31 protein-coding genes, 1 tRNA gene and 1 pseudogene are annotated in these 40652 nt (G+C 71.3%); 18 read left to right on the forward strand and 15 right to left on the reverse strand.

Annotated features, from left to right (window positions below):
- The first annotated feature begins 113 nt into the window (after window positions 1-113).
- Window positions 114-1205: a questin oxidase family protein gene (locus tag EAO76_RS15975; RefSeq protein WP_148836608.1), complete on the forward strand. Its 1092-nt coding sequence runs from the start codon at window positions 114-116 to the stop codon at window positions 1203-1205.
- A 48-nt stretch (window positions 1206-1253) separates the two neighbouring features.
- On the opposite strand, the gene EAO76_RS15980 is transcribed toward EAO76_RS15975, so the two are convergent.
- A complete protein-coding gene (locus EAO76_RS15980; RefSeq protein ID WP_148836609.1) occupies window positions 1254-2033 on the reverse strand; it encodes a dioxygenase in 780 nt (259 codons plus the stop codon).
- Window positions 2034-2168: 135 nt separating this feature from the next.
- On the opposite strand from EAO76_RS15980, the gene EAO76_RS15985 reads away from it, so the two are divergent.
- Entirely contained in the window at window positions 2169-2681 is a 513-nt protein-coding gene (locus EAO76_RS15985) for a MarR family transcriptional regulator (RefSeq protein ID WP_187438643.1), read from the forward strand.
- Window positions 2682-2885: 204 nt separating this feature from the next.
- On the opposite strand, the gene EAO76_RS15990 is transcribed toward EAO76_RS15985, so the two are convergent.
- Together EAO76_RS15990 and EAO76_RS15995 are read right to left on the reverse strand one after the other, a co-directional pair.
- Window positions 2886-4418 carry an MFS transporter gene (locus EAO76_RS15990; RefSeq protein WP_148836611.1) on the reverse strand — a complete coding sequence of 511 codons (1533 nt, stop codon included), beginning with the start codon at window positions 4416-4418 and terminating at the stop codon, window positions 2886-2888.
- A 251-nt stretch (window positions 4419-4669) separates the two neighbouring features.
- Complete coding sequence (locus EAO76_RS15995; protein WP_262375505.1) at window positions 4670-5374, reverse strand: TetR/AcrR family transcriptional regulator; 705 nt, start codon at window positions 5372-5374, stop codon at window positions 4670-4672.
- Between the two features lie 244 nt (window positions 5375-5618).
- On the opposite strand from EAO76_RS15995, the gene EAO76_RS16000 reads away from it, so the two are divergent.
- The gene (locus EAO76_RS16000) at window positions 5619-6896 is read left to right on the forward strand and encodes a M6 family metalloprotease domain-containing protein (RefSeq protein WP_148836612.1); all 1278 of its coding nucleotides are present in this window, start codon (window positions 5619-5621) and stop codon (window positions 6894-6896) included.
- A 31-nt stretch (window positions 6897-6927) separates the two neighbouring features.
- On the opposite strand, the gene EAO76_RS16005 is transcribed toward EAO76_RS16000, so the two are convergent.
- Window positions 6928-7545, reverse strand: a complete 618-nt coding sequence (locus EAO76_RS16005; protein WP_148836613.1) for a TlpA disulfide reductase family protein — start codon at window positions 7543-7545, stop codon at window positions 6928-6930.
- A 444-nt stretch (window positions 7546-7989) separates the two neighbouring features.
- Between EAO76_RS16005 and EAO76_RS16010 the strand changes: the two genes are divergently transcribed.
- Window positions 7990-8062, forward strand: a tRNA-Arg gene (locus EAO76_RS16010).
- An 80-nt stretch (window positions 8063-8142) separates the two neighbouring features.
- On the opposite strand, the gene xerC is transcribed toward EAO76_RS16010, so the two are convergent.
- The 3 genes and pseudogenes from xerC to EAO76_RS16025 form a co-directional block, all read right to left on the reverse strand.
- Window positions 8143-9189, reverse strand: coding sequence for a site-specific integrase (xerC, locus tag EAO76_RS16015; RefSeq protein WP_262375506.1), 1047 nt, complete (start codon window positions 9187-9189; stop codon window positions 8143-8145).
- Between the two features lie 14 nt (window positions 9190-9203).
- Window positions 9204-9791, reverse strand: a pseudogene (locus EAO76_RS16020) (replication initiator); the annotation flags it as partial.
- Window positions 9792-10119: 328 nt separating this feature from the next.
- Window positions 10120-10797, reverse strand: coding sequence for a GAP family protein (locus EAO76_RS16025; RefSeq protein WP_148836614.1), 678 nt, complete (start codon window positions 10795-10797; stop codon window positions 10120-10122).
- Window positions 10798-11241: 444 nt separating this feature from the next.
- Between EAO76_RS16025 and EAO76_RS16030 the strand changes: the two genes are divergently transcribed.
- From EAO76_RS16030 to EAO76_RS16045, 4 genes are all read left to right on the forward strand, one after another.
- A complete protein-coding gene (locus EAO76_RS16030) occupies window positions 11242-11829 on the forward strand; it encodes a hypothetical protein (protein ID WP_262375507.1) in 588 nt (195 codons plus the stop codon).
- 147 nt (window positions 11830-11976) lie between these two features.
- The gene (locus EAO76_RS16035; RefSeq protein WP_262375508.1) at window positions 11977-13296 is read left to right on the forward strand and encodes a Dyp-type peroxidase; all 1320 of its coding nucleotides are present in this window, start codon (window positions 11977-11979) and stop codon (window positions 13294-13296) included.
- 54 nt (window positions 13297-13350) lie between these two features.
- Window positions 13351-14478, forward strand: a complete 1128-nt coding sequence (locus tag EAO76_RS16040) for a catalase family protein (protein ID WP_148836616.1) — start codon at window positions 13351-13353, stop codon at window positions 14476-14478.
- 1033 nt (window positions 14479-15511) lie between these two features.
- Entirely contained in the window at window positions 15512-17593 is a 2082-nt protein-coding gene (locus EAO76_RS16045; protein ID WP_187438644.1) for a restriction endonuclease, read from the forward strand.
- Window positions 17594-17786: 193 nt separating this feature from the next.
- Here EAO76_RS16045 and EAO76_RS16050 read toward each other — a convergent pair whose 3' ends face one another.
- Window positions 17787-19172 (reverse strand): cytochrome P450, encoded by a 1386-nt coding sequence (locus EAO76_RS16050; RefSeq protein WP_148836617.1) that lies wholly within the window; start codon window positions 19170-19172, stop codon window positions 17787-17789.
- Window positions 19173-19666: 494 nt separating this feature from the next.
- Between EAO76_RS16050 and EAO76_RS44595 the strand changes: the two genes are divergently transcribed.
- From EAO76_RS44595 to EAO76_RS16070, 5 genes are all read left to right on the forward strand, one after another.
- Window positions 19667-19834 carry a hypothetical protein gene (locus EAO76_RS44595; RefSeq protein ID WP_187438645.1) on the forward strand — a complete coding sequence of 56 codons (168 nt, stop codon included), beginning with the start codon at window positions 19667-19669 and terminating at the stop codon, window positions 19832-19834.
- Between the two features lie 134 nt (window positions 19835-19968).
- Complete coding sequence (locus EAO76_RS16055; protein WP_148836684.1) at window positions 19969-22527, forward strand: DUF4135 domain-containing protein; 2559 nt, start codon at window positions 19969-19971, stop codon at window positions 22525-22527.
- Window positions 22524-23789 carry a hypothetical protein gene (locus tag EAO76_RS16060; RefSeq protein WP_148836618.1) on the forward strand — a complete coding sequence of 422 codons (1266 nt, stop codon included), beginning with the start codon at window positions 22524-22526 and terminating at the stop codon, window positions 23787-23789. Before EAO76_RS16055 ends, EAO76_RS16060 begins: the two co-directional genes overlap by 4 nt.
- The gene (locus tag EAO76_RS16065) at window positions 23786-25216 is read left to right on the forward strand and encodes a cupin-like domain-containing protein (RefSeq protein ID WP_262375509.1); all 1431 of its coding nucleotides are present in this window, start codon (window positions 23786-23788) and stop codon (window positions 25214-25216) included. Before EAO76_RS16060 ends, EAO76_RS16065 begins: the two co-directional genes overlap by 4 nt.
- A gap of 76 nt (window positions 25217-25292) precedes the next feature.
- The gene (locus EAO76_RS16070; RefSeq protein ID WP_262375510.1) at window positions 25293-26549 is read left to right on the forward strand and encodes a lanthionine synthetase C family protein; all 1257 of its coding nucleotides are present in this window, start codon (window positions 25293-25295) and stop codon (window positions 26547-26549) included.
- Window positions 26550-26836: 287 nt separating this feature from the next.
- On the opposite strand, the gene EAO76_RS16075 is transcribed toward EAO76_RS16070, so the two are convergent.
- Both EAO76_RS16075 and EAO76_RS16080 read right to left on the reverse strand, forming a co-directional pair.
- Window positions 26837-28132 carry a HEAT repeat domain-containing protein gene (locus tag EAO76_RS16075; protein WP_148836620.1) on the reverse strand — a complete coding sequence of 432 codons (1296 nt, stop codon included), beginning with the start codon at window positions 28130-28132 and terminating at the stop codon, window positions 26837-26839.
- 75 nt (window positions 28133-28207) lie between these two features.
- Window positions 28208-28876: a hypothetical protein gene (locus EAO76_RS16080; RefSeq protein WP_316248348.1), complete on the reverse strand. Its 669-nt coding sequence runs from the start codon at window positions 28874-28876 to the stop codon at window positions 28208-28210.
- Window positions 28877-29190: 314 nt separating this feature from the next.
- Here EAO76_RS16080 and EAO76_RS16090 point away from each other — a divergent pair, with 314 nt between their 5' ends.
- Window positions 29191-30807: a hypothetical protein gene (locus EAO76_RS16090; protein WP_148836623.1), complete on the forward strand. Its 1617-nt coding sequence runs from the start codon at window positions 29191-29193 to the stop codon at window positions 30805-30807.
- A gap of 206 nt (window positions 30808-31013) precedes the next feature.
- Here EAO76_RS16090 and EAO76_RS16100 read toward each other — a convergent pair whose 3' ends face one another.
- Entirely contained in the window at window positions 31014-31544 is a 531-nt protein-coding gene (locus tag EAO76_RS16100) for a hypothetical protein (protein ID WP_187438647.1), read from the reverse strand.
- A 281-nt stretch (window positions 31545-31825) separates the two neighbouring features.
- Window positions 31826-34504, reverse strand: coding sequence for a D-alanyl-D-alanine carboxypeptidase (locus EAO76_RS16105; RefSeq protein WP_148836625.1), 2679 nt, complete (start codon window positions 34502-34504; stop codon window positions 31826-31828).
- Between the two features lie 196 nt (window positions 34505-34700).
- Between EAO76_RS16105 and EAO76_RS16110 the strand changes: the two genes are divergently transcribed.
- From EAO76_RS16110 to EAO76_RS16120, 3 genes are all read left to right on the forward strand, one after another.
- Window positions 34701-35423: a GPP34 family phosphoprotein gene (locus tag EAO76_RS16110; protein ID WP_148836626.1), complete on the forward strand. Its 723-nt coding sequence runs from the start codon at window positions 34701-34703 to the stop codon at window positions 35421-35423.
- A gap of 290 nt (window positions 35424-35713) precedes the next feature.
- Window positions 35714-36583, forward strand: a complete 870-nt coding sequence (locus EAO76_RS16115; RefSeq protein WP_148836627.1) for a helix-turn-helix transcriptional regulator — start codon at window positions 35714-35716, stop codon at window positions 36581-36583.
- Between the two features lie 329 nt (window positions 36584-36912).
- A complete protein-coding gene (locus tag EAO76_RS16120; protein ID WP_148836628.1) occupies window positions 36913-37119 on the forward strand; it encodes a DUF397 domain-containing protein in 207 nt (68 codons plus the stop codon).
- Between the two features lie 115 nt (window positions 37120-37234).
- Here EAO76_RS16120 and EAO76_RS16125 read toward each other — a convergent pair whose 3' ends face one another.
- Window positions 37235-38074 carry a hypothetical protein gene (locus EAO76_RS16125; RefSeq protein ID WP_148836629.1) on the reverse strand — a complete coding sequence of 280 codons (840 nt, stop codon included), beginning with the start codon at window positions 38072-38074 and terminating at the stop codon, window positions 37235-37237.
- A 96-nt stretch (window positions 38075-38170) separates the two neighbouring features.
- Between EAO76_RS16125 and EAO76_RS16130 the strand changes: the two genes are divergently transcribed.
- A complete protein-coding gene (locus EAO76_RS16130; protein ID WP_148836630.1) occupies window positions 38171-38953 on the forward strand; it encodes an SDR family oxidoreductase in 783 nt (260 codons plus the stop codon).
- A 105-nt stretch (window positions 38954-39058) separates the two neighbouring features.
- Here the strand turns inward: EAO76_RS16130 and EAO76_RS16135 are convergent, their stop codons facing one another.
- Both EAO76_RS16135 and EAO76_RS16140 read right to left on the reverse strand, forming a co-directional pair.
- Window positions 39059-40174: an ADP-ribosylglycohydrolase family protein gene (locus EAO76_RS16135; protein ID WP_148836631.1), complete on the reverse strand. Its 1116-nt coding sequence runs from the start codon at window positions 40172-40174 to the stop codon at window positions 39059-39061.
- A gap of 327 nt (window positions 40175-40501) precedes the next feature.
- On the reverse strand, window positions 40502-40642 hold the full coding sequence (locus tag EAO76_RS16140) for a tetratricopeptide repeat protein (protein ID WP_399462201.1): 141 nt from the start codon (window positions 40640-40642) through the stop codon (window positions 40502-40504).
- Window positions 40643-40652: the final 10 nt, after the last annotated feature.

Genomic DNA, 40652 nt, shown 5'->3' on the forward strand with positions numbered 1-40652 from the left:
GTGGCCCGCGCCTCGGGCCACATCTCGGGCCACGGATCTAGGACCCATTGACCGGCCCCTGTGGGTCCGCGGTCCGTTACGCCGGGCGGGCCCCGCGCCTAGCGTCCCCCCGTATGGATGACACGACGAGCACGAGCACGGACGCGGGCACGAGCACGGACGCAGCCCCCGCCGCGGCCCCGACCGCCGCGACCGCCGACACCACCGGAACGCTCGACGAGGCACTGGAGCGCCTGCACGCCTCGGGCCCCGAGCGGAACGGCTGGCTGAGCAACCACGCCCCCATGGCCGTCGAGGCACTGGTCCGGCACGGGCAGGCGCCGACCGTCCACCGCTGGCTGGACCACTACGGTCACAAGCTGGAGGACATGCCGGACACCTCGTCCCGGGTGACCGCGGAGAACTGGCGCGAGGCCCTGGGCGACCCGCGCCGGGTCGCGGACTGGACGGAGTACTTCGGTCGCGAGACCGCCGAGCGCCCCTGGCGGGACGTCCTCGCCGAGTGGTGGCCGCGGCTGCTCCCCGGCATCGCGGCGGGCGCCACGCACCCCGTGATCCGGGTCGGCCACTCCGTACGCACCCTGCTCGTCGGCGAGGAGACCGCACCCCGCGTCGCCGAGCTCGCCCACGGCCTCGGCTACTGGGCCGCCCGCCACCAGCCGCTGCCAGCCCTGACGCCGCTGGCGCCCGCGCCGGACGCCGCCGCCGCGCTGGACGCCGTGCCTCCGGTGCCCGAGCAGAGCGGCGGCATCCGGGACCGGCTGGCGCAGCTCACCGCGTTCCCGGTGTGGCCGCGGCCGTCCGCCGACGACCCGGACGAGGCGCGGGCCCGGCTGGAGGAGCTGGTGCGGGCCACGACCCACCGCTTCGCCACGCACGGGCACGGCGAACCGATCATGCTGGTGCACGCCGCGACCGCGCCCAATGCCGTCCTGCGCGCCCTGCCCGCACTCCCCCGCACGCTGTGGGCGCCGAGCCTGGCGGCCGCGTGGGCGGCGAGCGCCGCGGTCACCGCCGCGTACGGCCCCGCCGAGGCCGCCCCGTACGAACCGGCGGACGCCTCCGCCGACGAGCTGTTCGCGCGGGCGGCGGCGCACGGCGACGACCACACCATCAAGTTCACCGACACCGCGCTGGACGTCGGGGACGCGACGGCCCTGGCCGCCGCGCTCCGCTCGATCGAGCTCAACCCGCCGGCGCTGTGACCCGCCTCCCTTGCCCCGCCCTCGTCCCGGCCGGTCCCGGCATGGCGCTCAGCCGAACTGCACCGACCGCTTCGCGAGCCCCATCCAGAACCCGTCGATGACGCTGCGCCCCCGGTCCAGCTCGCCCTCCGAGGCGCCGAGCGTCACGAAGAGCGGCGCGAAGTGCTCGGTGCGCGGGTGGGCCAGCCGGCCCGCCGGGGACTTGTGCTCGAAGTCCAGCAGGGCGTCGACGTCCTGCGCCCGGAGCGCCCGGTCCCCCCAGTCGTCGAACTCCACCGACCAGCCGGGGACGCCGCCCGCGTGCCGCAGGGCGGCCAGGTTGTGGGTGAAGAACCCGCTGCCCACGATCAGGACGCCCTCGTCGCGCAGCGGCGCGAGCCTGCGCCCGATGTCCATCAGCTTCTGCGGGTCCAGCGTCGGCATGGAGATCTGGAGCACCGGGACGTCGGCGTCCGGGAACATCTCCACCAGCGGTACGTACGCCCCGTGGTCGAGCCCCCGGTCCGGGATGTCCTGGATCGGCATACCGGCGCCGCGCAGCAGCTTGCGCACGTTCTCCGCGAGTTCCGGGGCGCCGGGGGCGGCGTACCGCACCCGGTAGTAGTGCTCGGGGAAGCCCCAGAAGTCGTAGACGAGCGGGACGGTCTCCGTCGCGCCGAGGGCGAGCGGGGCCTCCTCCCAGTGGGCGGAGACCATCAGAATCGCCCTGGGGCGGGGCAGCCCGGCGGACCATGCGGCCAGCTCACCGGGCCAGACCGGGTCGTCGGCCAGCGGCGGGGCTCCGTGGGAGAGGTAGAGGGCGGGCATGCGCTCCGCGGTGACAGTCATGGCACTCCCCATCCGCTGCTGATCAAGGTAAGTCTTCTGGTGGTCCATTCGATAGGAAGCATTCTTTAAAGTTCAAGCTTCCTACTCCCGAGACCTTAGCCCTATCTAGTTCAACTTTCAAGAAAAGGTCGTACAGTGGAGTACATGACCACGGCATCCCCCGGCGAGCCCCGCTGGCTCTCCGACGAAGAGCAGCGCGTCTGGCGTGCGTACCTCCACGCCACCACGCTCATGGAGGATCACCTCGACCGCCAGTTGCAGCGTGACGCCGGCATGCCGCACATCTACTACGGGCTGCTCGTCCAGCTCTCCCAGGCCCCCCGCCGCCGCATGCGGATGACCGAGCTGGCCCGGAACGCCAAGATCACCCGCTCCCGGCTCTCGCACGCCGTCGCCCGGCTGGAGAAGAGCGGCTGGGTGCGCCGCGAGGACTGTCCGTCGGACAAGCGCGGCCAGAACGCGGTTCTCACGGACGAGGGCTACGAGATGCTGCGCCGGTCGGCCCCGGGCCATGTCAGCGCCGTGCGCCAGGCGATGTTCGACCGGCTCACCCCCGAGCAGGTGCACTCGCTGGGCGAGATCATGCAGGTCGTCGCCTCCGGGCTCCAGCCGGAGGGCACGGACGCGGACCTGCCGTGGCTGCGCTGAGCCCCCGCCTGCCCACGGACCGAAACACCGGAACGGGACGTCGGCACGGAACAGCCGTGCCCCGGCTTCCCGCCCGATCGGAGATCGGGACCGGAAACCGGGGCACGGCCGCGTTCGCACCACCGCTCCCCCGACCGGTGGGCGCCCTCGGCCAGTGGGCGACGACCGGTCAGTGGGCGACGACCGGTCAGTGGACGCCCTCGGTCAGTGGGCGACGACCGGCATTCTGAACTCGTCCTCGGCGCCGTCGGCGTCACCCGACCCGGCACCGCCGGACACCGGGGCCGCGGTGGGACGGCCGGCGTTGACGAAGGTCACCGCGATCGCGGCGGCCACCAGCAGGATGCCGACGGCCCACCAGATGGCGCCGGTGAAGCCGTGCACCATCGACTGGAGCTTCAGCAGCTCCGGGTCGGTGGCGCCGAGCGCGGCATGGGATCCGGCGTACGCCGTCGCGGCCGACGCGGCGATGGTGTTCAGCAGCGCCGTACCGATCGCGCCGCCCACCTGCTGCGAGGTGTTGACCATCGCGGAGGCCACGCCCGAGTCGCGCGGCTCGACGCCGTGCGTGGCGAGCGACATGGCCGGCATGAAGGCCGTGCCCATGCCCAGCCCCAGCAGGAGCTGCGCGGGCAGGATGAGGCCGACGTAGGAGGAGTCGATCTCCAGCTGCGTCAGCAGCAGCATGCCGACGGCGGCGGCGAGGAAGCCGGGGCCCATGAGCTTGCGCGCCGGGACCCGGGTCATCAGCCGGGCGCCGATCTGCGTGGACCCCGTGATCATGCCCGCGATCATCGGGAGGAAGGCGAATCCCGTCCTGATCGGCGAGTAGCCCCTCACGACCTGGAGGTAGTACGTCAGGAAGAGGAACAGCCCGAACATCGCGATGATGGCGAGGCCCAGCGAGAGGTAGACGCCGCCGCGGTTGCGGTCGAGCACGACGCGCAGCGGCAGCAGCGGCGACTTGACCCGGGCCTCGGTCGCGACGAACGCCAGCAGCAGCACGCCGGACGCGACGAACATGCCGATGGTCAGCCCGTCCGACCAGCCGGCGGTCTCGGCGCGGGTGAACCCGTACACCAGCGAGACCAGACCCAGCGCGGACAGGACGACGCCCGGCACGTCGAGCGACGAACGGTTGCGGCTGCCGGCCGGCTCCCGGATCACGAAGTACGCGCCGGCGGCCGCGACGGCGGCGAACGGGATGTTGACGAAGAACGTCCAGCGCCAGTCCAGCACCTGGGTCAGGAAGCCGCCGAGGATCAGACCGACGGCGCCACCGCCACCGGCGATCGCACCGTAGATGCCGAACGCCTTGGCGCGCTCCTTGGCGTCGGTGAACATCACGGCGAGCAGCGACAGGGCCGCCGGGGCGAGCAGCGCGCCGAAGACGCCCTGGAGCGCTCGGGAGCCGAAGAGCATGGCCTGGTTCTGCGCCGCGCCACCGAGCGCGGAGGCCAGCGCGAAGCCGATCAGCCCGACGACGAAGGTCCGCTTGCGGCCCCAGAGGTCGGCGATCCGCCCGCCGAACAGCAGCAGCCCGCCGAAGGCGAGGGCGTAGGCCGTGATGACCCACTGCTTGTTGGCGTCGGAGATGCCGAGGTCCGTCTGGGCGTGCGGGAGCGCGATGTTCACGATCGTGGCGTCGAGCACGACCATCAACTGCGCGAGGGCTATGAACGCCAGCGCCTTCCAGCGGCTGGGGTCGGGAAGTCGGAGATCGGCTGTTTTTGGCATGGGTGTATCCACCTAAGGGCGCACGGAGCGCGAGAAGTCGTGAACCGGTGAGTCGTGGACAAGAGGTCGTCGAACGGGTCGGCCGAGCCGGCCGTTCCGTCCCGGCCGAGCGATCAACTACCGCTCGCTGCCGGACCGATGACGAGAAAAGGAGGAAGGAGGAAGGAGGAGAGGGACGGAGCGGGAGAGGGATGGTCGATGTGGCGTGGCGGACGCGCCGCCGGGCTCCCCGTCGGGACCCGGCGCGGACATCACGCCCGGCGCCGCAGATCCTCCAAGGTCGCTGCCGTTCCCGGCAGTTCGGACCGGGCCGGGGCCTCCAGTCCGTCCAGGAACAGCTGTAGATGGCGGTGGGTGAACCGGTCGATGTTCAGGCAGCCGGTGCCGGGCAGCGGCCGGGTGAGCTGGGAGAGGGCGACCATGACGTCACCGACGGCGATGTCGGTGCGCAGGCGCCCCGCGGACATGGCGCGCGCCACGAGCCCCTCGACGGCCTCTTCGAGGCGCCGGCGCGCGGCGAGCAGTTCGGGGTGGTCCTTGTCGAAGCTGCCGGACAGCATCGGGCACAGCGCCCCGATCCGTTCGTCGGCCGCGGCGTGCACGAAACGGCTGAGCGCGACGAAGGGGTCGGCCTCCTCGGCCGCCGCCTCCTCCGCACGGTCGATGGTCCGGGAGGTGACGGCGAGCACGACCTCGTGCGTCAGCGCGGCCCGGTCGGGGAAGTTCCGGTAGAGCGTGGCGTTGCCGACACCGGCGCGCCTGGCGATCTCGTCGAGCGGCACGTCCGGCCCGAACTCGACGAGCATCTCGCGCGCGGCCGCCACGATCCGCTCCCGGTTGCGCAGCGCGTCGGCCCGCGGACGGGGTGTCCGGGGCTGCGCCGTTCCGGCGGCGGTACGGGCGACGGTGTCCACGACGGCTGTCCTCACTCTTCCGGTCCTCGTTCTCGTTCTCATTCTGTCCCCCTCGACGACCCCCCGCCGTAACCGGGGACCGTCTCCCCGTTTCGCGGGGACACCGATGCAAACGGGGAAGGACTCCCCGGTTATTTCCACACCGGAATGTGATGTGGGTCACCCCAAGGAATCGGGAAACCAACCGAACGGCGCACCCAACGAGCGGCCCCACACCACCCGGCACAGGCTGATGCGCAGAGCGCAGTCAGGGTCGGCCGACTGCCGCGGACCCCGAGGCGCCTCTATGCAAAAACCACGCCACCGGATACGCAGGCATCGCCGCCCGCTCGCGCTCGGTTCGGCAACGGCCCTGGTCATAGCGGCAATGGCCACGGCCAGCAACACCCTCCCGATAACCGGCCGGGCCTCCGCGGGCCCGGTGGCCACCGCCCGTTCGGCAGGCATAGCCCCGTGCCGGATATCCGCGACCATGGGCGTGCAGATGTCGGAGGGCATACCGACGCCGGAGGGCTACGCCCGCTCCACCGGCAAGATCCGCGCCCTCAACCTGATGATCGACTTCCCGGACGCACCGGGCGCCGGACCGGCGATGGACCGGTACGCCGAATTCTTCCCGCAGACCACCCAATGGTTCCGGACCAGCTCGTACGGACGGCTCACCTACGTCCCCGAGACCCCCGTGAAGTCCTGGCTGCGGATGCCACTGCCGTTCTCGGAGTACGGAGTGGACCGCGGCTCACCGTACGAACCGGGTTACCGCCACCTCGTCCAGGACATCGTCGCCGCCGCCGATCCGAAGGTGGACTTCGCCACGTACGACCTGGTCAACGTCCTGGTCACCCCGAACGCCGGACCCTCCGCCCTGGACACCGTCCTGTCCGTGACCTTCTCCGGCAACGACGACGCCCCGCACGCGGACGGGGTCCCGCTCGCCAACACGTCTTTCATCTACAGCCGCCAGGACGACGGCTCGGGATCGTTCGAGAAGACCGGGTACCGCGTCCTGCCGCACGAGAACGGCCACGTCTTCGGCCTGCCCGACCTGTACACGATGGAGGGCGGCGGCGCGGTCGGGCACTGGGACATCATGTCCGAGGACTGGGGGGCCGACAACGACCTGCTGGGCTGGCACAAGTGGAAGCTCGGCTGGCTGGACAACTCGCAGATCGACTGCGCCGCGAAATCCGGCACCAGCGAACACGTGCTCCGGCCGCTGGCCCCCCGGGGCGGCACGAAGCTGGCGTTCGTGCCGCTGAGCAACGAGTCCGGGTACGCGGTGGAGGTACGGACCCGGGCGGGCAACGACCACGCGATCTGCCGGCCGGGCGTGCTGATCTACAAGGTGAGCTCGGACGTGGACACCGGGCAGGGCCCGGTGTCCGTCGCGGACAGCACCGAGGACAGCACCGGCTGCACCCGCCTGCCCAATGTGCACACCGAACTGTCCGACGCCCCCTTCCGGCCCGGCGAGACCTTCACCGACCGGGCCAACGGGATACGCATATCCGTGATCGACGAGGACAGCGACGGGAACTACCGGGTCCGCATCACCCGCCCCTGACCTCTCCGTCCGACGAGTTCGGCCGACGGATTCAGCCGGCGGACGGTGACCCGGACGGGGACACCGACGGCGACGACACCTGCACCGCGGCGGCGGCGACGAGATCCGCCAGACGCTCCTCACCGATGGCCTCGGAGGCCGTCGAAGCGATCCGGCCACTCGGGTCGATGACGAGGGTGACGGGAACCCCCTGCGTGCTCAGCAGCCCCTTGGGCAACGTGAGGAGGTGCTTCCCGGCGGGGTCGAGGAGGCTGGGGTACGACATGTCGTGCTCTTCGACGAAGGCGCGGGCCACGCTGGGGGAGCTGTCCCGGTTCAGCCCCAGGACGGCGACGTCCTGCCCCTCCGTCTTCTTCCGGTACCGCTCCAGCATCGAGACCTGCTTGCGGCAGGGCCCGCACCCGGAGGCCCACGCGTTGATCACCACCGTCTTCCCCGCGTGGTCGGAGAGGCTCATCGGCCTGCCGTCGACCCCGGTCCCCATGAAGGACGGCGCGTCCGGACGGTGCCGGGGATCGATCGTGAGGGTCCCGTCCTTGTGACGGTGGAAGCCCCGGGGTGTTCCCGGGTCACCTCCAGCAACGATCATGCCTATGACGGCCGCGGCACATATGACGGCGGCCAGCAGGGGGACGAAGGGGTGTTTCATGGGGGGTCCTTGGGGTTCCTTGAGGGATCCTTCGAGACAGCGGAACAACCGGTTCAGCAACCGGGGACATCACCGGGAACACCGAACGGCCACCCCGGGGGCACCACCCGCCTCCCCCGGACGTGCACAGCCGTTCACCGCCGGTCACGGTCACGCACGGACCGGCGACCACATCGACGGCACCCCGGAAACTCCCGCGCGGCAAGGCATGCCGAATTCCCTCCGTTCGTACTGAACAACGGCGTTTGCTGATCATTCAGAACGGTACGCCCACCCCCAACTGCCCTCGCGAGCCCCTCCCTTGTAAGCTCCCCACCCGGCCACCCCGATACGGAAGCCCCTCCCCGGCACGGATCCGCTACGCTGTCCCTGGTCGGTCATCGGTACGTCCCGCCACCTGCACGAGCACCACCGCAGAGGCACCGCACCTCGCCCGACAGCCCCGCCTTCGTAGCTCAGGGGATAGAGCACCGCTCTCCTAAAGCGGGTGTCGCAGGTTCGAATCCTGCCGGGGGCACACAGGTCAAAGGCCCATCACTTCCGGATTTTCGGAGGTGGTGGGCCTTTGACATCCACTTCTGACATCAACGCGGATGGTCACGCGCGACCGGGGCGCCTCTTCCTGAGCAGCCGGTCCATGTGGCTCATGGCCTCCCGCTGCGTGTCCTGGACGACGTGGGTGTAGACGTCCATGGTGGTGCTGATCTGAGAGTGGCCGAGGATCTCCATCACGACACGCGGTGCGACTCCGGCCGCCGTGAGGAGCGTGGCCGTGCCGTGCCGGGCGTCATGCAGCCGGATCACGCGGAGGCCGACGGACTCGGCGACGCGGGTGAAGGAGCGGTAGACGTTCCGCGGCTCGCCCTGGCGGCCGGTGCGGGTGGTGCGGGTGGTGAAAACGTAGCCGGACTCCTGCCACTGCTCCCCCGCCTTGGCACGAACAGCTGTTTGCCGCATCCGGTGCCAGCGCAGGGGTGCAATGCAGAAGGCAGGCAGCGGGACGACCCGACGAGGACGGCTCTTGGGATCGTCGTCGTAGAGGGCACCCCGACGGCGCTGGGTCTGCTGGCGGACGTGGAGGACGCGGTTGTCCAGGTCGAGATCCGACCAGCGCAGCCCGACGATCTCACCCCGACGAAGCCCCATGGCGATGGCCGGCACGAAGGCCGCGTAGAGCGGGTCTTTCCGCGACGCGGCGAGGAAGTCGAGCGTCTCGTCCAGCGTCCAGGGGTGCAGCTCGCGTGCGTCGGCGCGGGGCGGTTCGACGAGCTTGGCCACGTTGCGCGTGATCAGCTCCTCACTGCACGCAGGCGGGAGCGCCGAGCGCAGCACGCGGTGCGAATCTTTGGCCGTCGCGGCAGTGGTCTGGTTCTCCAGTCGGACGAGGAAACGGCGCACATCGGCGACGCTCAGGGATTCGAGCCTCTTCGCACCGAGCATCGGCGACAGGTGGAGCCGGACGTGTGCCTCGTACTTGTCGTGCGTGCTGAGCTTCCAGCGCGGCTTGATGACGTTGTCCAGCCAATACGGCAGCCACTCGGAGAGCTTGGCCGAACGAGTGGGCACGGGAATCTTGATCGAGACCGGGCAGCGGGAGCGGATCAGGTCGTAGACCTTGGAGCGTCCGAGCTTGAGCCGCGTCATGACCTCGGGCACGGTCAGCAGCTCTGCGGTGGCGGTGGTCGTGCTGCGGCTGCTTCCATGATGAGTTGGTCTTGCAGGGCTTCGCGGGCGGTGTCGCGGTTGAGTTGGAGGCCGCGGACGATGGTGGCGGCGAGGGCGGATTCGCCAGGGGTGTGGCCGTGGCCGGCGTATTGCCAGTCGGCCAGGACGAGGACGGAGTCCGGTTCGAAGTCGGGCGTGCCGAGGGCTTCGCGTTCTTGGGCGGCGCGGAAGTCAGCGCGGGCCTGGCGGAGTTCGCCGAGGGTGGTCGAGTAGCGGCGGGACTTGGACCTGAAGTGGCCTCGAAAGCCGAGCATGCGGGCCCAGGCCCGCAGGCGCCGGTCCGGGGAGAGCGGGTCCAGGTGCTTACATGCTTCGATCAGGTGTCGGGTGTGGTCGGGGACCTGGTGACGGTCGAGTTCGGAGAGTTCGCCGATGCGGCGGTCCAGGGTGCCAGTGTTCTCGGCGGTCTTGGTGGCGTACTCGGCGACGTAGGAGGCGACGGCCTGTTCGGTGATGTCGGAGCCGTCGCCGAAGGCTTTGACCGGGCGTACGTCGAGTTGGGTGCCCCAGCGGAAGGTTCGGTTCGCAGAACAGAGTGAATTTCAGGTAGGCCGCGCTTAGCGTTCGGGCTCGGATCGCGCGGCTCTCCATGCATCATTCCGACTCCACTAATTCACCGTCAAGCCAGCAGGCGATTACTTCTATTCACTTCTTTTTGCAAGATAAATTCGGCTCGCCCGACAATATATGGGTGCGACTTCCCAAGTTATGGCAACACGCCGTTGCGGCAGTGGTTCTCGCATTGCTTCGCATGACCGCCCAGCCGCAGCGGGTTCCCTCCTCGCCCGCATGCGCGCCCGCGGCGTGCGCGGGCCTTGATGACCTGTGGACAGTTCTACCGCGCCACTGTCAGGAGGCGAGGATGCCGATGCCGTCACCGAGCAGTTTCAGCCCCAGGACGAAGAACAGGACCGCCATCACGGCGACGTTGTGCTGAGCTGCCCAGTCTTTCCAGTTGCCGAGTGTGGTCTTCGCTCGCTCTCCCCCGAGCAGGAAGACTCCCAGTGGGGCCAGCAGGCCGAGGGTGGCGATCAGGACGAAGATGGCCAGCGATGCGATCTGCTGCCCGACCGGCAGCCCGGCTGAGCCAATGGAGGCGGCCGCGGCAACGGTCAGCGGGGCGTTCTTGGCGTTGAGCGCGGCCAGCGCCAGTCCGAGTCCGAAGACCTTGACCGGCGTGAGGCGGTCGATCGCACCCATCCACTTCGGCAGCTGGGCCTGTGAGGGATCCTTTGGGCGCCGGTGCCATTGCCGGGCGCCGAAGACGACGAGGAATACGCCAAGAGCGAGCTTGAGGGCTCCCACCCACGTAGCCGGATGATTGTGCGCGGAGGCACCTGTGGGGGAGGCGATTGCCAACATCACCGCGCCCAGTGCCGCGAGTCCCAGGATCCAGCCGACGGTGAAGAGGGGGCCGTTGAGACGTCCCCGAGGCGTGGCGAGTATGAGGATGATGGCGATGATCGGGAGCGGGCTGATCGCGACGCCGGCCGCAAAACCCAGCACGTCACCGAGAACTGCGCCCATGGTTGCCTCCAGGTGGGGATCAGGGGGCGATCCAGTGGAGCAGGGCTTGGCGCAACCGATGCCCCGGCGCCTGGGCCGCGCACCGGGCTGTTGTGTGATCGGCTGCGCCGCTGTCTTCACGGCCGCCCGGAAGTGGCTGCCCGAGAATGGCGACGACGACGTACTCGGCACGTCACACCAGTTCCATCCTCCTGCGCTCGGCCGGATCTGTCCTCGGGAGTTTCTCGGGACACGCGAGTACCCCGGCATTGCCCTGCCGCACCGGGCTGGCTGGACCCCGCAGTGCCGGAGCTTCCCGAGAATCCGCCCCAGGTGACCACAATGCCCAGGGCCCGGGATGCGAGGCAGTGCATCCGCAGTGAGGATTGATGTGTGGGGGCGATGGCGTCCCATGTCCGGGCGCTTGGCAACCCTCGCGTCGATCTGTGACAGGAGGACCTCGCGATGGCTGCGACAGATGCAACCCAGCCGGCTCACCCTGAGCACCCGGGCATGACGGATGGGGTCAGTAACGAGTTCACCGTTTTCACCAAGATCAAGCCGGGCGAGGCCGATGCGTTGCGTGAGGATCTCACCTGGCTCGGCGACGCGGCGAATGACGAGAATGTCCATGCGGCGCTGCGCCAGATCGGCACGCTGCACGACGCACGGCACGTCATTTTCGACAACGACACCAGGTTCATGTTCGCCAGCGTCTTCGACGGCTCGTGGGACACCTACATCGACGACTTCGCCAAGACGGTGGTCGGGGCCCGCTTCGACAAGGTCTTCTCGCACAGCGAAGGGTTCCCCGGCATCAAAGATCCAGGGGTCAAGGACTGGTTCCTCGCCCACCAGGAGCCCGCGGGAGTCTTCGTGAGCGCCTATCCCGATCTGACCGTTCAGCAGATCTACAAGGACCAGCGCGTGGACGACGCGTTCCAGGCGGTGCTGGACACCGCCGAATTCCGGGCAATGCTGAACAATCCTGCCAACGCGGAGCTGGTGGGCACGCCAGCCTTCCAGAAGCTGCTGGAGGAAGCCGCGGTCTAGCAGTCGGACGCAACCAACCCTCAGAGCTGGCCCAGCGTCGGTGGACGGCGCCGGGCGCTGGTCGGCCTCTGCAGGTCTGCCCGTGCAAAGGCTGATATGGAGGCACAAGCGAGCATGAACACGACAGCAGGCGGCAGCGCAGTCGGCGTGCGCGTCGAGATCAACGACGTCCAAAGCGGGGCACTACGTCCACGGCCCGTGCCGTACGAGGGAAAGTTCGTCTTCCTGCGGGTCGATGACCGCCACGCCGGGCGCGCCCTGCTGCAGCGGCTGCTTCCGGTGACGGCGAGCGGTCTGCCCAGCGTGGACCCGGGCCGGGATGCCTGGGTGGCTGTGGGGCTCACCTATCAGGGGCTGAGTGCCCTGGGAGTGCCCCAGGAGTCGCTGGACAGCTTTCCGCAGGCGTTCCGTGAGGGCATGGCCGCTCGGGCGGAGCTGATCGGCGACGTGGGCGAGAGCGCCCCGGCCCACTGGGAGGCACCGTTTGGAACGGGCGATGTTCATATCGCGTTGAGCGCTCTCTCCTCCGATGCGGCGCAGCTGGACAAGGAGCTGGAGCGGGCCCGCGTCGCCTACGAGGGCACGCCCGGTGTCCAGGTCATCTGGCAGCAGGATGTTCATCAGCTCCCGACCGGGCGAACCACCTTTGGATTCCGCGACGGCATCAGCCAGCCGAACATCGAGGGCGTCGGACTGCCCGGCTCGAACCCGCAGGAAGCCCCGATCAAGGCGGGCGAGTTCATCCTCGGCTACCCCGATGAAACCGGCAATCTGCCGCCGATGCCCAGCCCCGATGTGCTGGGGCGCAACGGGACCTACGCGGCCGTTCGCAAGGTCCACACCAAGGTGGCGGCCTGGCGGCAGTACCTGCGCGCGAACAGCTCCGGTGCCGAGGAGGAGGCACTCCTGGCGGCGAAGATGGTCGGGCGCTGGCCCAGCGGGGCGCCGCTTACGCTGGCGCCGGAGCACGATGATCCGGAGCTGGCGGCCGATCCGCATCGCGTCAACAATTTCCTGTACCGGGAGAACGATGATCGCGGTCTCCGGTGCCCGGCCGGTGCGCACGTCCGGCGCGTCAACCCCCGAGATTCCACCATCATCGGCGATGCGCGGATGCACCGGCTCATCCGCCGCGGCACCACCTACGGCCCGCCGCTGCCCGAGGGCGTGCTGGAGGACGACGGCGCCGACCGGGGCCTGGTCGGAGTCTTCCTGGGGGCCCACCTGGAACGACAGTTCGAGTTCATCAAGGCCGAGTGGGTCAACGACGGCAACTTCATCGGATATCCCGGCGAGAAGGACCCGGTGGCCGGGCATCACGGCGGAACCGGCAGCGTCACCATCCCGGAGAGGCCGGTCCGGCGCCGTCTGCAGAATCTGCCGAGCTTCGTGGTCACCCGGGGCGGTGAGTACTGCTTCGTGCCGGGTCTGCGTGCCCTGCGCTGGCTTGCCGAACTGGAGGACTGACGGCAATTCCTGCCCCCGAGGTCCCACCACGGTCTCCGAGGAAAGGTCGCAGTCATGGCAGCACAGTTCGTCCGCTACACACCTGATGTCGAAGACGATGACCCGAACTTCGACCGCAACCTGCAGACGGTGATCGAGAAGACCGAGAGCTACATCTCCGAGTCGGTCAAGGCCGGTGGCACCGGCCGGGCTCTCCGCGACGCCCATGCCAAGGGCTACGGGCTGGTCCGGGGGGAAGTGGAGATCCTGGACGGGCTTCCGCCCGCGTACGCCCAGGGCATCTACGCGACTCCGGGAACCCACGATGCGCTCATCCGCTTCTCCAACGGCTCGCCTCACGCCGGAGCCGACGCGCGACTGGGCGCCGCCACCGGACTGGCACTGAAGATCTTCGACATCCCCGGCCCGACCCTGCTGGAAGACGAACCGGACACGGGCACCTTCGACTACGCCAACATCAACGGGCCGATCTTCTTCTGCAACACAGTCGAGCACTACCTGTTCATCCAGGAATTGTTCCTGAACGCGCCGGCCTACTTCTCCCAGGGCCGACCCGGAGCGCATCGTTTCTTCACCGAGTTCGTGACCGGTAAGGGAACGCTGGACCAGGACAACTGGGCGTGGGACGAGTTCCTGGCCTTCCTGCGCCTGTCGAAGACCTCTCCGGCAAACGTACTGCTGTCGAGCTACTGGACGATGGGCGCGGTCAGGCACGGGGACTACATTGCCAAGGTGCGCATCACCCCCGATCCGCCCTTCGCCGCTGCCGTGGTCCGGCGCGACATCGACCCGACCTCGGCGGCGGAGGTCTTCCGACCGGCCCTGGTGGCCGAGCTCCAGGAACGGCCCTATGCCTTCGACATCCAGGTTCAGCTCTGCACCGACCTGGAGCGCATGCCGGTGGAGGACACCACAGTGGAGTGGCCCGAGCAGCTCTCGCCGCCCGTAACCGTGGCCAAGCTGCGACTGCCGCAGCAGGACATCTCCGGCCCGGAAAACCTGGAGAAGATGGACGCGCTGTCCTTCACGCCCTGGCGGGTCACCGCCGAGCACGCGCCTCTGGGCAACATCATGCGGGCCCGCAAGGAGGTCTACCGGCAATCCTCCATCGCGCGCCACAAGCTCAACAAGCAGCCGCGCACGGAGCCCCGCAGCGCCGATGAGGTACTCGGCCAGGCCTGATCAAGCTGACCGACGGGACGGCAAGCGTTCAGTGCGGGGAACCACGGGGAACACTCGGGACCAGGCTGGCGCCTCGGCGGGCAACAGCGCGCTTGCCTGGTTCCGTCACGGCTCAAGCGGACAAACCGGCAGAGAACAACTGAGCTTCCCAGGCTGACATCAACGGTCGACATCGACGACGTTGGACGCAGGCGACCTTGAGCGGTCACACACACCACGCCGGCAGGACGGCGAGGCCGTATGAGAGCCACGCGATCGAACTCCTAAAGCGGGTGCCGCAGGTTCGAATCCTGCCGGGGGCACAAGCGAAAAGGCCCCGGACCGATCATGGTCCGGGGCCTTTTGACGGCATCATTTGACGGCAGTCGCGTCTCAGGTGCCCGGCAGGCGGCGCTTGAGCAGGCGGTCCATGCGGCTGATCGCCTCGCGCTGCGGGCCGCGCGCAGGGGCGGATGCCGCGAACCGTGCGGACGGGCGGTGTGGTGTTGGGCGATCGGTCGGCGCGTCGGAGATGTGACCGCCGGCCTCTCAGGACGTGTGCCGTCCGTGCTGCTGTCCGCCACGATTGCGCCTCCCTCGGCGTGGTGGGCGCTGGAAGCATTCCGGTGTCCGGGCAGAAGGGGGCGGGATGGTTCAGTCGAAGTGTGGTGCTCCGACGCAGAGCGGAGGCCGCTGCCGGAGCAAGGCGATCATCGGCAGCTCGCGATGCGCCAAGCACCAGGGGCCTTGGTCCGCGTACGGAGTGGAGCAGCGGAAGAAGAAGGAAGCCGAAGCGAAGATGCGGAAGCTCCGCAAGAAGCGATGACGAGGTCTGCCGGGTGGCCGAGCCGGCATCCGCAGCCGGCATCGACTCGGCAGGCATCGCTTCGCCTCGGTATGCGCAGGTCAGGGTGGAGTGCTGGAGCGGGGCCAACTATGACAAGGGCATGGGCGGGTGGCCTGTCGCCCACTAGAGTCGTCCCATCACTGTTGGTCACGGGACCAGGACTTGGTGCATGCCCGCCACGTCGCTGGTGGGGAGGGCCTGTAGAGCATGAGCCGTCGCTCCAATGGGTTGGTCGCTGTCTGGGCCGAAGCGCAGCGCCAGCAGCAACGTCAACGTGAGGCGCAAGCCAGGTACCAGCGGGATCAGGAAAGGCAGCAGCGCGCTCACCAGCGGGAACTCGCGCGCAGCCAGCGGGAGCAGAAAGCGGCGTACCGGGAGCAGCGCGAGGCGGAGGCCAGGCGGCGCACGGAGGAGCTCGACGCACGGGTCGAGTCCTTGCAGGGTCTGTTGGCGGCGGGGTGCCGGGCTCCGGCCTTCGGCGTCGGCGCGCTGACCCGGGCAGAGCAGGTCGAGGCGTTCTCCCCGGGACAGCTCGCACACCCCATCCGCATGCCGGACCCGAACCAGTACCAGCCGCAAGGCGGTTGGTCCGCGGCGCGGCGGGCCCAGGCGCAGGCGGAGGCCCGGTCCAGGTTCGAGCGCGACTGGCAGGCCGCGCAGGCGGCGGAAGCGCAGCGCCTGCACCAGTTGGCCGCCTACCAGTCGCAGTACCAGCAGTGGGCCGATGCCCGGCTGAGTGAGATCCGTCGGCACAACGCCGGCATCGCGGAGATGACGACGGGGCTTCGCAACGGTGATCCCGAGGCCGTGGTGGAGTACTTCTCCGCCGCCCTCTACTCCTCGGCCGGTTGGCCCGAGGACCTGCCCCGTCAGGTGTCCGCGGCGTACGACTCCGGCGCGCGCCAGTTGGTACTGAACTGGGAGCTGCCCAGGTACGACGTCGTCCCGGAGGCGAAGTCGGTGCGCTACATGATCAACGCAGATCAGGAGAAGGAGTCCCCCCGGCCGGTCACGCAGCGTCGCGCCCTGTACCGGGACGTACTCGCGCAGTGTCTCCTGCTGGTCCTGCGCGATCTTTTCGCGGCCGACGAGTTCGGTGCGCTGGAATCGGTCGCGTTGAACGGGTTCGTGGACGATCACGACCCGACGACCGGCAGGCGGGCACCCATGTTCCTCGGCACCGTCATGGCTCCGCGGTCGACTTTCGCCGAACTGCATCTGGAACAGGTGAACGCCGTCAACTGCCTGGTGGACGGACTCCGGGGGCAGCTGTCGTCGCGACCCGATCAGTACGCGTCCGTGCGGCCCGACCGGGTACCCGAAGACGTCGGCAACGGTGTCGTCACCCACGGGGGCGACGAAGAGCCGGATCTGTACGGGATGGACCCCATCGCCTTCGAGGCACTGGTCGCCGATCTGTTCCGGGCCATGGGCATGCAGGCCGTGACCACACAGCGCTCGGGTGACGGCGGCGTGGACATCGATGCGCTGGACCCGACCCCGATTCGCGGCGGCAAGATCGTCGTGCAGGTCAAGCGCTACCGCAACACCGTGCCCCCGACAGCCGTCCGCGACCTGTACGGCACCGTCCAGGACGCCGGTGCCAACAAAGGCGTCCTGGTCACGACGTCCGGATTCGGCCCCGGCTCGTACACCTTCGCCAACGGCAAGCCCTTGGAACTGGTGACGGGCTCCGAGTTGGTCGACCTGCTGCACCGCCACGGGCTGCGCGGGCGGCTGGGCAGCGGCGGCGAACGTCCGGTTCCCGCCCAGCGGACGGCGCCGGACGGCGGGACCGGCACGGACGACCACAACGTGTTGGGCATGTACTGGTCGGGCAACGTCGCCCTGGACGTGTGCGCGCTCGTCTGTCGCGGCAACCGCGTTCTGGACGACGACCACTTCGTCTTCTTCAACAACCCCCGAACACCCGACGGCACGGTCCGCACGCTCGTCCCCGTCGCGCCGGACAAAGCCGCAGTCCAGGTCTCCTTCGACGCGTTGCCGACGCACGCCGACCGTCTCGTCGTCATCGCCGCAATCGATCCTGTCGCCAATCCCGCGGCCGACCTGTCCGGCTTCACCGACGCCGGTATCCGGCTGCTGGACGCCGGGAGAACCCCGCTCGACCAGTTGGAGGTCTCCGACGGCCGCCCCGGCGAAACCGCCCTCGTGCTGGGGTCCTTCCGTCGCCGGGCGAACGACGACTGGGAGTTCGTCGGCGGAGGCAAGGGATACCGGGGCGGCTTGGAGGAACTGGTCCAGGAGTACGGCATCGAAGTGGAATAGAGCCACTGCCGGCATGAGGCATCGTGCCGGGCGCTGCCGACCGCCCGCCGGGTGAACGGTGGCGCGCCGTGGTCGCGACAGGCCAAGGGCAGGCGCCCCGGCCCGCCCCCTCCGTCCCCTGACCGGTCGGCAGGCCCGGCCCGGTCGGCCCCGTCCGTCCCGTCGGCAGGCCCGGCCCCGTCGGCCGGGTCGGTCATCGGGTCGGGGTCGGGTCCCAGCGCATCCGCAGGGTCGTCGGGGTGAGGACGCTCTTGTAGGTGGGGGTCAGGTCGATGTCGCCCACGGGCTCGACGGTGTACTCGGTGGCCAGCAGTGCCGCGGTGAGGGTGAGTTGGAGGAGGCCCAGGCGGTAGCCGGCGCAGATCCGGGTGCCGCCGCTGAAGGGGATGTAGGCGTGGCGGGTGCGGCGGGGGTGTGGTTCGTTCAGCCAGCGCTCGGGGCGGAAGCGGTCGGGGGCGTCCCACCGGCGGGGGTCGCGCTGGAGGAGGTACGGGCTGAACACCAGCTGGTCGCCGGGGCCGATGGGGTGTCCGGCGATTTTGGTGGGGAGGGCGACGTCCCGGGTCATCAGCCAGACCGGTGGGTGCAGCCGGAGGGATTCCTTGACCACGGCGGTGGTGTACGGCAGGTCGCCGGTCGTCCCGTGCGCGGCGACCTCCGCGCGGATGGACTCCGACAGCCCCTTCCGGGTGGCGAGTTCGGCCATCAGCCAGGTGAGCGCGGCGCCGGGGACCACATGGGTGCCGGTGAGAATCATCTGCAGGGCGGCCCGCGCCTCCTGGGCGGTGGCGTCGGCGTCCGTCAGGAGTGCGTCCAGCAGGTCGGGGTCGTCGGGCCCGGCCCCGCCGCCGGGCCCGGGATCCGTGCCATCAGGTCCGGGCTCCGCACCGCCGGGTCCGGGTTCCGTGCCGCCGGGTCCGGGCCTTCGTCCGCGTTCTTCGACGACCTCGGTCAGCACGCCCGCCAGGGCGCGTACGGACGCACGGGCACGGCGGGCCGCCGAGCCCGGAACCCAGACGGGGAGCGGCAGCGTCACGTCCAGGACGCCGGTGAGCCGTTCGGCGGCCGTCGCGAGGCGGGCGGGCAGCTCGTCGGGGACCGTGGCGAGGCAGTGGGCGAGCGCCGCGCGCGAACACAGTCCGGGGGCGTGGTCGGCCACGTCCAGCGGACGCCCGGCGAGGGCGGCCAGGTCGGTGCGGATCCGCTCGCGCATGCGGTGCGCCCCGGCCGAGGCCGCGCGTGCCGCGAGCCCGGCCCGGCCGGCCCGCCGTCCCCGCAGCCACAGTGCGGTGATCTCGTCGGGGTTGCTGCGGAAACCGTCGAGGAAGTCGCGTCCGGTGCGGAACGTGCGCCCCGTCCCGGTGAGAACCGTGTGCACCTCGTCCGGGTCGGCGACGAAGACCGCGTTCCGCCCGAACCGGAACGTGTCGCCGCACCGGTCGACCGCCGCCGACAGGAACCCGACGGGGTCCCGCTCGTACGCGTGGGCGTCCGACGGCCGCCATGTCGCGCCGGACGTACCGGTGGCCCACGGCATGGGCCGGTCCAGCCGCTCGTCAGCCGGGTCGACGACCGTCATCACGTCCCTTCGCGCTCTCCCAGGAGTTCTTCCGGTCGGCGCTCCGGGGCCGCGCCCCGCGGGCACGGCCCCGGAGTTCCTTCGTCCGTGCACGGCCCCGGATGTTCCTTCGTCCGTGCACGGCCGCGGCGCGCGGCCGGAGCGTGCCCGGTTCAAGTGCGGCGTGCTCAGCTCAGGTACGGCGTGCCCGGTTCGGGTACAGCATGTTCAGTTCAGGTACGGCGTGTTCAGTTCGGGTACGGGTAGAGGTACGTGCCGCGCATCCTGCCCAGCCGGTGACGTACGTACGACGTGATGCGGGCCATGGCTGCCTCCCGGAGATCTGGTGTGTGCCGACAGGCCCGGTGTGGGCGAGCCGAACGGCACCGGCCGAAGATCACCGGAATTCGACCGGATCCCATATGGACATGGCAGACAAGGCCCTCTTGACATGGACATTCCGCCCCCGTCATGCTGGCCGCGAATTCATAACTCAGCGCGGGAGGAGTGTGTTCATGCAGGCTGTCGCGGAAAAGGGACAGGTCGAGGCGGACCAGAGCGCCGATGAGGTGTTCGACCTGGTGATCGGTGATCTGGAGCAGGAAATTCCGCCCCTTGCGTCGCCGACGAATTCGGGCAGCGGTACCGCCTGTGGTTCGTGCGCGAGCGTCTACTGCTGTTGATGCCCGCCGGGTGGGGCCGCTGACGGCGGCGCCACCCCCCACGGCCTCGCGGCCCACGGCCTCGCGGCCCGCGGCAACGAGTCGAGAGGGCGACCTTGTCGGACGCACCGGCGGACATCGATCCGCTCTGGGAGATGCACGCCCCGGACAGCAGCACCGGTCAGGACGATCCCGCAGAACTCCCGCCGGTGGCAGGGAGGTTGATCGCCGCCGTCCGCAAGGGCACCGCGGGCGGGCTCTTCCCGCCGGTCGTCACGGACGGGCCGGAGGGAACGGTCGTCGTCGACCGGCTGCTCGGCGGCCCGGCGGACGCGCGGATGCTCGCGCACGCCCTCCGGGACGGGCGGTTCGCGCCGCTGCTCGCATTGTTGGACCGGCTGGACGAATGGTGCGCTTCCGCCGCGCAGCGCTATTCGCAGGTCGTCGCCACCGGGATCCTCGAAATCACCAACGCCGAAATCTTCGGGCCGGTCGTTTCCGAGGCTTTCGTGGCGTGCGCGACCGGGCGTGCGCATTACGCCCGCGACCGGGTGGCGGAATGGGCGGCGCGCTGCGAAGAATTCCTGACGCTCTTTCTCGACCGATTGCTGCGGGACATGAATACCTGCTGGTCCGACGACCCGGCCCATCGGGGACCGGTCGTCGGGTTGTGGACCCACGGCGAGGAGACCCACAACGGCCGCCAGCGGGTGCTGCGCCTCGACTGCGCCGGTGGCGGCCGGATCGCGTACAAGCCGCGCCCCGCGTCCGGCGAGCTGCTGTTCACCGCGTGCGGCACGGCCGGCCCGCCCGCTTCCCTGTTCGGACTCCTCAACGACGCGCCCGCGGCGTCCGGTGAGGTCCGGCTGCCGGTGCTCTCCTGCTGGCCCGGCGCCGAACCGGGGTACTTGTGGCAGGAGTGGATCGAGCCGCCCGCGCAGTGGGGACCGATCCGCACGTCCGGGCCGTGGTCGCTGACCGGCACCCGGCTGACCCGGCCGGAGGCGGCGCGCTTCTGGCACCGGGCCGGCTCGCTGACCGCCGCGATGTTCGGCTTCGGGATCACCGACATGATCGGTGGCAACATCGTGACCGGGAGCAGGCCCGGCGAGCGCGAACCGCTGCTGTACCCGATCGACCTGGAGATCTGCTTCGCCCGGATTCCCCGGCTCTACGACACGGGACTGCTGCACGACCCGACCGCCGAGGTCGACCAGCACCACGTCGGTCTGGAGAACACCCCGCGGTGGTGCTCCGCCGAGGGCCCGCCGGTGTGCTGGCACGCGGAGCCGACGGGGGCGCTGCGCCTGTACCGCCGCCGCCGGCCCTTCGCCCGGGACGAGACGCGGAACGTCGTCGCGGACACCGACGGGCGGGCCGGGTACGGCCCCCACCTCCCGGCGATGCTGCGCGGCATGTTCGACGCCTGGACCCTGATGTGCCGGCAGCGGCCGGCAATCCGGCGGTTCCTGTCGACCGCCACCGCCGGCCACTACGTCCGGGTGCTGCGCCGGCCCACGTTCCAGTACTTCGACGCGCTGGTGCCGCGCTGGCTGTCCGGCGGCGGCGCCGCGCCGGTCCCCGCCGAGCCGGACGTCCGCTTCGACCGGGCGGAACTCGACCAGCTCCGGCGCATGGACGTGCCGTACTTCGTCCGCTCCCTGGAGGGCGGTCCGGTGCTGCGGGTCGAACCGCCGCCACTGCCGTTCGAAACGAACCGGGGCGGGCCACTGTCATTCGGAACGGCCCCGGTCGAGCCGCTACCGCTCGGAGCGGCCCCGGTCGAGCCGTCGCCGTTCGAAACGCCCCTGGTCGAGCCGCCGCCGTTCGGAACGAACAGGGGCGGGCCGCCGCCGTTCGAAACGGCCCGGGTCGCGGCCCGGCCGGAGCCCGAGGGCGGCTGGCCCCCGCTGCCGTCGCTGCTGGAGGGCGCCAACCTCGACCTCGCCGGTCTCGGGGTGGCGCTTCGCGATGCGGCGGAGAACGTGTTCGACGACGTGCCCGAGCACGTCGTCACGGACGAGTCGCTGGGCGTCCGGCTGCACCTGCAGAGCCCCACCGAGGGCCAGGTCGGCTTCGACTGGCCGGAGGTGGGCAGGCGGGTCACCTACATCTGGGACCGGGAGAGGGTACGGCTGCGCATCGACGCGGTGGACGCGCCGGAGGTCTCGGCCGAGCCGTCGCCCGCCGGGGAGATCCGGCGGCGGCTGCTGCGCCTCGACCGGCTCGACGGCGCCCTCCGGATGCCGTGGGCCGAGGGCGGCATGGTCGACGACGACGCCGAGCAACGCCTGCGGACCCTGACCGACGCCGGCATCGACTGGCTGTCCGGGGTCGTGGCCGACCACGGATGGCCGGGGCGCACGTTGGTCGGTGCCGCGGCGGCCGGCGCCGCGAGTCGCCTCGTGCAGCACGCGCGGGATCATCTGGACTTCCGGCGGCACTGCCTGGAGCTGATGCGGCGGGCGGCGGCGGGCGGTGACCTGCCGTGGCGCGAGGTCGCCTCCCTGACCGACGAGTTGTGCATCGCCGACGGGCTCCCCCAGGTGTACGGCACGAAGTTCGAGCCGGTGAACGGGGAGCTGGTGCCGTACCGGATCGGGGAACCGGACGACGTGGACCGCCGACGCGCCTCGATGGGCATGGAGCCCCTGGCGGAATACGCGGAACGGATCCGGCAGCGGTTCCCCCTGACCGGGAGGGAAACATCATGACCACGCCCGCCCAGGAACTCCGGCAGGCACCCGGCGACGTCGACTGGGCGCTGTTCGGGAAGCGGTACTGGGACCGGGAACCCGCCCGGCTGGATGCCCGGCCACCGGTGGGCCTCGGCCCGGTCCACGCACTGACCGTCCAGTCGTGCGCCCCGTTCCGCGCCGGCACCCGGTTCTGGGTGATGCCCGACGTCCGGCTGCTGGTGGGCGACGGCCGGCTGCGCGCGCCCGGCACGCTGCTGCCGGACACCACCGACCGGACCCTGGACGACTACCTCCACCGGCTGGACTCCGAAGTGTCCGGACGGGGATATCTGTTGACGGTGCATCAGCCATTGCTCCTGGACTTCGCGCCGTGGTCCGCGGTGCGCGACACGATCCGCGGACTGTGGCGGGTGGTCGGCTGGCCGAACCTCCCGGTGGAGACCGAGATCCTGATCGGCGACCGGTTCACCCGGCACGCCGGCGCGACCGGGGCGCCGACGCACGCGGCGCTGACCTGGGTGCTGCGCGGGCGGATGGACGTACGGCTGTGGGACGAGCGCGACGGTCCCCCGCCGGCCGCGATCGCCGACCCGGACCGGGCCCCGGACGGCGTGCGCACCTTGAGCGCCGGTGCCGGGGAGCTGCTGTACTGGCCGGGCGACCGGCGGCACGTCGACATCTGCCGCGAGGGGTGCGTGGCGCTGCGCCTGCGGGTCCCGGTCGACCGGCGGCTGCCGTTCACCGCCCTGCGGGACCTGCTCGCCGAGCTGGTGCACGGCCGTCAGGACAACGACGGGACCGTGCCGTACTTCCCGTTCGGCCCCGGGTCCCGGATCGACGACCGGGACGGGGTGCTGCCCCGGCTGAACGCGCTGGGCGAGGAGTTGCGCACGACCGTGGACGGCGAGCGGTTGCGCAGGATGCTGCGGGTCCGCTGGGCGGCGCTGCGTTCCGCGGCCGGTCTCGAACCGATCCCGGTCCCGCGCGAGGGCGTCCCGATGACCCCGCGGACCCGGATCCGCCGGTCGGGCGAGATCGTCCGGATGCCCGACGGGCCGGGACGTGAGGTGTGGGCGGTCAACGGGAACGTCTTCACCCTGCCGACGGCCGCGGGCGACCGCGTGTTCGCCGCCCTGAGCGACGGCGGGGAGACCGGCGTCGCCGACGTGTGCCGGGCCCTCGGCGACGGCGACACGAACGACAGGAATGTGCTCGCGCTGCTGGACAAGCTGTACCGGCTGCGCGGCATCGACGTGGTCGAGGTGCCTTCACGATGACCGAACCGACCGAACCGACCGGCACGACCGGCACGACCGAACCGACCGAACCGACCGACATGGCAGAAACGACCGGCCCGATCGACATGGCCGGGGTGACCAGGACCGCCGGAGCGGCCAGGTCCGCCGGGACAACCGATACGGCCGCGTCGGCGGTGACCGTCGAGACGTCCTTCGACTGGGACGTCTTCGTCGACCGGTTCTGGGACCGGGAACCCGTGCTGTACAGGGGTGTCGGCGACGCGCCGTTCGCCGAGGCGGAGGTGTTCGGGACCGCTGTGCTCGGCAGCCGGCCGCCGCACCCGCTCGCCGTGCCGGGGAACGTGCAGTTCCTCGTGGAGCGGCGGCAGCAGACGCAGCCGTACGACCTCATGCCGGAGCTGTCGGACGGTTCGTTCGACGGCTACGAGCGGCGCATGGCCGACCGGCTGGACCGGCAGCGCTACGCCCTCGTGGTGCACCGGTTCCACTCGTTCTCCCACCCCTTGTGGGCGCGCGCGCAGCGGTTCTGGGCCGGTCTGTGGGAGCGGGTCGGCCAGCCCACGCACACCGCGGGCTCCACGCTGTTCCACGGCTCCTACGAGCACAGCCCGGTCGGCGTGCACCAGGACCGCTTCGCCACCTTCATGTTCTGCGTGCGGGGCACCAAGCGGATGCGGTTCTGGGCCGAACGCCCGTGGTCCGATCCGGTGCACACGGTCCTCGACTACCAGCCGTACCTGGCGTCCTCGTTCGTCGCCGAGGTCGGGCCGGGGGATCTGCTCTACTGGCCGGCGCGGTACTACCACGTCGGGGAGAGCACCGGCGGCGCACCGGCGACCAGCGTCAACGTGGGCATTCCCCGCCGCGAGCACCGGCCGTACTACGAGATCAAGGACCTGTTCCGGGGCACCGAACCGGTGGCGTCGGCCCCGCTGTTCACCCCGGACGCCGGTCCGGACGGACGGCTGGCCGACGCGTTGCCCACCGCGCTCGCCGACGCGGTGGACGCGTTCGCGGAGCTGCTGGACGAGGACCGGTTCGCCGACCGGGCCACCGCACTGGCCCTGCGGGTCAGGACGGCGGGCGGGTTCTGGCCGACCCGGCCGCCCGCCGGTCCTCTCCCGCTCGACGACGACACCCCCGTACGCGCGTGCGCTCCCCTGCTGGCCGCGCCCGGCCCCGGTGCCCGCAGGTTCGCCGCGAACGGCAACGTCTCGTCCGGTACGGCCGGTGCCGAGGCCCTCGCGGTCCTCGGCCGGCTCGACGCCGGTGAAGTGGTGCGCGTGGGCGACCTGCCCGTGTCCCGGCGCGAGGAAGTCCGTTGCCTGTTGCAGGAGTTGGAGAGTTTCCGTGCCGTCACCCGCATCGACACCGACACCGAAGCCGGAGCCGACACCGAATCCGACGCCAACACCGACACCGAATCCGGCACCGACACCGACTGACCGGGCGCCCGCCCTCGGGGAGGCGGCCGCCGGGATCGTCGCCGAGATCGCCGACCGGCTGGCGGAGCCCGGCCGGGTGGCCGGCATCGCGGGCGCGCCGGACAACCTGATGCGTTATCCGGGCGACCCGCAGCCGGTGTGGGACCCGCTGCTGCTCTCCGACGGCCACCCCGGGGTCGGGCTGCTGTTCACGGAACTGGCCGCGGGGGCGCCGGAGCTGCGCGGCCGGGCGCACGCGCATCTGTCCGCGGCGCTCAACAGCGGCATCCGGCTGCTGCCGCAGTCGCTGTTCGGCGGCATGGTGGCGCTCGCGTTCGCCGGGCACACCGGGGCCACCGCGTTCGGCGGCTACGCCACGATGCTGGCCGGCCTCGACCGGCACGTCGTCGACCGGGTCCGCGGGCGCGCACGGGCCGACCGGGAACGGGTGCGCGCCGGGGAGCCGATCGGCGCGTGGGACCGCTACGACGTCCTCGGCGGCACCACCGGCATCGGCCGCTACCTGCTGGCCCGGTACGAGTCGGCGGCCGAACCGGACGCGCGGCACGCGGCGGGGCTCGCGCTGACCGACGTACTGGAGTCGCTGGTGGCCGTGGCGACCGCGGACGACATCACGCGCGACGGCGTCCGGCTGCCCGCGTGGTGGATCACCGACGGCCTGGAGCACGGGCTCGCCGAACACGCCAACTTCGGTCTCGCACACGGTGTCTGCGGACCGCTCGCGCTCCTCTCCGTCGCCTGGCGGGCGGGGTTCCGGGTGGACCGCCAGGACGAGGCCATCGAGCGGATCATGGCGCTGCTGTCCCGCTGGCGCACGACCGACGGGGCCGGCCCGCGCTGGCCGCACCTGGTCACGGCGGCACACGTCGGGAGCGGGGAACCGCCGGAGCGCGGACGGGACTCGTGGTGCTACGGCGCCGCCGGCGCGGCACGTGCCGTGTACCTGGCCGGCGCCGCCCTCGACCGCGCGGACTGGCGCGCCGACGCGCACGCCGCCCTGCGCGGCGCGCTGGCCTCGGCGAGCGACGAGCTGGTCATCGACTCCGCGCTGTGCCACGGCTGGGCGGGTCTGCTCCAGATCGTGCTGCGCATGGCGCACGACAGCGCCGACCCGGAGTACCGCACCGTCGCCGACGGGCTGGCGGCCCGGGTGATGGACGGGTTCGACCCCGGGGCCCCGTTCGGTTTCCGCTACCGCCACGTCCTCGCACCACGCGCCCTGGACCGCCCCGGCTTCCTGGAAGGGGCCGCGGGCATCGCCCTCGCCCTCCACACCTACGCCACGGGCAACCCCCCGGCGACGTCCTGGGACAGCGCCCTGCTGGTGAACTGACGGGGCGTTCGTGCCGTTCGGGCCGGGACGGCACCGGGCGGCCGGAGCCGGGCTCGGTCCGCGAAGCAGCCGAAATCCTCGTCGTCACGGCCCTCGTACATCCCGTCGTGCTCAGCTCCCGGGCACTCGCGCCGGCCGATCACCGGCCTGGAGTCATCGGCCTGGAGACATTGGCCTGGAGTCATCGCCCCCCGATGAAGAGCGGGCCGTACTTCGCGCCGCACGCGCTCAGCGGCAGGACGGGCACCACAGCGATCAGTGCTCTCCCCCGCCTCATGCCGGGGAGCCTACGGACCGAGGGGGTCCTCGGGCCGGGAAACCGAGGCGTCGCGGCGCAGTTCGTGGCGCCGGACCTCGTCGAGGTCGTACTCGTACGGGGTCCCGGGCGGTGCGGGCGGGAGGCGGCGCGCTCCCTCCACGCAGCGTTCGTCGTCGTGGCGGGCGAGGCCGTGGACGGCGGCGACCCGGACCGGGCGGCTCTCGTCGTCCAGCAGGGCGGCCATGGCATCGGCGAGTTCGGGTGCGCGGTCCCTGCCGTCGGCCACCGTGCGGCACGCGCCCTGTCGTACGTCCGCGTCCGGGTCCGCCATCAGGTCCAGCAGTGTCTTGCGGACGGCGGGGGCGAAGACCGGGGCCCATCTGTCGAAGCCGAAGGCCACGGCGTGCCGCACGCGGCGGTCGGGGTGTGCCGCGTGCGGCAGCAGGGCCGCGTCACCGCGCGGGTCGGCGTGTTCGGCGAGGCCGGTCAGCACCTCGGCGAGCACGGCGCCGTCCCGTTCCCGGGCCGACCGGTCGAGGAAGAGTTCCAGCGCGGGGCCGGCGAACCGGTCCTCGTCGCTGTCGTCGAACAGGTGGGTCAGCCGCAGCACCTCGGCGCCGAACAGTCGGTGCACCGGGTCCGGGTCGGTGCACAGGGCCACCGCGGCGTCCCAGGTCTCCTGGTCGCGGCGGTGGGACAGCAGCAGGGTGGAGCCCGTCCAGACGACGTGCTGCCGGTCGGGGTGGGCCATCGCCCGGTCCAGCAGTTCCCCGAAGGGAGTCCGGATCCCGAGCACCGCCTCCAGGCGCGTCAGGATCGCCGCGTGCCCGTCGCGCGCGGTCGCCCCGCCCAGGGCGTACTCGTCGGCCTCATCGAACTCGTCGTCCTCGACCCGGGTACGGGTGGCGGCGCCCCGCGCGCCCGTACGGCGTCGCAGTTCCGCCTCGACGCCCGTCCCGTACCAGTGCCCGGCGAGGTCCCGTGCCTCCAGCAGTTCGGCCTCGCGGTGGCGGCGCCAGTGGGCGGTGTCGTGCAGGAGGGCCTCGACCACCGCGGGCGAGCCCGAGTCGACGGCCCCGCGCAGCGGGGACACCCCGCCCGGCCCGGTCCGTACGGGGTCGGCGCCGTGCTCGGCGAGCAGGCGGACGACGTCATCGGCGTACGCCTCGATCGCCAGGCACAGCGCGGGGGTCCCGTTCCCGTCGCGGGCGTCGGGGTCGGCGCCCGCCCACAGCAGGTCCGCCACGGCCTCGGCGTCCCCGGCCCGTACCGCGGACACCAGCGGTGCGGCGGTGTCCGGGCCGCCGGTCGTGTTCTTCTTCACCGGTCAAGGGTGCAGGACGCCGTCCCGTGCCCTTCCGTGCCCTCCCCGTACCGGTCCGTTCACTCGCCGCGGACGTCACCGCTCCGTCGTCCGGTCGGGCGCGGGGCCGGACGTGCCGCCCGCCGGCAGCGCGCCCACGCAGTCCGCGTAGTAGGCCGACTCCGCCACGTGGAAGGCGAGTTGGCGGAAGGTCCATCCCGTTCCGGGCGACCGGTCGAGCAGGCCGGGCGTCAGGACGTCCAGGCGGTTCGCCCAGATCCTGGCCAGCCGGGTGAGCCGGCTGCGCGCCTCGTCGAGGTCGGCCCCGGTGAACGGCGCGAGGTCGGCCGCAGTGGTGATCGCCGAGGCGTGCCAGTGGTCGGGCAGCGTCTCCTCGCCGGCGAGCCGGGCCTCCATCTCCGCGAGGTGGTCGATCATGTGGTCGGCGACGCGGCGGATCGCCTTGTGCGGGGTGTAGAGCCTGTCACCGGCGGGGAGGGGGCGGCCGTCCCACGCGGTCCAGGTCGCGGCGAGGGCCAGGACGTGGTCGACCATGCCCGTCACGACCTGCGCGGGATCGCGGCCGTCCGTCACCGGGACCTCGTCGGGGGCGTCCGGTGCGTCGAATGCATCAGAGGCATCAGGGACATCCGGTGCGTCGAGCGCATCAGGGGCATCAGCGACATCCGGCGTGTCGGGAACGTCCGTCTTCAGGGCCTCGTCGGAGGTGTCGGGTACGTCGGGGGCGTGCTTCGTTCCGGTCATGGCCCGACGCTAGGCCCGGGACGCTTCGGCCTCCGCCGAACCGTCGTGGCCCGGCGGGAACGGCTCCCGGACGACTCCCGGACGACTCCCGGACGGCTCCCGGAGGGGCCGCGGCCGGGCGGGGGCCGTCGCGGACTTCACAGTCCCTGCCGGCCACCGGAACCCAGCCGTTAGCGTCTACCCCACAGAACTCGTCCACCTGACCGGAACGGAACGCCGCAGTGACCTCTGCCGAGCTGTCCCCACGTCGCCCCTTCCCGCGACGCGCACACGACCCCGCGAACGCGCGCCGGGGGCGGCTCGGGCGGCTTCCCATGCCGCTCCTGGTCACCCTCTGCGTCCTGCCGCTCTACGGCGTCTGGTGGGCGGCCCTCGCGACCGGCGGCGGCGACCTCGCGGCCCAGGAGGCCTGGGCCGAGTTCGCGAAGATGTACCCCGGCTCCGCCTACAACCTCTTCTGGTACGGCGGACTGCACACCGTGAACTACAGCGTGATCTCGCCCTATGTGATGGCGGTTCTCGGTGTGGTGCCCGTGACCCTGCTGTCCGGGCTCTCGTCGTCCTGGCTGGCCGCCACGCTCGTCGAGCGCAGCGGGCTGCGCAAACCCCTGTGGCCCTCGCTCGTGGTGGCGTTCTCGCTGTGGTGCCAGGTGGTGTCGGGGCGGTCGACGTTCATGCTGGGCACGGCCTTCGCGCTGGGTGCCGTGCTCGCGGTCGTCAGCGGACGGCGCCTCGTGGTCGCGGTCGTCTGCGCGGCGCTCTCCACCATGGGGAGCCCCGTCTCCGGGCTGTTCCTCCTCGTGGTCGGCGCGGCCCACCTGCTGTGCCGCGAGTGGGGGAAGGCCGCCTCGCTCGTCGTGCCGCCGGTCGTCGTCGTCGCGCTGACCACCCTGCTGTTCCCGTTCGAGGGCGAGCAGCCCATGGCGTTCAACCGGATCTGGCCGCCGGTGATCCTGTGCGCGGTGATCGTGCTGACGGCGCCGCGCGACTGGCGGGTGGTGCGGTTCGGGGCGGCGGTGTACGCGCTCGGCGTGGTGCTCTGCTACCTGATCGCCTCACCGATCGGGACAAACGTCGAGCGGCTCACCGAGCTGGCGGCCCCCGTGACGCTGCTCGCCGTCCTGGTCAACGGCCGCGAGCGGGGCGAGGCGGACGCGCCCCCGGACCGGCTGTCGTTCACCTGGTTCACGCCCCGGCGCCAACGGGTGGGCTGCGCCGTCGCCCTGGTCCTCTCCCTGCTCTGGCTGTCCGGCAAGACGATCGCCGACATCGTCACCAACACGAAGGTGCCCGACTACGCCGTCAAGACCGAGGGCGTCGTCACCGAGCTCCGCAAGCTGGGCAGCGAACGCACCCGGGTCGAGGTGGTCCCGGCCCGCGACCACCGGGAGGCGGCCGTCCTCGCCCCCTACGTGAACATGGCCCGCGGCTGGAACCGGCAGGCCGACGTCGAGCGCGGGCGGCTGTTCTACGAGGGACACGGCGGGACCAGCGTGCCCGCGGGCACCTTCTCCCCCTCCTCCTACCGCGCCTGGCTCTCCCAGTGGGCCGTGGGCTTCGTCGTGGTCGTCAACGGCCGGCCGGACGGCCCCGCGGAGCTGGAGCACGAGCTGGTGTCGAGCGAGCCCGACTACCTGGAACGCGTGTGGGAGGACGACAACTGGAAGATCTACCGGGTGAAGGACGCGACCCCGCTGGTGAGCCGGCCCGGCTCGGTGGTGGACTCCGACGGCGCCAGCCTCGTGGTGAACATGCCGAAGCCCGGCTCGGTGACCGTGCGGGTGGCGTACTCGCCGTGGCTGTGGGCGGACAGCGGCTGCCTGGCCGAGGACGGCGAGTTCACCCGGCTGACCGTGAAGAAGGCGGGCGAGGTCCGGCTCGGCTCCGCGTACGGCGGCCCGTCGGACGGCGTGACCCCGGAGTGCCCGTGACCGGTGCCCGTCGGGGGGCGTGAGCCCTGGGGCGGTGAGTCCCGGGGCGGTCGGTCCCGGGGGCTGCGAAGCCCAGGGATCTTGACCAAGGTGTTCACGCCGGAACTCGTGGATGCGGCCGTCGCCGGGCGCGGGCGGGGTGAGCCGCGGCGTCGACTGCTCCCGGCGGCCGGTCGTGCACTTCGTGCTCGACCGCCTCGGCCTTCCTACAGCTGGTCCCCCGTGCCGGCCGGTTCCGGAGGATGCGTCCCGCCACCGTCCTTGATGTCCGTCTCGCAGGTTCGTGGGTCGTAGGACCGGTCATTGGGGATCAACAGCACTCCGGCAACCTGCTCGGGGTGCTCGACGACGAGCCATTCGTCGCCCGTGAGGGCGCCGTCCGGTTCGGACCACGCCCCGGACGAATGAACCGTCCGACACCCCAACGCCACACGCTCCTTGTCGACCGCGCAGGCGTCCACCGCGGGGTCGGAATATTCTTCGGCGCCGTCGAAGCGGAAGCGGAAGTGGACCCGGTCGCCTTCGGAGGGCACCTGCAGGTGGGGCTCAAGGCTCCAGTCGACGACTGCGGCGGTGACGCCGAGAGGCTGCCCGTCCGTGTCCACGACCTGCACCCTGACACCGGCCTCACCGCGCTCCGCCGTCGTGTCGGTGCAGCCCCAGAGGGAAGAGCAGCCGGACAGGGCGAGAATCACCAGAGCCAGCGGGGCAACGGCGAACACCCGTGCGGGTAACACTGGGACGACCTCCGGTCGGGGTGGGGCGGGGCAGTGTGTCCCGGGGCCCGGCAGCTGTGGGTGATGGCGGCGAGCGCCTGCGGCGGCGAAGCCGAAGCCCGGAGGAGCCCTGCGAAATGGGCAGGGCCGAAACGGGGTGCGAGCCTCCCGGGACTCCTTGTCGGCCGTGCGCGGGCCCGTGCCGGGCTGCGGCGGCCGGGAGAACGGCTGTGCCCCGCGACGCGAAGGCGTCGCGGGGCACAGCCGTTTCGGATCGGACCCTCAGGAGCGGCCGGTCCGGGTCAGCCGATCCGGGTCAGCTTGGCCCCGAACGACGGTTCCACGAGGTCGTCCTGCAGTGCGACGGCCACCTTGACCTGGCTGCTCCCTTCGCCCACGGTGAGCGTGCCGACGTGGGTACCGGCCGTCGCCGCGTGCGGGATCGTCCTGCCGTCGTCGGTCAGCTCTATCCGGACGGTGAGTCCGGCCCAGCCGACGGCGGACACGTCCTTGGTCGCGACGACCGGGACGCTGCCGCCCATCCCGTCCGAGACGGTGCCGACGACGTCGCCCTTCTTCACAACCTTGGCGTTCTCCAGCAGGTCCTGCGTCGCCGTCATCACTTCCTTGCTGACCGCGTTGACCGTGTCGATGATGGGCGGCTGGTGCTGGCCCAGCACTGCGCCGACGATCAGCTGGTCGGTGTCGCCGACCATCTTGTGGGCGGCGAAGAGCAGGTTCCCGCCCGCCTTGCTGGTGGAGCCGGTCTTGATGCCGAGCGCACCGTTGTAGGGCACGAGGGTGTTGTAGTTGCGCCAGTTCTTGCCCGACGGGTCGGTCCACGACGGCAGCTTCGTGATGTCCATCAGCGCCGGGATCTCCACCAGCTTCTCGCCGAGCTTCACCTGGTCCTCGGCCGAGCTGACCGTGGTCGCGTTGAGCCCGGACGGGTCGGTGTAGGTGGTGTTCTTCATGCCGAGTTCCTTGGCGGTCTCGTTCATCTTCTTGACGAACGCCTCCTCGGAACCCGCGTCCCAGCGCGCCAGCAGTCGCGCGATGTTGTTGGCGGAGGGGATCATGATCGCGGCAAGCGCCTCGTACTCGGTGAGCGTGTCGCCCTCCTTCACGGTGTTGAGCGTCGACTCGCCCTCCGCGTCCAGCCTGCCGTCCGACTCACCCTTGGCGTCGACCTTGATCTTGGGGCCCTTCTCGCCCTTCTTCAGCGGGTGGTCCTTGAGCACGATGTACGCGGTCATCGCCTTGGCCACACTGCCGATCGGCACGGCCTTCTGCTCGCCGAACGAGCCCACCGGGCCCAGCCCGGTCGCCGCCATATAGCCCTGGCCCTCGTTGGGCCACGGCAGGGACGGCTTGTCGCCCTTGAAGGTGTACGTGTCCTTCGCCGACATCTGGATCTCGGGGTCCGGGAGCGGGCGCACCATCTGCACGATCGCAAAGACGATCAGCAGGAGCAGCACCAGCGGGGTCCAGATCTTGACCCTGCGGACGGCGGTGCGGACCGGCGTCTCCGGCGGCGGAGGCGTGTTCGTCAGCTCGGCCAGCAGGTCGAGCGGCGGCTTCGGCGGCATCGGCTGCTGCGTGGTCCGCTCGGCCGTGCTCAGCGAGGCGGGCGGCGCCGCGGCGGGCGTCGCGGCCGGAACGGGCGCCCCCGAACCGCGCGGCGCCGCCGGCGCGGGTCGTACGTCGTCCCCGCGCAGGGGCACGAACTTGCTGGTCCGCTCGGCGGAGGACTCGGGCTCCGAAGCGGGCCCCGACGTCTGCTTCGAGTCGGGCGAGATGACCTTCAGCGCGGTCGTCGGCTGGTCGACCCGGGCCGCGGCGGGCGCCCTGAAGATGGCCGTCGGCTGGTCGATCCCGCTCTTGTCGTCCTTGTCGTCGCCGTCGGCACCGTCGTCGCCCTTGTCGGGCTCGGCGCTCTTGGCACTCCTGGCGTCCTCGGCGGCCTTGTCGGCCTCCTCGGCGTCCTTGTCCGATCCGGCGTCGGCGTCGGCGGCCGCGTCGGGCTCGGCGGCGGCAGCAGCACCTGCGGCCTTCTCGCCCTTCCCGTCCTTCTCGGTCTTCGCGTCGGCGTCGGCGTCGGCGGACTCGGCGGCGGACTCGGACGTGTCGGCCTTCGCCGCGTCCGTGTCCGCGTCGTCCGCGTCCCCATCGGCGTCCGCGTCCGCCTCCGGCGCGTCTGCGTCCGCCTCCGACGCGTCCGAATCGGCCTTGGCCTCAGCCTTGACCTCGGACGCGGCAGACTCCGGGGGGTCGCCCTTCGCCGCCGCCTCCTCGTCGCCGTCCTTCGGCCCGGACTCCTCACGCGGGGTCTCCGGCTCCTCGGCGGCCTCCGCGACGGTTTCCGCCGCCTTCTCCGCCGCACCGGCCTCCGCGGACCCGTCCCCCGCAGGCCCGTCCACCGCGTCGGCGTCGGAACCGGCCGCGTCGGCCTCTCCGTCTCCGCCCGCAGCCCCGGTCACGCCCGCGTCCACGCCTCCAGAGGCCCCCTCCCGGCCTCCGGCACCCTTTCCGGCATCCTTCTCCGCCTCATCGGCGGCCGCAGCGCTCCCAGGGCCCTCAGAGCCCTCGGGCTCCTCGGTGTCGGCCTCGGCACCGGTCGCCGCGGGCTCCTCCGAGCCCTCGCCGTCCTCGCCGTCCTCGCTGCTCCTGTCGTCCTCTGCGTCCTCGACGTCCTCGACCGGCCGCGTACGGAAGACGGCCGTGGCCGTGTCCGCCTTGACGCCGTCAGACCCATCGGCGCCGTTGGCACCGTCGGAACCGCCGGTGCCCTCACCCTCGTCGTCACCATCGGCCCCGGCGAGCGCTCCCGCACGGAACACGGTCGTCGCCGTGTCCGTTCCTTCCGCGGTCGCGTCCTTCGCGGACGGTTCACGGAAGACGGCAAGCCGCGGATCGCTTTCGCTCCGAGCCGTTCCCGACGACTTCTGCTGCTCCGACTTGTCGGGGGACTCGCCCGCCACCGATGCCTCCTACATGCGGCACGGGGGACACCCCCGCGCTGTCCGAAACCATCTACCAGTGTCCTGTGTGAACCACCGGCCCGGCTGCAAGACGAGAACGACATACCTACTGGTTCCCATACAAAGCACCCAGGCACTCTCGACAGACCAATGTGAGAGGGGTCACCCTGTCATTCATCCACGCGGGGAGGCATGGATGGGCAGGAGCCGCAGAACAATTCCGGAGGAGCTTCTGCTGCTCGCTCTGGACCCGACCACGGGTACCACAGCGCAGCCGCAGTCGCTCGACCTCGGCCTCGCCGGGGCTCAGCTAGTGGAGCTGGCTCTGGCAGGACGGATAGCCCCTGACGGGGATCGTATCGCCGTGGTGATGCCACGGCCGACAGGAGATCCGACTCTGGACTCCGCACTGGAACTGCTGCGCCGACGCGGCAGCCCGGTTCGGGCGGTCCACTGGATCGGCGGGCCCCGACTGGGGCTGCGTCAGATCTACCTCGCTCATCTGGAGCGGTGCGGCATGGTGCATGCCGTGGCGGGCCAGATGTGCGGAGTGCTGCCGACGACTCGCTACCAGGCGACGGACACGGCAATCAGCCGGGACATCAGAGCCAGGCTGGACAGTGCGATCCGCACCGGTGTACCGCCGGACCCGCGGACCGCGGCGCTCGCCGCGCTGGCCCACGCGGTCGGACTCGGCAAGCACCTGTACCCCGGGAACGAGGGGCGTTCATCGCGCTCCCGGCTCCGGGACCTGATCAGGCACGACCCGATGGGCGGCCTCGTGGCGCACGCCGTGATGGACGTCCAGAACGGGGCGGTCGCACAGCCGCGCCGCAACCAGGCGGCCGGAGTCCCGTTGCAACCGCAAGTGCAGTCGCAGTCCCGCCGCGGCAGCATGGCGCACACCGCGGCCCACTAGGACCGCGCCGACGCGCCCGCACCGCAGCACACCGCACCACCGCAGCACATGACGCCACCGCACCACCGCACCACCGCACCACGGCGTCGCCGCACCAACGGCACCAATCGAATACCGCCGCACCGTCGTCCCCAAGACCCGGTTCGGGAGCCGCACCAAGCGCGGGGCAGCCGAGACATCGGCTGCCCCGCGCGCGTGCGTGTGTCCATTTCCCAGCGCGGCCGGGGCAAGTGGTGGCAATCTGCTCAGCAGTAGATACGCACAGCTACATAGCCGGAGGTGCCGTTTCCGTGCCGTCCAACGTCAATCCCACCGTCAGGCGACGCCGATTGGGCCAGGAATTGCGCCGACTGCGCGAGCTCAAGGGCATGACGGCCGAGGAGGTGGCGGAGCGACTGCTGGTATCGCAGTCGAAGATCAGCCGCCTGGAGAACGGCCGCCGCTCCATCAGCCAGCGCGACGTCCGTGATCTCTGCGGGGTGTACGAGGTCGCGGACCACCGCATCGTCGACTCGCTCATGCAGATGGCCAAGGACTCCCGCCAGCAGGGCTGGTGGCACGCCTTCGGCGACATCCCGTACAGCGTCTACATCGGCCTGGAGACCGACGCGGAGTCGCTGCGGGTGTACGAACCCCAGGTGGTCCCGGGCCTGTTGCAGACCCGGAGCTACGCCGAGGCGCTGATCAACGGCGCGCTGCCGGAGGCCCCGCCGAGCGACATCGACAAGCGCGTCAGCGTCCGGGCCCGCCGCCAGGACCGGATCACCGACCTGGAACACCCGCTGCGGCTGTGGGCGGTGATCGACGAGTCCGCGCTGCGCCGGCTGGTCGGCAGCAAGCAGGTGATGATCGAGCAGTTGGAGCAACTGGTCGAACTGTCCCGGCTGCCGCACGTGACCGTGCAGGTGCTGCCGTTCGAGATGGGGGCGCACCCCGGCATCAACGGGCAGTACGCCATTCTGGAATTCCCGGACGCCGCGGACTCCAGCGTCGTCTACATCGAGGGCGTCACCAGCGACCTCTACCTGGAGAAGGCGAACGACGTCCAGCGGTACAGCGTCATGTACGAGCACCTGCGCGCACAGGCGTTGAATGTGGAGCAGACCCGGCACTTCATCGCCGAAATCGCGAAGGAATACGTCGAGCTCCCCGGCGCGTGACCGGGAAATACGCCCGATCCGCACTGCCGAACAGCGCGAACAAGCCGTGCGGGGGAGAAACGCGTCCGACCCTCCAGCGCATGAATTCCGGACAGCCCGAACGCCCCATGAAGTCCGCAATGCGGGAAATGAAGTGATGTTACGGGAGGGGCGGCGGGATAATACACCGCCCCTCACCCGCTGCGGAAGATATGCAGAACACATACCACCCGGTCGAGTGAACGCCCCCTTCGCCCAAGTGGCTTGACGAGTAGCGTCGATCACGCCAAACGGAACACCGGCGGAACGCCGTCGGTGTCATTCACGCGACTCTTTGAACCGGAGTGAACATGGCCATTCGTCAGGGTGCTACGGACAAGTGGACGAAGTCCTCGTATTCCGGGGGCAACGGCGCCTGCGTCGAAGTCAAGTCCCCTCTCGTGCAGGCAATTGACGTACGCGACTCGAAGGCCCCCGAAGGCCCTTCGATCACGTTCGTCCCCGCCGCGTGGAACGCATTCGTGCGTGATGTCGGCAAGGGCGCCGTCGACGCCTGACCGATGAATTCGCGCGTTCGCACCGCGGCGCCTTTCCGGTGCCGTCGTCAGCCCTCTCGACTGGTCCGCCGTCCTGGCCGAGGGGGCTCGGCGCCCGTCCCGCGGTGCGTGTCGCTCAGCGCAGCCGGTCGACGTACAGATCGGTACCCGGCACCGTCGGGATGAACGGCGCCACCAGCTCCACCCGCCCCAGGCCGGATTCCGCGACCGCCGCGTCGAGTCCGGCGAAGTGCCCGGCCCAGCAATCCCCCGGCTCCTCCTGGAGGAACCACAGCAGGGTCAGCCGGGTGTCGACGCCCTCCACCTGCCGCACATAGGCCATCCGGTCGCCGGGCAGCGGCGTCGGGCGGAAGACGGTCACCATCGCCGCCGGGGAGCCCTCCAGCCGCTCCGGCAGATGCCGCGAGCGCAGCCATTCGAGCAACTCGGCCCGCCGCTCCGGGCCTTCGGCGTCGATCACTTCGAGGACCAGCCCCCGGTAGGGGTGGTCCAGGGCGTGGAAGTCCCGGGGCCCCTCGGCCCCGTCCCGGTAGACCGTCGCCTCGTGGTGCTGGAACGAGGTGAACACATGAGTGCGGTCCCGGTGGACGCGGCCGTCCCGGTCGAGCCGCTTGTTGATGCCGACGGTCCACCTCATGTGGTCGTCGTAGCGCCCCTCCGTCACCCAGTACGTGGACAGGTAGCAGCCGGCCCCGACCGGCTCCGCGACCGCGGACCGCTCCGGGTAGCGCAGTTCCCGCAGTTCACGGGTGGCCACCCAGCGGCGCCCGGCGAACATCCAGGGCATCGCCATCGCGCCCGCGTAGTAGTGGTCGTCCTCGTACCAGCGGTTGTACGCGTACTCGTGGCCCGGGTGCGGTTCGACCAGGGTGATCAGCGCGTGGCCGGGGCGGACCCCGTACGGCCCCAGCGCGGCCAGTTCGCCGTAGGCGGCGCTCCGCGTCTCGTCGCTCATGCCGTTCCCCTTCCGTACTCGGCAACGGCGCCCTACTCTGACGCACCGTCAGAAAAACTGCCAGGGTGCGGAACCGTCGCCGTCAGGAGGCCGCCGATGTCGCTCGCGGGGAAGACCGTCGTCGTGTCCGGCGTGGGGCCGGGGCTCGGGCACCGGGTCGCCGCGGCGGTCGTGCGGGAGGGCGGGGACGCGGTGCTCGGGGCGCGCACCGCCGCGCATCTCGCCGGGTCGGCCGCGCGGATCGACCCCGGGGGCCGGCACACCGCCCATCTGGCCACCGACATCACGGACGAGGCGCGGTGCGGGGCGCTCGCCGCGCTGGCGCTGGAACGGTTCGGGCGGCTCGACGCGGTGGTCCACGTCGCCGCCCTGGACAGCCATTTCGGCGGGGTCGAGGACGCCGACCTCGACACCTGGCGGTCGGTGCTCGACGTCAATCTGCTCGGCACGCTGCGGATGACCCGCGCCTGCCTGCCCGGCCTCAAGGAGCGGGGCGGCTCGGTGGTGATCATCGGTACACAGTCCTCGGTGGCCGCGCCGTCCCGGGTGCGGCAGGCGGCGTACGCGGCGTCGAAGGGGGCGCTCACCTCGGCGATGTACTCCATGGCGCGGGAGTTCGGCCCGCACCGCATCCGGGTCAACACGGTGCTGCCGGGCTGGATGTGGGGCCCGCCGGTGCAGGCGTACGTACGGTCCACGGCACGCGCCGAGGGAACGAGCGAGGCCGAGGTGCTGAGCGGGCTCACCGAGCGCATGGCACTGCCCGAACCGGCCACGGACGGCGACGTGGCGGAGGCCGCCGTGTTCCTGGCGTCGGACCGGGCGCGGGCGATCACCGGGCAGTCCCTGCTGGTCAACGCCGGTGAAGTGATGCGATAGCTCCGGCCGGACGGGCCGGGGCGGATACGTGTGGAGGGGTGCGGACGCGGCGGCATCCACGTCCGCACCCCGGTCTCCGCCCCGTCCCCGCCGCCCGTACCGGCTTCAGCCGCGCGGGTAGCGGGCCAGCCAGCCGGGGGCGGCGGCGGAGGGGCCGTGCAGGGCCGGTCCCTGGGTCATCTCCATGGCGAAGTCGTCGGCGAGCTCCAGCAGGGTGGCCCGGCCCTCCAGTTCGACGAGCCAGGCGGGCGGCAGCGCGGTCTCGCCGTGCAGCGCGCCGAGCAGCGCCCCGCACAGGGCCCCGGTGGCGGCGGACGGCCCGCCGTGGTTGACCGCCAGCCGCAGCCCGTGCCGTACGTCCTCGCTGACCAGCGCGCAGTACACGGCGACGGCGAGCACCTCCTCGGCCGAGTCCGTGTCGCCCAGCGACTCGATCAGGGCCGGGCCCGGAATGCCCTGGCGCACGGTGCCGAGGGCCTGCTTCAGCGCCTCGGAGACCGGTTCGTGGCCGGGCTTCCCGGCGAGCAGGGCCAGCGCGTGCTGGACGGCGCCGTCCAGGGTCTCGCCCCGGGTCAGCGCGTGCACCATGACGGCGAAGGCCCCTGCGGAGAGCAGGGCGACGGGGTGGCCGTGGGTCTGGGCGGCGCACTCGACGGCGAGTTGGAGGACGAGTTCGGGCTCCCAGCCGACGAGCAGCCCGAACGGCGCGGACCGGGTGAGGGCCGCCGAGTCCCGGGCGGTGGGGTTCCTGGGCCGGTCGAGCGTGCCCATGGTGGCGTCGCCGAAGCCGGTGAGGCATTCCCGGGCGGGGCTCCGGCGGGCGTACAGCCACTCCTGCCGGGCGAGCCAGCCGTCCTCCGTGCGGCGTTCGTCGGGCCCCCAGTCGTGCTGCGTGGCCAGCCAGCGCAGATGGGCGCGGTGCACGTCGGTGGGCGGGTGCCAGGCCCCGATGTCGCGGCGGACCTGGGCCCGGATGAGGCCGTCGACGGTGAACAGGGTGAGCTGGGTGATGGCGGTGACGGTGCCGCGCGCGCCGTGCACGGGCACGAGGTCGGTGACGGCCTCGGCGCCGTGGGCCGCCCGGATCTCCTCCAGCGTGAGGTCACCGACCCCGGCCCCGAGCGCGTCGCCGACGGCCCCGCACAGCAGCGCGCCGCGCACCCGGCTGCGGAAGTCCTGCTGCTCGGCCCGGCCCCAGACAGCCGTGGTTCCTGTGGTCACCGCGCCCCTCTTCCCCGTCGGCCCGACGCGACTTCGCAGCACTGTAATCGAACGGGAACGGTGGGTCGGGGGACCGGAAACGGGTACGCGTGGGTATGTGGACGGACGTCCCGCAGGTCGTTTTTGACCGGTGGACACGGGCGGGGACGTACGAATCGGGACACCGGGACGCACGGGCCGGGACGCGGGAACGTACGAGTCGGGACACCGGGACGTACGAGCCGGGCCCCGCGGACCGGGTGCACGGCGGACCGGGGCGTGCGGGCCGGACCACGCCCCGGTCGGCCGACCGTTCAGCCGGCCCCGCCGCCCGGTCGGCCCCGTTGCTCAGCCGGCCCCTCCGCCCAGCCGGTTCCGCTGCTCGCGCGCCCACGCGTACCTCGGGTCGATCTCCAGCGCCCGGTCCAGGTCGGCCAGCGCGTCCGAGGTGCGGCCCAGCTGCTCGTACGCCAGCGCCCGGCTGCCCAGCGCCCAGGCG

It is taken from the genome of Streptomyces sp. sk2.1 (genome assembly GCF_008120935.1).
Lineage (GTDB): Bacteria > Actinomycetota > Actinomycetes > Streptomycetales > Streptomycetaceae > Streptomyces.

Coding starts and splice junctions, on each gene's coding strand:
- EAO76_RS16110 (WP_148836626.1), top strand. CDS start 34,701: ATGGGCAGGAGCCGCAGAACAATTCCGGAGGAGCTTCTGCTGCTCGCT.
- EAO76_RS15980 (WP_148836609.1), bottom strand. CDS start 2,033: ATGACTGTCACCGCGGAGCGCATGCCCGCCCTCTACCTCTCCCACGGA.
- EAO76_RS16025 (WP_148836614.1), bottom strand. CDS start 10,797: ATGGGCGCAGTTCTCGGTGACGTGCTGGGTTTTGCGGCCGGCGTCGCG.
- EAO76_RS16125 (WP_148836629.1), bottom strand. CDS start 38,074: ATGAGCGACGAGACGCGGAGCGCCGCCTACGGCGAACTGGCCGCGCTG.
- EAO76_RS16005 (WP_148836613.1), bottom strand. CDS start 7,545: ATGAAACACCCCTTCGTCCCCCTGCTGGCCGCCGTCATATGTGCCGCG.
- EAO76_RS16030 (WP_262375507.1), top strand. CDS start 11,242: ATGGCTGCGACAGATGCAACCCAGCCGGCTCACCCTGAGCACCCGGGC.
- EAO76_RS16040 (WP_148836616.1), top strand. CDS start 13,351: ATGGCAGCACAGTTCGTCCGCTACACACCTGATGTCGAAGACGATGAC.
- EAO76_RS16090 (WP_148836623.1), top strand. CDS start 29,191: ATGCCGCTCCTGGTCACCCTCTGCGTCCTGCCGCTCTACGGCGTCTGG.
- EAO76_RS15975 (WP_148836608.1), top strand. CDS start 114: ATGGATGACACGACGAGCACGAGCACGGACGCGGGCACGAGCACGGAC.
- EAO76_RS16080 (WP_316248348.1), bottom strand. CDS start 28,876: ATGACCGGAACGAAGCACGCCCCCGACGTACCCGACACCTCCGACGAG.
- EAO76_RS16060 (WP_148836618.1), top strand. CDS start 22,524: ATGACCACGCCCGCCCAGGAACTCCGGCAGGCACCCGGCGACGTCGAC.
- EAO76_RS16050 (WP_148836617.1), bottom strand. CDS start 19,172: ATGACGGTCGTCGACCCGGCTGACGAGCGGCTGGACCGGCCCATGCCG.
- EAO76_RS16120 (WP_148836628.1), top strand. CDS start 36,913: ATGGCCATTCGTCAGGGTGCTACGGACAAGTGGACGAAGTCCTCGTAT.
- EAO76_RS16045 (WP_187438644.1), top strand. CDS start 15,512: ATGAGCCGTCGCTCCAATGGGTTGGTCGCTGTCTGGGCCGAAGCGCAG.
- EAO76_RS15990 (WP_148836611.1), bottom strand. CDS start 4,418: ATGCCAAAAACAGCCGATCTCCGACTTCCCGACCCCAGCCGCTGGAAG.
- xerC (WP_262375506.1), bottom strand. CDS start 9,189: ATGACGCGGCTCAAGCTCGGACGCTCCAAGGTCTACGACCTGATCCGC.
- EAO76_RS16130 (WP_148836630.1), top strand. CDS start 38,171: ATGTCGCTCGCGGGGAAGACCGTCGTCGTGTCCGGCGTGGGGCCGGGG.
- EAO76_RS15995 (WP_262375505.1), bottom strand. CDS start 5,374: ATGAGAACGAGAACGAGGACCGGAAGAGTGAGGACAGCCGTCGTGGAC.
- EAO76_RS16065 (WP_262375509.1), top strand. CDS start 23,786: ATGACCGAACCGACCGAACCGACCGGCACGACCGGCACGACCGAACCG.
- EAO76_RS16055 (WP_148836684.1), top strand. CDS start 19,969: ATGCACGCCCCGGACAGCAGCACCGGTCAGGACGATCCCGCAGAACTC.
- EAO76_RS44595 (WP_187438645.1), top strand. CDS start 19,667: ATGCAGGCTGTCGCGGAAAAGGGACAGGTCGAGGCGGACCAGAGCGCC.
- EAO76_RS16000 (WP_148836612.1), top strand. CDS start 5,619: ATGCAAAAACCACGCCACCGGATACGCAGGCATCGCCGCCCGCTCGCG.